This window comes from Halovulum marinum (assembly GCF_009697225.1).
Lineage (GTDB): Bacteria > Pseudomonadota > Alphaproteobacteria > Rhodobacterales > Rhodobacteraceae > Halovulum > Halovulum marinum.
This window is the reverse complement of record NZ_WIND01000022.1, coordinates 1-53,921: the sequence shown is the minus strand read 5'-3', so window position 1 is coordinate 53,921 and position 53,921 is coordinate 1. Positions and strand designations below refer to the sequence as shown.

The 53,921-nt window shown below is 69.6% G+C and carries 59 protein-coding genes and 1 tRNA gene (1 of these 60 running past the window's edge); 43 read left to right on the top strand and 17 right to left on the bottom strand.

What is annotated here, in order from left to right; translation table 11 throughout:
* From rpsQ to GE300_RS18770, 27 genes are all read left to right on the top strand, one after another.
* A protein-coding gene (gene rpsQ / locus GE300_RS18900) for a 30S ribosomal protein S17 (protein WP_154448995.1) crosses the window boundary here: on the top strand, positions 1–181 show its 3' portion. Its footprint begins 50 nt before the window's first position; the window shows 181 of its 231 coding nt (coding positions 51–231); the start codon falls outside the window, past its left edge; the stop codon is at positions 179–181.
* A gap of 80 nt (positions 182–261) precedes the next feature.
* Positions 262–630: a 50S ribosomal protein L14 gene (gene rplN / locus GE300_RS18895; protein ID WP_154448993.1), complete on the top strand. Its 369-nt coding sequence runs from the start codon at positions 262–264 to the stop codon at positions 628–630.
* Complete coding sequence (rplX, locus tag GE300_RS18890) at positions 630–944, top strand: 50S ribosomal protein L24 (RefSeq protein ID WP_154448991.1); 315 nt, start codon at positions 630–632, stop codon at positions 942–944. The genes rplN and rplX overlap by 1 nt, the downstream gene beginning before the upstream one ends.
* Entirely contained in the window at positions 937–1,497 is a 561-nt protein-coding gene (gene rplE, locus GE300_RS18885) for a 50S ribosomal protein L5 (RefSeq protein WP_154448989.1), read from the top strand. The genes rplX and rplE overlap by 8 nt, the downstream gene beginning before the upstream one ends.
* Positions 1,498–1,514: 17 nt before the next feature.
* On the top strand, positions 1,515–1,820 hold the full coding sequence (gene rpsN / locus GE300_RS18880) for a 30S ribosomal protein S14 (protein ID WP_154448987.1): 306 nt from the start codon (positions 1,515–1,517) through the stop codon (positions 1,818–1,820).
* Between the two features lie 12 nt (positions 1,821–1,832).
* Positions 1,833–2,231, top strand: coding sequence for a 30S ribosomal protein S8 (gene rpsH / locus GE300_RS18875; protein ID WP_233417187.1), 399 nt, complete (start codon positions 1,833–1,835; stop codon positions 2,229–2,231).
* 10 nt (positions 2,232–2,241) lie between these two features.
* Positions 2,242–2,775, top strand: a complete 534-nt coding sequence (gene rplF, locus GE300_RS18870) for a 50S ribosomal protein L6 (RefSeq protein ID WP_154448983.1) — start codon at positions 2,242–2,244, stop codon at positions 2,773–2,775.
* A 12-nt stretch (positions 2,776–2,787) separates the two neighbouring features.
* The gene (rplR, locus tag GE300_RS18865) at positions 2,788–3,147 is read left to right on the top strand and encodes a 50S ribosomal protein L18 (protein WP_154448981.1); all 360 of its coding nucleotides are present in this window, start codon (positions 2,788–2,790) and stop codon (positions 3,145–3,147) included.
* A 12-nt stretch (positions 3,148–3,159) separates the two neighbouring features.
* Positions 3,160–3,738: a 30S ribosomal protein S5 gene (rpsE, locus tag GE300_RS18860; RefSeq protein WP_154448979.1), complete on the top strand. Its 579-nt coding sequence runs from the start codon at positions 3,160–3,162 to the stop codon at positions 3,736–3,738.
* 2 nt (positions 3,739–3,740) lie between these two features.
* Positions 3,741–3,926, top strand: a complete 186-nt coding sequence (gene rpmD, locus GE300_RS18855; protein WP_154448977.1) for a 50S ribosomal protein L30 — start codon at positions 3,741–3,743, stop codon at positions 3,924–3,926.
* Positions 3,927–4,037: 111 nt separating this feature from the next.
* The gene (gene rplO / locus GE300_RS18850) at positions 4,038–4,517 is read left to right on the top strand and encodes a 50S ribosomal protein L15 (RefSeq protein ID WP_154448975.1); all 480 of its coding nucleotides are present in this window, start codon (positions 4,038–4,040) and stop codon (positions 4,515–4,517) included.
* Between the two features lie 99 nt (positions 4,518–4,616).
* Positions 4,617–5,966: a preprotein translocase subunit SecY gene (gene secY / locus GE300_RS18845; RefSeq protein WP_154448973.1), complete on the top strand. Its 1,350-nt coding sequence runs from the start codon at positions 4,617–4,619 to the stop codon at positions 5,964–5,966.
* Positions 5,963–6,619 carry an adenylate kinase gene (locus GE300_RS18840; protein WP_154448971.1) on the top strand — a complete coding sequence of 219 codons (657 nt, stop codon included), beginning with the start codon at positions 5,963–5,965 and terminating at the stop codon, positions 6,617–6,619. The genes secY and GE300_RS18840 overlap by 4 nt, the downstream gene beginning before the upstream one ends.
* 192 nt (positions 6,620–6,811) lie before the next feature.
* A complete protein-coding gene (gene rpsM / locus GE300_RS18835; RefSeq protein WP_154448969.1) occupies positions 6,812–7,180 on the top strand; it encodes a 30S ribosomal protein S13 in 369 nt (122 codons plus the stop codon).
* 11 nt (positions 7,181–7,191) lie between these two features.
* A complete protein-coding gene (rpsK, locus tag GE300_RS18830) occupies positions 7,192–7,584 on the top strand; it encodes a 30S ribosomal protein S11 (RefSeq protein ID WP_154448967.1) in 393 nt (130 codons plus the stop codon).
* A gap of 124 nt (positions 7,585–7,708) precedes the next feature.
* Positions 7,709–8,725, top strand: a complete 1,017-nt coding sequence (locus GE300_RS18825) for a DNA-directed RNA polymerase subunit alpha (RefSeq protein WP_154448965.1) — start codon at positions 7,709–7,711, stop codon at positions 8,723–8,725.
* Between the two features lie 123 nt (positions 8,726–8,848).
* Entirely contained in the window at positions 8,849–9,268 is a 420-nt protein-coding gene (rplQ, locus tag GE300_RS18820; RefSeq protein ID WP_154448963.1) for a 50S ribosomal protein L17, read from the top strand.
* A 120-nt stretch (positions 9,269–9,388) separates the two neighbouring features.
* Positions 9,389–10,765, top strand: coding sequence for a trypsin-like peptidase domain-containing protein (locus GE300_RS18815; protein WP_154448961.1), 1,377 nt, complete (start codon positions 9,389–9,391; stop codon positions 10,763–10,765).
* A gap of 38 nt (positions 10,766–10,803) precedes the next feature.
* Positions 10,804–12,126 carry a replication-associated recombination protein A gene (locus tag GE300_RS18810; RefSeq protein WP_154448959.1) on the top strand — a complete coding sequence of 441 codons (1,323 nt, stop codon included), beginning with the start codon at positions 10,804–10,806 and terminating at the stop codon, positions 12,124–12,126.
* Between the two features lie 87 nt (positions 12,127–12,213).
* Positions 12,214–12,582 carry a CrcB family protein gene (locus GE300_RS18805; RefSeq protein WP_154448957.1) on the top strand — a complete coding sequence of 123 codons (369 nt, stop codon included), beginning with the start codon at positions 12,214–12,216 and terminating at the stop codon, positions 12,580–12,582.
* Positions 12,579–13,625, top strand: coding sequence for an RluA family pseudouridine synthase (locus tag GE300_RS18800; protein WP_154448955.1), 1,047 nt, complete (start codon positions 12,579–12,581; stop codon positions 13,623–13,625). The genes GE300_RS18805 and GE300_RS18800 overlap by 4 nt, the downstream gene beginning before the upstream one ends.
* Complete coding sequence (locus GE300_RS18795) at positions 13,622–14,395, top strand: ATP12 family chaperone protein (protein ID WP_154448953.1); 774 nt, start codon at positions 13,622–13,624, stop codon at positions 14,393–14,395. The genes GE300_RS18800 and GE300_RS18795 overlap by 4 nt, the downstream gene beginning before the upstream one ends.
* A gap of 256 nt (positions 14,396–14,651) precedes the next feature.
* Positions 14,652–15,668, top strand: coding sequence for an amino acid ABC transporter substrate-binding protein (locus tag GE300_RS18790; RefSeq protein ID WP_154448951.1), 1,017 nt, complete (start codon positions 14,652–14,654; stop codon positions 15,666–15,668).
* Between the two features lie 137 nt (positions 15,669–15,805).
* Complete coding sequence (locus GE300_RS18785; RefSeq protein WP_154448949.1) at positions 15,806–17,017, top strand: amino acid ABC transporter permease; 1,212 nt, start codon at positions 15,806–15,808, stop codon at positions 17,015–17,017.
* 1 nt (position 17,018) lies between these two features.
* Complete coding sequence (locus GE300_RS18780; protein WP_154448947.1) at positions 17,019–18,341, top strand: amino acid ABC transporter permease; 1,323 nt, start codon at positions 17,019–17,021, stop codon at positions 18,339–18,341.
* Between the two features lie 10 nt (positions 18,342–18,351).
* Positions 18,352–19,143: an amino acid ABC transporter ATP-binding protein gene (locus GE300_RS18775; protein ID WP_407647736.1), complete on the top strand. Its 792-nt coding sequence runs from the start codon at positions 18,352–18,354 to the stop codon at positions 19,141–19,143.
* 237 nt (positions 19,144–19,380) lie between these two features.
* Positions 19,381–20,340: a DUF808 domain-containing protein gene (locus GE300_RS18770; RefSeq protein ID WP_154448945.1), complete on the top strand. Its 960-nt coding sequence runs from the start codon at positions 19,381–19,383 to the stop codon at positions 20,338–20,340.
* A gap of 34 nt (positions 20,341–20,374) precedes the next feature.
* Here GE300_RS18770 and GE300_RS18765 read toward each other — a convergent pair whose 3' ends face one another.
* From GE300_RS18765 to argB, 3 genes are read right to left on the bottom strand one after another with little or no spacing between them, the layout of a single operon-like run.
* Entirely contained in the window at positions 20,375–20,884 is a 510-nt protein-coding gene (locus tag GE300_RS18765) for a SixA phosphatase family protein (protein ID WP_154448943.1), read from the bottom strand.
* On the bottom strand, positions 20,881–21,534 hold the full coding sequence (locus GE300_RS18760; protein ID WP_154448941.1) for a ferredoxin: 654 nt from the start codon (positions 21,532–21,534) through the stop codon (positions 20,881–20,883). The genes GE300_RS18765 and GE300_RS18760 overlap by 4 nt, the downstream gene beginning before the upstream one ends.
* Before the next feature lies 1 nt (position 21,535).
* Positions 21,536–22,423, bottom strand: a complete 888-nt coding sequence (gene argB / locus GE300_RS18755; protein ID WP_233417186.1) for an acetylglutamate kinase — start codon at positions 22,421–22,423, stop codon at positions 21,536–21,538.
* Positions 22,424–22,510: 87 nt separating this feature from the next.
* On the opposite strand from argB, the gene GE300_RS18750 reads away from it, so the two are divergent.
* Complete coding sequence (locus GE300_RS18750; RefSeq protein ID WP_154448939.1) at positions 22,511–23,020, top strand: hypothetical protein; 510 nt, start codon at positions 22,511–22,513, stop codon at positions 23,018–23,020.
* Here the strand turns inward: GE300_RS18750 and yihA are convergent.
* From yihA to rpmH, 8 genes are all read right to left on the bottom strand, one after another.
* Positions 23,004–23,660, bottom strand: coding sequence for a ribosome biogenesis GTP-binding protein YihA/YsxC (yihA, locus tag GE300_RS18745; RefSeq protein ID WP_154448937.1), 657 nt, complete (start codon positions 23,658–23,660; stop codon positions 23,004–23,006). The genes GE300_RS18750 and yihA overlap by 17 nt on opposite strands.
* Entirely contained in the window at positions 23,657–24,298 is a 642-nt protein-coding gene (locus tag GE300_RS18740) for a CatB-related O-acetyltransferase (protein WP_154448935.1), read from the bottom strand. The genes yihA and GE300_RS18740 overlap by 4 nt, the downstream gene beginning before the upstream one ends.
* Positions 24,295–25,032 carry an MOSC domain-containing protein gene (locus GE300_RS18735; protein WP_154448932.1) on the bottom strand — a complete coding sequence of 246 codons (738 nt, stop codon included), beginning with the start codon at positions 25,030–25,032 and terminating at the stop codon, positions 24,295–24,297. Before GE300_RS18735 ends, GE300_RS18740 begins: the two co-directional genes overlap by 4 nt.
* 1 nt (position 25,033) lies before the next feature.
* Positions 25,034–26,860 (bottom strand): membrane protein insertase YidC, encoded by a 1,827-nt coding sequence (gene yidC, locus GE300_RS18730; protein WP_154448930.1) that lies wholly within the window; start codon positions 26,858–26,860, stop codon positions 25,034–25,036.
* 121 nt (positions 26,861–26,981) lie between these two features.
* Positions 26,982–27,824, bottom strand: a complete 843-nt coding sequence (ttcA, locus tag GE300_RS18725) for a tRNA 2-thiocytidine(32) synthetase TtcA (RefSeq protein ID WP_154448928.1) — start codon at positions 27,822–27,824, stop codon at positions 26,982–26,984.
* 193 nt (positions 27,825–28,017) lie between these two features.
* Positions 28,018–28,239 carry a membrane protein insertion efficiency factor YidD gene (yidD, locus tag GE300_RS18720; protein ID WP_154448926.1) on the bottom strand — a complete coding sequence of 74 codons (222 nt, stop codon included), beginning with the start codon at positions 28,237–28,239 and terminating at the stop codon, positions 28,018–28,020.
* Complete coding sequence (rnpA, locus tag GE300_RS18715) at positions 28,236–28,643, bottom strand: ribonuclease P protein component (protein WP_154449021.1); 408 nt, start codon at positions 28,641–28,643, stop codon at positions 28,236–28,238. Before rnpA ends, yidD begins: the two co-directional genes overlap by 4 nt.
* Before the next feature lie 25 nt (positions 28,644–28,668).
* Entirely contained in the window at positions 28,669–28,806 is a 138-nt protein-coding gene (rpmH, locus tag GE300_RS18710; protein WP_154448924.1) for a 50S ribosomal protein L34, read from the bottom strand.
* 272 nt (positions 28,807–29,078) lie between these two features.
* On the opposite strand from rpmH, the gene GE300_RS18705 reads away from it, so the two are divergent.
* From GE300_RS18705 to GE300_RS18685, 5 genes are all read left to right on the top strand, one after another.
* A complete protein-coding gene (locus GE300_RS18705; protein ID WP_154448922.1) occupies positions 29,079–29,819 on the top strand; it encodes a TVP38/TMEM64 family protein in 741 nt (246 codons plus the stop codon).
* A gap of 1 nt (position 29,820) precedes the next feature.
* Positions 29,821–31,266, top strand: a complete 1,446-nt coding sequence (locus tag GE300_RS18700; RefSeq protein WP_154448920.1) for a dihydrolipoyl dehydrogenase family protein — start codon at positions 29,821–29,823, stop codon at positions 31,264–31,266.
* A gap of 58 nt (positions 31,267–31,324) precedes the next feature.
* Positions 31,325–32,734, top strand: a complete 1,410-nt coding sequence (locus GE300_RS18695; RefSeq protein ID WP_154448918.1) for a sensor histidine kinase — start codon at positions 31,325–31,327, stop codon at positions 32,732–32,734.
* Positions 32,735–32,797: 63 nt separating this feature from the next.
* Positions 32,798–32,874, top strand: a tRNA-Arg gene (locus GE300_RS18690).
* 245 nt (positions 32,875–33,119) lie between these two features.
* Positions 33,120–34,328, top strand: coding sequence for a GAF domain-containing sensor histidine kinase (locus tag GE300_RS18685; RefSeq protein WP_233417185.1), 1,209 nt, complete (start codon positions 33,120–33,122; stop codon positions 34,326–34,328).
* Between the two features lie 15 nt (positions 34,329–34,343).
* Here GE300_RS18685 and GE300_RS18680 read toward each other — a convergent pair whose 3' ends face one another.
* Positions 34,344–35,852 (bottom strand): S8 family serine peptidase, encoded by a 1,509-nt coding sequence (locus GE300_RS18680; RefSeq protein WP_233417184.1) that lies wholly within the window; start codon positions 35,850–35,852, stop codon positions 34,344–34,346.
* Positions 35,853–36,033: 181 nt separating this feature from the next.
* Here GE300_RS18680 and GE300_RS18675 point away from each other — a divergent pair, with 181 nt between their 5' ends.
* Together GE300_RS18675 and GE300_RS18670 are read left to right on the top strand one after the other, a co-directional pair.
* A complete protein-coding gene (locus tag GE300_RS18675; RefSeq protein ID WP_154448914.1) occupies positions 36,034–37,806 on the top strand; it encodes an adenylate/guanylate cyclase domain-containing protein in 1,773 nt (590 codons plus the stop codon).
* 19 nt (positions 37,807–37,825) lie between these two features.
* Positions 37,826–38,815, top strand: a complete 990-nt coding sequence (locus GE300_RS18670) for a phosphatase PAP2 family protein (RefSeq protein WP_154448912.1) — start codon at positions 37,826–37,828, stop codon at positions 38,813–38,815.
* A 108-nt stretch (positions 38,816–38,923) separates the two neighbouring features.
* On the opposite strand, the gene GE300_RS18665 is transcribed toward GE300_RS18670, so the two are convergent.
* The 3 genes from GE300_RS18665 to GE300_RS18655 form a co-directional block, all read right to left on the bottom strand.
* On the bottom strand, positions 38,924–39,808 hold the full coding sequence (locus GE300_RS18665) for a dimethyl sulfoxide reductase anchor subunit family protein (protein ID WP_154448910.1): 885 nt from the start codon (positions 39,806–39,808) through the stop codon (positions 38,924–38,926).
* Position 39,809: 1 nt separating this feature from the next.
* Positions 39,810–40,565, bottom strand: coding sequence for a 4Fe-4S dicluster domain-containing protein (locus GE300_RS18660; RefSeq protein WP_154448908.1), 756 nt, complete (start codon positions 40,563–40,565; stop codon positions 39,810–39,812).
* Between the two features lie 88 nt (positions 40,566–40,653).
* Positions 40,654–43,467, bottom strand: a complete 2,814-nt coding sequence (locus GE300_RS18655; RefSeq protein ID WP_154448906.1) for a molybdopterin oxidoreductase family protein — start codon at positions 43,465–43,467, stop codon at positions 40,654–40,656.
* Positions 43,468–43,560: 93 nt separating this feature from the next.
* Here GE300_RS18655 and GE300_RS18650 point away from each other — a divergent pair, with 93 nt between their 5' ends.
* Both GE300_RS18650 and GE300_RS18645 read left to right on the top strand, forming a co-directional pair.
* Positions 43,561–44,262 (top strand): HAD family hydrolase, encoded by a 702-nt coding sequence (locus GE300_RS18650; protein ID WP_154448904.1) that lies wholly within the window; start codon positions 43,561–43,563, stop codon positions 44,260–44,262.
* A gap of 117 nt (positions 44,263–44,379) precedes the next feature.
* Complete coding sequence (locus GE300_RS18645) at positions 44,380–44,850, top strand: nucleoside deaminase (protein ID WP_154448902.1); 471 nt, start codon at positions 44,380–44,382, stop codon at positions 44,848–44,850.
* Positions 44,851–44,907: 57 nt separating this feature from the next.
* Here the strand turns inward: GE300_RS18645 and GE300_RS18640 are convergent, their stop codons facing one another.
* Together GE300_RS18640 and GE300_RS18635 are read right to left on the bottom strand one after the other, a co-directional pair.
* On the bottom strand, positions 44,908–46,176 hold the full coding sequence (locus tag GE300_RS18640; protein ID WP_154448900.1) for a glycerate kinase type-2 family protein: 1,269 nt from the start codon (positions 46,174–46,176) through the stop codon (positions 44,908–44,910).
* On the bottom strand, positions 46,176–47,042 hold the full coding sequence (locus GE300_RS18635) for an SMP-30/gluconolactonase/LRE family protein (protein ID WP_233417183.1): 867 nt from the start codon (positions 47,040–47,042) through the stop codon (positions 46,176–46,178). The genes GE300_RS18640 and GE300_RS18635 overlap by 1 nt, the downstream gene beginning before the upstream one ends.
* A 134-nt stretch (positions 47,043–47,176) precedes the next feature.
* Between GE300_RS18635 and GE300_RS18630 the strand changes: the two genes are divergently transcribed.
* From GE300_RS18630 to GE300_RS18605, 6 genes are read left to right on the top strand one after another with little or no spacing between them, the layout of a single operon-like run.
* Positions 47,177–48,514 carry a glutamine synthetase family protein gene (locus GE300_RS18630; protein ID WP_154448896.1) on the top strand — a complete coding sequence of 446 codons (1,338 nt, stop codon included), beginning with the start codon at positions 47,177–47,179 and terminating at the stop codon, positions 48,512–48,514.
* Positions 48,515–49,807 (top strand): NAD(P)/FAD-dependent oxidoreductase, encoded by a 1,293-nt coding sequence (locus GE300_RS18625; RefSeq protein ID WP_154448894.1) that lies wholly within the window; start codon positions 48,515–48,517, stop codon positions 49,805–49,807.
* 28 nt (positions 49,808–49,835) lie between these two features.
* Positions 49,836–50,921, top strand: a complete 1,086-nt coding sequence (locus GE300_RS18620; protein ID WP_154448892.1) for a polyamine ABC transporter substrate-binding protein — start codon at positions 49,836–49,838, stop codon at positions 50,919–50,921.
* 52 nt (positions 50,922–50,973) lie between these two features.
* Positions 50,974–52,110: an ABC transporter ATP-binding protein gene (locus GE300_RS18615; RefSeq protein ID WP_154448890.1), complete on the top strand. Its 1,137-nt coding sequence runs from the start codon at positions 50,974–50,976 to the stop codon at positions 52,108–52,110.
* Positions 52,107–52,991: an ABC transporter permease subunit gene (locus GE300_RS18610; protein WP_154448888.1), complete on the top strand. Its 885-nt coding sequence runs from the start codon at positions 52,107–52,109 to the stop codon at positions 52,989–52,991. The genes GE300_RS18615 and GE300_RS18610 overlap by 4 nt, the downstream gene beginning before the upstream one ends.
* Complete coding sequence (locus tag GE300_RS18605) at positions 52,988–53,782, top strand: ABC transporter permease subunit (protein ID WP_325063320.1); 795 nt, start codon at positions 52,988–52,990, stop codon at positions 53,780–53,782. Before GE300_RS18610 ends, GE300_RS18605 begins: the two co-directional genes overlap by 4 nt.
* The last annotated feature ends 139 nt before the right edge of the window (positions 53,783–53,921 follow it).

Here is a 53,921-nt window from a genome sequence, read left to right as displayed (position 1 = left end):
GACCGTCACCGTGTCGGTCGAGCGTCGATTCACGCACCCGGTTCTGAAGAAGACGATCCGGAAGTCGAAGAAATACCGCGCCCACGACGAGGCAGACCAGTTCAAGGTCGGCGACGTGGTCCGGATCCGCGAGTGCGCCCCGCACTCGAAGAACAAACGCTGGGAGGTCGTCGCCGAGTAAGGCCACGACAGTCCGGTTAATCGAAACCGTGGGGCAGGGGAACATTTTCCCGTAGGTCTCCACAGGTCGGGAGTAACCCAATGATCCAGATGCAGACCAATCTGGATGTCGCTGACAACTCCGGCGCGCGCCGGGTGCAGTGCATCAAGGTCCTCGGCGGTTCGAAGCGGAAATACGCTTCGGTCGGCGACATCATCGTGGTCTCGGTCAAGGAAGCGATCCCGCGCGGCCGCGTGAAGAAGGGCGACGTGCGCAAGGCCGTCGTCGTGCGCACCGCCAAGGAAGTGCGCCGTGAAGACGGCACCACGATCCGCTTCGACCGCAACGCCGCGGTGATCCTGAACAACGCGGGCGAGCCGGTCGGCACCCGCATCTTCGGCCCGGTCGTCCGCGAGCTGCGCGCGAAGAACTTCATGAAGATCATCTCGCTCGCTCCGGAGGTGCTGTGATGGCCGCGAAACTCCGCAAAGGCGACAAGGTCGTCGTGCTCGCCGGCAAGGACAAGGGCCGCGAGGGCACCATCGTCCGGGTGATGCCCAAGGACGGCAAGGCCGTGGTCGAGGGCGTCAACGTCGCCATCCGCCACCAGAAGCAGTCGCAGGCCGGCCAGGGCGGACGGATCCCGACGCCGATGCCGATCCAGCTGTCGAACCTGGCGCTGGTCGATCCGAAAGACGGCGGCCCGACCCGCGTCGGCTTCCGCATGGAAGGCGACAAGAAGGTCCGCTTTGCCAAGAAATCGGGGGAAGTGATCGATGCTTGACGCCGCAACCTACACGCCGCGCCTGCGCGAGCAGTTCAACACGACGATCAAGGCCGCTCTGAAGGAAGAGTTCGGCTACAAGAACGACATGATGATCCCGCGGCTCGACAAGATCGTGCTGAACATGGGCATCGGCGAGGCCGTCGCGGACTCGAAGAAGATCAAGTCCGCCCATGACGATCTGATGGCGATCGCCGGCCAGAAGCCGGTCATCACCAAGGCCAAGAAGTCGATCGCCGGCTTCAAGGTCCGCGAAGAGATGCCGCTGGGCGTCAAGGTGACCCTGCGCGGCGACCGGATGTACGAATTCCTGGATCGCCTGGTGACCATCGCGATGCCCCGCGTCCGCGACTTCCGCGGCGTGTCCAGCAAGAGCTTCGACGGCCGCGGCAACTACGCGCTGGGCCTGAAAGAGCACATCGTGTTCCCCGAGATCAACTACGATCAGGTCGACGAGGTCTGGGGCATGGACATCGTAATCTGTACGTCCGCGAAGACCGACGCGGAAGCGAAGGCGCTGTTGAAGCAATTCAACATGCCCTTCACGGCCTGAGCGGAGGAGAGAAGTTTATGGCGAAAGTCAGCATGATCGAGCGTCAGAAGAAGCGCGAGAAGCTGGTGGCGAAATACGCCGCCAAGCGCGCGGCGCTCAAGGAAATTGCCCGCAACGACGACCTGCCGATGGAAGAGCGCTTCAAGGCGCGCCTGAAGCTGGCCGAGCTGCCGCGCAACTCCTCGCCCACCCGACTGAACAACCGGTGCCTGGTCTCGGGCCGCCCGCGGGCGTACTACCGGAAGCTCAGGATGAGCCGTATCGCGCTGCGCGATCTGGCGAGCCGGGGGGAAATCCCCGGCATGGTCAAGTCCAGCTGGTAAGGGGGATCAGATATGTCGATGAATGATCCTCTGGGCGATATGCTCACCCGCATCCGCAACGCGCAGATGCGCCACAAGTCCACCGTCCGCACCCCGGCCTCGAAGGTCCGGGCGTGGGTTCTCGACGTGCTGCAGGCCGAAGGCTACATCCGCGGCTACGAGAAGGTCGAGAGCAAGGCCGGCCATCCCGAGCTGGAGATCAGCCTGAAGTACTACGACGGCGAGCCGGTGATCCGCGAGCTGAAGCGCGTGTCCACCCCGGGCCGCCGCGTCTACACCGGCGTCCGGGAGCTGCCGCAGGTCCGTCAGGGCCTGGGCGTGGCCATCGTCTCGACCCCGCGCGGGGTCATGTCCGACGCGCAGGCGCGCGCTACCAACGTTGGTGGCGAAGTGCTCTGCACGGTATTCTGAGGAGGGTTCGATGTCCCGTATCGGCAAGAAGCCCGTTCCCCTGCCCAGCGGCGTCAGCGCGACGGTGTCGGGTCAGTCGGTGGAAGTGAAGGGCCCGAAAGGCGTCCGCAGCTTCACCGCGACCGACGACGTCACCCTGGCGGTCGAGGACAACGCCGTCACCGTCACGCCGCGCGGCTCGTCGAAGCGCGCCCGGCAGCAGTGGGGCATGAGCCGCACCCAGGTCGCGAACTGCGTCCAGGGCGTGACCGACGGCTTCAAGAAGGAGCTGGAGATCACCGGCGTCGGCTACCGCGCCGCGGTCCAGGGCAAGGTCCTGAAGCTGAGCCTCGGCTACAGCCACGACGTCGACTTCGAGATCCCGGAGGACGTGACCATCCAGGCCCCCAAGCCCACGGAAGTGGTGATCGAGGGCATCGACCAGCAGGTCGTCGGACAGGTTGCGGCGAACATTCGTGCCTGGCGCGCGCCCGAGCCCTACAAGGGCAAGGGCATCCGCTACAAGGACGAGTTCATCTTCCGCAAGGAAGGCAAGAAGAAGTAAGGGCGCAAGGCAATGGCAAACAGCAAACGAGATCTGTTCCGCAAGCGCCGCATGCGCGTCCGGAGCAAGCTGCGGAAACTGGCCGATGGCCGTCCGCGGTTGAGCGTTCACCGCTCGTCCAAGAACATCTCGGTCCAGGTGATCGACGACGTCCAGGGCCGGACCCTGGCCGCGGCGTCGACCCTCGAGAAGGATCTGGGCGTCGTGGGCAGGAACAACGTCGAGGCGGCCGCCAAGGTCGGCGCCGCGATCGCGGAGCGTGCGAAGCAGGCGGGGGTCGAGGCGGTGTTCTTCGACCGCGGCGGCTTCCTGTTCCACGGCAAGGTCAAGGCCCTCGCGGATGCTGCCCGCGAAGGCGGACTTAAGTTTTAAGGGAGCGACGAGATGGCAAGAGACGTTAACCGCCGCGACCGTCGCGACCGCGACGAGAACCCCGAGTTCCAGGACCGGCTGGTGGCGATCAACCGGGTGTCGAAAACCGTGAAGGGCGGCAAGCGCTTCGGGTTTGCGGCGCTGGTGGTGGTCGGCGACCAGAAGGGCCGCGTGGGCTTCGGCAAGGGCAAGGCCAAGGAGGTCCCCGAGGCGATCCGCAAGGCGACCGAGGCAGCCAAGCGCGGCATGATCCGCGTGCCGCTGCGCGAGGGTCGCACGCTGCACCACGACATGCAGGGCCGTCACGGCGCCGGCAAGGTGGTGATGCGCTCGGCGCCCGCCGGTACCGGCATCATCGCCGGTGGCCCGATGCGCGCCGTGTTCGAGATGCTGGGCGTTCAGGACGTGGTCGCCAAGTCGACCGGCACCCAGAACCCCTACAACATGATCCGTGCCACGCTGGACGGTCTGAAGCTGGAATCCAGCCCCCGGATGGTCGCGTCGCGTCGCGGCAAGAAGGTGGCCGACATCCTGCCCAAGACCGACGCGGCGCCCGCCGCCGACGCGCCGGCCGAAACCGCGGAGGCCTGAGCATGGCTACCATCGTCGTCAAGCAGGTGGGCTCGCCCATCCGCCGCCCGAAGGTCCAGCGCGAAACGCTGATCGGCCTGGGGCTGAACAAGATGCACAAGACCCGGGAACTGGAAGACACCCCCGCGATCCGCGGCATGGTCGCCAAGATCCCGCACCTGGTGCAGATCGTCGAAGAGAAATCGTAAGGCGGGTTTCCCGCCTGCGCGACAGGAATGGCGGGCGGCAGCGCCCGCCGCATGCCGTGGCCGCGCCCCGATGACGCCGGGGGCGCGCGTCCGGCCCACAGGAGAAGCGTCATGAAACTCAACGAACTTCGCGACAACCCGGGCGCGACGCGGACGAAGAAGCGGGTCGCCCGCGGCCCCGGCTCGGGCAAGGGCAAGACCGCCGGCCGCGGCATCAAGGGGCAGAAGTCCCGGTCCGGCGTGGCGATCAACGCCTACGAGGGCGGCCAGATGCCGCTGTACCAGCGCCTGCCGAAGCGCGGCTTCAACAGGCCGAACGCCAAGCGGTTCGCGGTGATCAACCTGGGCGTGCTGCAGAAGTTCGTCGACGCCGGCAAGATCGAGGCTGGCGCGGCGGTCGACGAGGACGCGCTGGTCGCGAGCGGCCTGGTGCGCCGCAAGCGGGACGGCGTGCGGCTGCTGGCCAAGGGCGAGCTGACCGCCAAGCTGAACCTGACCGTCACCGGCGCGTCGAAGGCGGCCGTCGAGGCGGTCGAAAAGGCCGGCGGTTCGGTCACGGTCCAGGCTCCGGCCGAGGCTGCGGCGGAATAAGAGGTTGTGGGCTTCGCGCCCACAGCTTACATCCATCGAGACAGTTCGCGCCGCTGAACGCCTCCGCGTTCCGCGGCGCAGTTTTGGGAGAGACGCCACATGGCATCAGCCGCGGAGCAGATGGCCGCCAACCTCAACTGGGGCGCGTTCGGCAAGGCCAAGGAACTTCAGCAGCGGATTCTCTTCGCCCTCGGCCTGCTGATCGTCTATCGCGTCGGCACCTTCATCCCGGTGCCCGGCATCGACACCATCGAGCTGAGCCGCTTCTTCGACCAGGCCAGCCAGGGCATCGGCGGCATGCTGAACATGTTCACCGGCGGCGCGATCAGCCGGATGGCGATCTTCGCGCTGGGGATCATGCCCTACATCTCGGCCTCGATCATCGTGCAGCTGATGGCGGCGATGGTCCCGCAGCTGGAGCAGCTGAAGAAAGAGGGCGAGCAGGGCCGCAAGAAGCTGAACCAGTACACCCGCTACGGCACCGTGCTGCTGGCCACGTTCCAGGCCTACGGCATCGCCGTCGGACTCGAGAGCCAGGGCCTTGCGCTGGACCCGGGCTGGTACTTCCGCGCTTCGACCGTGATCACCCTGGTCGGCGGCACCATGTTCCTGCTGTGGCTGGGCGAGCAGATCACCCAGCGCGGCATCGGCAACGGCGTCTCGCTGATCATCTTCGTCGGCATCATCGCCGAGCTTCCCGCCGCGCTGGCGCAGTTCTTCGCCAGCGGCCGCTCGGGGCAGCTGAGCCCGGCGGTGATCGTCGGCGTGCTGGTGATGGCGGTGGGCGTGATCACCTTCATCGTCTTCGTCGAGCGCGCGCTGCGCAAGATCCACATCCAGTACCCGCGCCGCCAGGTCGGGCAGAAGATGTACGGCGGCGAATCCTCGAACCTGCCGATCAAGCTGAACCCGGCCGGCGTGATCCCGATGATCTTCGCCTCGTCGCTGCTGCTGCTGCCGACCACGGTCGCGACCTTCTCGACCCCCGGCACCGGGCCGCTGAGCTACGTCCAGGCCTATCTGGGCCGCGGCCAGCCGCTGTACTACCTGGTGTTCGTCGCGCTGATCGTGTTCTTCGCCTATTTCTACACCGCCAACGTGTCGTTCAAATCCGAGGACGTGGCCGACAACCTGAAAAAGCAGGGCGGTTTCGTTCCCGGCATCCGGCCGGGCCAGCGGACGGTGGACTACCTCGACTATGTCGTCAGCCGCATCCTGGTCGTCGGTTCGGCCTATCTGGCCGCCGTGGCGCTGCTGCCCGAGCTTCTGATCTCGCAGCTGGCCATTCCGTTCTACTTCGGCGGCACCTCGCTGCTGATCGTGGTGTCGGTGACCATGGACACGATCACCCAGGTGCAGAGCCACATGCTCGCGCACCAGTACGAGGGGCTGATCGAGAAGTCGCGGCTGCGGAGCAAGGGACGGAAAAAGACGAAGGCGCGGAAATGAACATCATTCTGCTTGGCCCTCCGGGGGCGGGAAAGGGAACGCAGGCGCACCGGCTGGTCGCGGAACGCGGCATGGTGCAGCTGTCCACCGGCGACATGCTGCGTGCGGCGCGGTCCTCGGGCACCGACCTGGGCAACAGGGTCGCCGAGATCATGGACGGCGGCAGCCTCGTCACCGACGAGGTCGTCGTCGGCCTGATCGAGGAACAGCTGGACCAGGGCGTCGGCGCGAACGGCATCATCTTCGACGGCTTCCCGCGGACGCTGAAGCAGGCCGACGCGCTGGCCGAACTGCTGGCGAAGAAGGACAAGGCGCTGGACGCCGTGGTCGAGATGCAGATCGCCGACGACGAGGAACTGGTCGCCCGCGTCTCCGGCCGGTTCACCTGCGCCAACTGCGGCGAGGTCTACCACGACCAGAGCAAGCGCCCCGCCAGGGACGGCGTGTGCGACAAGTGCGGCGGCACCGAGTTCAAGCGCCGCGCCGACGACAACGCCGAGACGATGCGCACGCGCCTGCTGGCGTACTACAAGGAAACCTCGCCGCTGATCGGCTATTACTATGCCGGCGGCAAGCTGGTCTCGATCGACGGGCTGGGCGACATCGACGAGGTCGCGGCGCGGGTCAAGGGCGCGCTGGACGGCAGGGGCTGACGCCGCTTCCAGCCGGCGCGCGGATCAGGGGTTGACACGGCCCGGTGCATCCATATTTTGCCAGCTTCTCCACCAGAGCGAGTCGCATGACCCTTTCGTGAGAAATCAACGGCCCACCGGCATCCGCGGGTGGGCTGCTGTTGTGAAAAAAGGTTCTGGGGCTACGGAACCGCAACGAGACGGAGAAAGTATTTGGCCCGTATCGCCGGGGTGAACATCCCCACCAACAAGCGGGTGCACGTCGCACTCACCTACATCCACGGCATCGGCGAAAGCGCCGCCCGCAGCATCTGCGACGCCGTGGGCATCGACACCAGCCGCCGTGTCAACGAACTGTCCGACGCCGAGGTGCTGCAGATGCGCGAGCACATCGACCAGAACTACATGGTCGAGGGCGATCTGCGCCGCGAGCGTTCGATGAACATCAAGCGTCTGATGGACCTGGGCTGCTACCGCGGCCTGCGCCACCGTCGCAGCCTGCCGGTGCGGGGTCAGCGGACCCACACCAATGCGCGGACCCGCAAGGGCCCGGCGAAGCCGATCGCCGGCAAGAAGAAATAGGGGGCAGGTCGATGGCACGTGATACCAAGCTGCGCGGCAAGAAGAAGGTCAAGAAGAACATCTCGGCCGGTGTCGCCCACGTTAACGCAAGCTTCAACAACACCAAGATCCTGATCGCCGACGTGCAGGGCAACGCCATCGCGTGGTCGTCCGCCGGCACGATGGGCTTCAAGGGGTCGCGCAAGTCCACCCCCTATGCCGCGCAGATGGCCGCCGAAGACGCCGGCCGCAAGGCACAGGAACATGGCATGCGCACCCTCGAGGTCGAGGTGCAGGGTCCGGGTTCCGGCCGCGAGAGCGCCCTGCGCGCCCTGTCCGCCGTCGGGTTCACCATTACCGCGATCCGGGACGTGACCCCGATCGCCCACAACGGCTGCCGCCCGCCGAAGCGCCGGCGCGTCTGAGCCGTCCTGATACTGGGGGTCAGCGGAGGCATTGCGCCGCCGCTGGCCGTTCCTGTTTGAAAAGACCCTCGAGGGCGACCGCTCACCCGGGATCGGAGCGGACCGCGAGCATGGAGGCCCACGCATGATCCACAAGAACTGGCAAGAACTCATTCGGCCCACGGGGCTGGACATCAGGCCCGGCGCCGACGCGATGCGCCAGGCCACCGCCGTCGCCGAACCGCTTGAGCGGGGCTTCGGCCTGACGCTGGGCAATGCGCTGCGCCGCGTGCTGCTGTCCTCGCTGCAGGGCGCGGCGATCACCAGCGTGCAGATCGACAACGTGCTGCACGAGTTTTCCAGCGTCGACGGCGTCCGCGAGGATGTGACCGATATCGTCCTGAACCTCAAGGGCGTCAGCCTGAAGATGGAGGTCGAGGGGCCGAAGCGCGTCTCGATCAACAAGCAGGGCCCCGGCCTGGTCGTTGCCGGCGACATCGCCGAGACCGCCGGCATCGAGATCCTGAACCGCGACCATGTCATCTGCCACCTGGACGAGGGCGCGAGCCTGTACATGGAGCTGACGGTCGAGCAGGGCAAGGGCTATGTCGCCGCCGACAAGAACCGCCCCGAGGACGCGCCGATCGGCCTGATCTCGGTCGACGCGCTGTTCTCGCCGGTCAAGAAGGTCAGCTACAAGGTCGAGCCGACCCGCGAGGGCCAGGTGCTGGACTACGACAAGCTGACGCTGAACGTCGAGACCGACGGCTCGGTCGGCCCCGAGGACGCGATCGCCTACGCCGCCCGCATCCTGCAGGACCAGCTGGGCGTGTTCGTCAACTTCGACGAGCCCGAGGCCGGCACCCGCCAGGAAGACGACGAGGATCTGGAGTTCAACCCGCTTCTGCTGAAGAAGGTGGACGAGCTGGAACTGTCGGTCCGGTCGGCGAACTGCCTGAAGAACGACAACATCGTCTACATCGGCGACCTGATCCAGAAGACCGAGGCCGAGATGCTGCGCACCCCGAACTTCGGCCGCAAGTCGCTGAACGAGATCAAGGAGGTGCTGACCGGCATGGGCCTGCACCTGGGCATGGACATCGTCGACTGGCCGCCCGAGAACATCGAGGAACTGGCCAAGAAGTTCGAGGACCAGTTCTGATCTGCCGGGGCGGGCCGCCGGTCCGCCCTGACATCGACGGCAATCACCAAGGGCACTCCCGCCCCAAGGAGAGCGGACCCGCACGCAGGGCCGCCGGACAAAGCATAAAGAAGGATCGATCACATGCGTCACGGTAACGGATACCGCAAGCTCAACCGCACCCACGAGCACCGCAAGGCGATGTTCGCGAACATGGCCTCCAGCCTGCTGGTGCACGAGCAGATCAAGACCACCCTGCCCAAGGCGAAAGAGCTCAAGCGCATCGCCGACAAGCTGATCACGCTGGGCAAGCGCGGCGACCTGCACGCCCGCCGGCTGGCCCACAGCCAGCTGAAGCAGGACGAGGCGGTCAAGAAGCTGTTCGACATCCTCGGCCCGCGCTACCAGGAACGTCAGGGCGGTTACGTCCGGGTGCTGAAGGCCGGTTTCCGCTACGGCGACATGGCGCCGATGGCGATCATCGAACTGGTCGACCGCGACCCCGAAGCCAAGGGTGCCGCCGACCGCGCCCGCGTCGCGGCCGAGGAAGCCGCCGCGGAATAGGAATTCCTGCCCCTTCGGGCGATCGGGGCCGCCGCGCGAGATCGCGGCGGCCCTTCGCTTTTTCGGGGTGCGGCGCAGCGGCGACTTGACCGCGTGGCGGACAATGCTCAAATCCCGGCCATGACTGCATCCATATTCCGCCCGCTCGTCCTTGTCCTGACGCTGGTTGCCGGGGCACTGCCCGCGCAGGAGGTGCCGCAAAGCCGCGCCGAGATCGCGCTCAGTTTCTCGCCCGTTGCCAAGCAGGCGATCCCGGCGGTGGTGAACATCTACGCCACCCGCGTCGTGCAGCAGCGGGCCAGCCCGTTTGCCGGCGATCCGTTCTTCGAGCGTTTCTTCCAGCCCCGCGCCGCGCCGCGGCTGCAGAACTCGCTGGGTTCGGGGGTGATCGTCGATCCCTCGGGGATCGTGGTGTCGAACCACCACGTCGTCGGCAGCGCCACCGAGATCCGCGTGGTGCTGTCGGACCGCCGCGAGTACGACGCCGAGGTGCTGCTGTCCGACGAGGCGCGCGACATCGCCGTGCTGAAGGTGGACGCCGACGCGCCGCTGCCGGCGCTGGAGCTGGCCGACAGCGACCGCGCGCAGGTCGGCGATCTGGTGCTGGCGATCGGCAATCCGTTCGGCGTTGGCCAGACGGTGACCGGCGGCATCGTCTCGGGGCTGGCGCGCTCGGCCCGGCCCGGCGACGGCACCGAGGCCTACTTCATCCAGACCGACGCGGCGATCAACCCCGGCAACTCGGGCGGGGCGCTGGTCGACATGGCCGGGCGGCTGCTGGGGCTGAACACCTCGATCCTGACCCGCTCGGGCGGCTCGAACGGCATCGGCTTCGCGATTCCTTCGAACCTGGTGCGCGCCTATGTCGAGCGCGCCGGCGAGGACCCCAGCCCCTGGCCCTGGACCGGCGTGTCCGCCCAGGCGGTGGACGCCGAACTGGCGCAGGCGCTGGGCATGGACCGGCCGCGCGGGGTGCTGCTGTCCGAAGTGCACCCGGCCAGCGCATTAACCGCCGCCGGCCTGGCCCCCGGCGACGTGGTGCTGGACATCGACGGGCTGGCCGTGGCGACCCCGGGAGAGCTGGCGTACCGGATCCGCACCCGGCCGCTGGGCGCCAGCGTGCAGGTCCGGTACCTGCGCGGCGGCAAGGCGCGGACGGCGGCGCTGACCGTGGCCGCGGCCCCCGAAACGCCGCCGCGCGACAGCCTGCGGCTGGGCGGCTCGCGGCACGTTCTGTCGGGGATGATGGTCGAGAATGTGAACCCGGCGGTGATCGCGGAACTGGATCTGCCGCTGAACGCCACCGGGGTGGTGGTGCGCGATCCGGGGCAGGCGGGCCGCCTGCTGGGGCTGCGCGCGGCCGACGTGATCGAGCAGATCAACGGCCGGCGGATCGAGGACACCGAGGATCTGCGCGCCGCCGCGCGGACGGTCGAGCGCGGCATCGACATGCGCCTGACCCGTGATGGCCGCCGCCACGCGATCCGCTTCCGCTGAGGCTTTTTATCCGCGCCGGGGCGGCATAGATTTGCCGCATGGCCGATCTGTTCGACACCCCGGCGCAGTCTGCGCGCCCCGCCACCGCGAAACCCGACGGCCCGCGGCCGCTGGCCGACCGGATGCGCCCGGCGACGATCGACGAGGTGATCGGCCAGGACCATCTGCTGGGAACGGACGGCAGCCTGCGGGCGATGATCGACGCCGGCAGCCTGCCGTCGCTGGTGTTCTGGGGCCCGCCCGGCGTCGGCAAGACCACCATCGCCCGGCTGCTGGCGCAGGCCACCGACCTGGCGTTCGAGCAGATCAGCGCGATCTTCACCGGCGTGCAGGACCTGCGCAAGGTGTTCGAGGCCGCCAAGCTGCGCCACGCCAACGGCCGCGGCACGCTGCTGTTCGTCGACGAGATCCACCGCTTCAACAAGGCGCAGCAGGACGGTTTCCTGCCGCACATGGAGGCCGGGGTGATCGTGCTGGTCGGCGCGACGACCGAGAACCCCTCGTTCGAGCTGAACGCGGCGCTGCTGTCCCGCTCCCAGGTGCTGGTGCTGAACCGGCTGGAACAGAAGCACCTCGAGGCGATGCTGTCGCGCACCGAGGCGCGGCTGGACCGGGCGCTGCCGCTGACCGCCGCGGCGCGCGACCGGCTGGTCGACATGGCTGACGGCGACGGCCGCGCGCTGCTGAACCTGGCCGAGCAGGTGTTCGCCTGGGACGGCGGGCCGTTCGACAACGGGGCGCTGGCGCAGCGGCTAAACCGCGCGGCGCCGAAATACGACAAGTCGGGCGACGCGCACTACAACCTGATCTCGGCGCTGCACAAGTCGATCCGCGGCTCGGACCCGGACGCGGCGCTGTACTGGTTCGCGCGGATGCTGGACGGCGGCGAGGACCCGCGCTACCTGGCGCGGCGGCTGACCCGGATGGCGGTCGAGGACATCGGCCTGGCCGATCCGCAGGCGCAGGCGCACTGCCTGTCGGCCTGGCAGACCTTCGAGCGGCTGGGCAGCCCCGAGGGCGAACTGGCGCTGGCCAATGCCGTCGCCTACCTGGCGCTGGCGCCGAAATCGAACGCCGCCTATGTCGCCTACAAGGCGGCGCGCTCGGCCGCGAAGCAGACCGGATCGCTGATGCCGCCCAAGCACATCCTGAACGCGCCGACCAAGCTGATGAAGGAGCAGGGCTACGGCGCCGAGTACCAGTACGACCACGACGCCGACGCCGCGTTCTCGGGGCAGGACTATTTCCCCGAGGACATGGCGCGGGCGCGGTTCTACGACCCGGTGGACCGGGGATTCGAGCGCGACCTGAAGAAGCGGGTCGAGTATTTCGACCGGCTGCGGGCCGAACGCGGGCGCTGAGACGCCTGCGCAGGTTGACATCGGCCGGTGGCTCCGGGATGTGGGGGCGACGCGGACAGCAGGCGCGGACAGCACCGGATGGCGGACATGCCGAATGTACTACAAGTCGCCCTGGGCGGCGCCCTGGGCGCGGCGCTGCGCTATCTGGTGGTGGTGCAGATGGGCCGCTGGATGGGCCCGGCGTTCCCCTGGGGCACGCTGACCGTCAACGTGGCCGGCTCGTTCGCGATGGGGGTGCTGGCGGCGGCGCTGGGACCGCGCGCCGGGATGACGCCGCTGCTGATGACCGGCGTGCTGGGCGGCTTCACCACCTATTCCGCGTTCTCGCTGGACACGCTGGCACTGGTCGAGCGCGCCGCGCCGCTGCAGGCGCTGGGCTATGTGGCCGCGACCCTGGCCGGCGCGATCGGCGGCTGCGCCGCGGGGCTGGTGCTGGGCCGGGCGGTGTGGCCATGAGCGGCGTGCAGACCCTGACCCTGGATGCCGAGGCCGCGGGCCAGCGGCTGGACCGCTGGCTGCGCCGGCAGTTCCCGCACCTGCCTCAGGGCCGGATCGAGAAGATGTGCCGCAAGGGCGAGATCCGCGTGGACGGCGGCCGGGTCAAGGCCTCGACCCGGCTGGAGGCGGGGCAGTCGCTGCGCCTGCCGCCGCTGCCCGAGGGCCCGCCGCCCGAGGCCGCGCGCGCGCTAAAGCCGGTCAGCGAGGCCGACGCGCGGATGATCCGCGACGCGGTGATCTTCCGCGACGAGCACATCATCGCGCTGAACAAGCCGCCGGGCCTGCCGGTGCAGGGCGGCTCGAACCAGACGCGGCACGTCGATGGGCTGGCCGAGGCGCTGCGCTTCGGCATGGACGACAAGCCGCGGCTGGTGCACCGGCTGGACAAGGACACCTCCGGCGTGCTGCTGCTGGCACGCACCGGGCGCATGGCGGCGGCGCTGACCCGCGCCTTCCAGGCCCGCGACACCCGCAAGATCTATTGGGCCGCCGTCGCCGGCGGGCCGAAGCCGCCGATGGGCACGATCCGCTACGGGCTGGTGAAGGCGCCGGGCCACGGCCCGCACGGCGCCGGCGAGAAGATGATCTGCGTGCACCCGAACCGGATCGACGACACGCCCGGCGCGAAACGGGCGACGACCGACTACCTGGTGATCTCGGCCGCCGCGCGCCGCTGCGCCTGGGTGGCGCTGGCGCCGATCACCGGGCGCACCCACCAGCTGCGCGCACACATGGCCGAGATCGGCCACCCGATCGTCGGAGACGGCAAGTACGGCACCAACGCGCAGGAGAACCTGGGCGACGGCTGGGGGGCGCAGCTTGGCGGCGACATCAGCCGCAAGATGCACCTGCACGCCCGGCACCTGCGCCTGACCCATCCGGTGACCGGCGGCCGGCTGTCGCTGACCGCGCCGCTGCCGCCGCACATGGAAAGGACCTGGGACACCTTCGGCTGGGATGTCGCGGAGGTGCCCGACGATCCGTTCGAGGAGCTGGAATGACGCCGCCGCACAAACGCCGGTTCTGGAACACCGTCGCCGTGCGCGCGGCCGCACCGGGGTTCGAGGTGACGCTGGACCAGCGCCCGCTGCGCACCCCGGCGAAGGCCGCGCTGGTGCTGCCCTGCCGCCCGCTGGCCGAGGCGGTCGCGCAGGAATGGGACGCCCAGGGCGCCGAGATCCGGCCGCAGGACATGCCGCTGACCCGCGCCGCCAACGCCGCGATCGACAAGGTCTCGGTCAACCGGGCCGCCGTCGCCGAAATGCTTTCTGCCTATGGCGCCACCGACCTGCTGTGCTACCGCGCCGAGGCCCCCGAGGGGCTGGTCGAGCGCCAGATCGCCGCCTGGGATCCCTGGCTGAACTGGGCCGAGGCCGAGATGTCCGCGCCGCTGCTGCGCATCGCCGGGGTGATGCACGCGCCGCAGCCCGAACCCAGCCTGCGCCGGCTGGCGGATGCCGTGGCCGGGCACGACGCGTTCGAGATGACCGCGCTGCACGACCTGGTGACGCTCACCGGCTCGCTGGTGCTGGGGCTTGCGGTCAGCCGCGGCGCGCTGAGCGCGGACGCGGCCTGGACCGCCAGCCGGGTCGACGAGACCTGGCAGGAGGAACTCTGGGGCCGCGACGCCGAGGCCCATGCGCTGGCCGAGGAGCGCCGCGGCGCGGTGCTGGTGGCGGGACAGCTGCTTTCGCTGCTGCGCGGAACCGAAATGCTTGGCGCCGCCGGGGCCGGCAGCGGCGCGGGCGGCGGGTCGGGCTGCGGGTCTTGACGTTGCGGCAGCTTCCGCGCCGGCGGGCGCGAGTCCGAAACGGTGCCGGCGGATGATGCTGAATTCGTTGATGATTCGCGAATAAGGGCATTGAGTGGATGAATTATTTGCCGATAATCCGGGGTTGACGTTTGCCGCCAGACTTACATGCTGTGTCCGCTGGTCCGATACCGGACCCGAAACCATAAAACGCGGCGTCACCCCTCAGACGCCCAGGGCTCGAAGACATGAGCCGGATCATCAGGAAGAGGTAACCATGATAAAATCAGTCTTTCTCGGTACGTTCGCGGCTGCAGGCCTGGCAGCGGGCGTCGCCGGGGCAGCAACGCTGGACGACGTGAAGGCGAACGATGTCCTAAAGTGCGGCATCTCGACCGGCCTGGCCGGCTTCTCGGCGCCCGATGCGAACGGTGTCTGGCAGGGCTTCGACGTCGCGGTGTGCCGCGCTGTCGCCGCTGCCGTGCTGGGCGATTCGAACAAGATCGAGTTCGTTCCGCTGACCACCCAGACCCGCTTCACCGCGCTGGGGTCGGGCGAGATCGACCTGCTGTCGCGCAACACGACCTGGACCTTCACCCGCGACGTCGACCTGAAGCAGACCTTCGTCGGCGTGAACTACTACGACGGCCAGGGCTTCATGATCCGAAAGGACATGGGTGTCGGCTCGGCGACCGAACTGGACGGCGCCACCGTGTGTATCCAGACCGGCACCACGACCGAGCTGAACCTGTCGGACTACTTCCGCGTCAACAACATGGATTACGACCCGGTCCCGATCGAGACCAACAACGAGGCGATCCAGCAGTACCAGGCCGGCGCGTGTGACGTGTACACCACCGACGCCTCGGGGCTGGCGGCGACCCGCGCCACCTTCGAGGACGCCGAGGCGCACATGATCCTGCCCGAGATCATCTCGAAAGAGCCGCTGGGCCCGGTCGTGCGCCACGGCGACGACCAGTGGGCGGACATCGTCCGCTGGACGCTGAACGCGCTGATCGCGGCGGAAGAGTACGGCGTCACCTCGGCCAACCTGGAAAAGATGGCCGAAGGCACCGACAACCCCGAGATCAACCGCCTGCTGGGCAACGAGGGCAACCTGGGCGAGATGCTTGGCCTCGACGCCGAGTTCGCGCGGCGCGCCATCGCCGTCGCCGGCAACTACGGCGAGATCTTCGCCTCGAACATCGGCGAGGGCACGCCGATCGGTCTGGCGCGCGGCCTGAACGCGCAGTGGACCCAGGGCGGCCTGATGTACTCGCCGCCGTTCCGCTGACATGAACCGATCGGGGGCGCCGCAGGAATGCGGCGCCCCTGGTGTATCATGCGCCGCGATCACGCCGAGGCAGGGCCGGATGAACCGGGCCGCCGGAATCGGGGCGCGACCGGCCAACAGGGAAAGTAGGTGTGCTCATGTCCACCGTGGTCGACGATGGGCGGCAGTCGTTTCGTCCAAGCATGCTGCTGTACGACACCCGCTACAGGTCGCTGACGATCCAGGTCGTCGCGGCCATTCTCATTGCACTGGGGATGTCGTGGCTGCTCTGGAACGTGGTCCAGAACCTTGCGGCGCAGGGCAAGGATTTCAGTTTCGGGTTCCTCGGGCAGCGGGCCGGCTATGACATCAACCAGCAGCTGATCGACTACAATTCCAATTCCAGCCATGCCCGCGCGGCGCTGGTCGGCATCCTGAACACGCTGCTGGTCGCGTTCCTGGGCTGTGTGCTGGCGACCATCCTGGGCGTGATCGCCGGGGTGCTGCGGCTGTCCAACAACTGGCTGGTCGCGCGGATGATGACGGTCTACGTCGAGGGCTTCCGCAACGTGCCGCTGCTGCTGTGGATCATCGCGATCTTCGCGCTGATGGCCGAGGGCATGCCGCAGCCGCGCGACTTCCGCGAGGGCGGCGACGCGTCGATGGTCCTGGACAGCGTCGCGATCACCAACCGGGGCATCTATCTGCCGATGCCGGTCTGGGGTCCGGGCTCCGGGGTGCTGCTGGCGGTGTTCGCGGCCTCGCTCGCCGCGATCTGGGCGTTCCGCCGCTATGCCCACAAGCGGCAGGAAGCGACGGGCGAGATCCTGCCGGTGCTCGGCGTCTCGCTGGCGCTGTTCTTCCTGCCGGCGATCGTCTTCTACTTCATCCTCGGCGGCCCGGTCAGCCTGAGCTACCCCGAGCTGAAGGGCTTCAACTTCGGCGGCGGGCTGCACCTGCGCAACTCGCTGATCGCGCTGTGGCTGGCGCTGTCGCTCTATACCGGCGCGTTCATCGCCGAGATCGTGCGCGGCGGCATCCTGGCGATCTCGAAGGGCCAGTCCGAGGCGGCGTTCGCGCTGGGCCTGCGGCCGCGCCGGACGATGAGCCTGGTGGTCCTGCCGCAGGCGCTGCGGGTGATCATCCCGCCGCTGATCTCGCAGTATCTGAACCTGACCAAGAACTCCTCGCTGGCGATCGCCGTGGGCTATATGGACGCGCGCGCGACGCTGGGCGGCATCACCATCAACCAGACCGGCCGCGAGCTGGAGGGGATGTTCCTGCTGGGCCTGTTCTACCTGGTGCTGAGCCTGCTGATATCGGGCGTGATGAACATCTACAACGCCTCGATCAAGCTGAAGGAGCGGTGAGATGAGCGACACGCACGCACATACCGTCGCCTATGTCCGCGACACGATGCTGCCGCCCGAGGTCCCGCCGGCGGCGGAGCGGGGCGTGATCAGGTGGATGCGCGCGAACCTGTTCTCGAGCTGGTTCAACGTGCTCCTGACCATCCTCGGCCTGGCGGTCCTGTGGAGCCTGCTGGCCGGCATCCTGCCGTGGTTCTGGAACTCGGTCTGGGTCGCGGACTCGCTGTCCGAGTGCCGCGAGATCCGCGACGCGCTGCACGGCACCGGCGAGGAAGTGTCCTCGGCCTGCATGGCGGTGATCACCGAGCGCTGGAACCAGCTGCTGTTCGGCTTCTACCCGCAGGACCTGTACTGGCGCCCGGTCGCGGCGCTGATCGTGTTCCTGGCGGCGCTGGGGCCGGTGCTGTTCGCCTCGGTGCCGCGCCGGCTGGTCTGGTTCACGGCCGCGGCGCCGTTCCTGATGTACTGGCTGCTGTGGGGCGGCTCGATCGGCGGGCCGCTGGCGGTGGCGCTGGGCTTCGCCGCCGCATGGGGCGCGTTCGTGCTGGGCAGCCGGTTCTCGGGCGCGCTGGCCGCCACGATCGGCGCGATCGTGGTGCCGCTGCTGTACTGGCTGCTGCTGACCGGGCCGGTCGCAGGGCTGATCGGGGCGGTGATCCCGATCGAGCTTCAGTTCGTGCCGTCGAAGGATTTCGGCGGCTTCATGCTGTCGTTCATCATCGGCGTCGCCGGCATCATCCTGTCGTTGCCGCTGGGCATCCTGCTGGCGCTGGGGCGGCAGTCGAACCTGTTCATCATCAACAAGTGCTCGATCGCCTTCATCGAGGTGTTCCGCGGCGTGCCGCTGATCGTCTGGCTGCTGACCGCCTCGCTGCTGCTGAACTACTTCCTGCCGCCGGGCTCGAACTTCGACCTGATGCTGCGGGTGATCATCCTGGTGACGCTGTTCGCCGCCGCCTATCTGGCCGAGGTCGTCCGCGGCGGTCTGGCGGCGCTGCCGCGCGGCCAGTACGAGGCGGCGGACGCGCTGGGGCTGGACTACTGGAAGGCGCAGCGGCTGATCATCATGCCGCAGGCGCTGAAGATCTCGATCCCGGGCATCGTCAACACGTTCATCGGGCTGTTCAAGGACACCACGCTGGTGGTGTTCATCGGCCTGCTGGACCCGATCGGCATGTCGAACGCGATCCGCGCCGACACCTCGTGGCAGGGCATCAACTGGGAGCTTTTCGTCTTCATCGGACTGCTGTTCTTCATCTGCTGCTTCAGCATGTCCCGCTATTCGCAACATCTGGAGCGCAGGCTCCGCACGGATCACAGTTAAGGAGGGACCCATGGCTGACACGGCGATGGAGACCGGCACCGGCGCCGCGGCGATGAAGGTGTCCGACGAGGTGGCGATCCAGATCACCGACATGAACAAGTGGTACGGGGATTTCCACGTGCTGCGCGACATCAACCTGACCGTCTACCAGGGCGAGCGGATCGTGATCTGCGGTCCGTCGGGGTCGGGCAAGTCGACGCTGATCCGCTGCATCAACCGGCTGGAGGAACACCAGAAGGGGCAGATCGTCGTCGACGGCATCGAGCTGTCGAACGATCTGAAGAACATCGACAAGATCCGGTCCGAGGTCGGGATGGTGTTCCAGCACTTCAACCTGTTCCCGCACCTGACGATCCTGGAGAACTGCACGCTGGCGCCGATCTGGGTGCGCAAGACGCCCAGGAAGGAGGCCGAGGAGCGGGCCATGCACTTCCTGACCAAGGTCAAGATCCCCGAGCAGGCCGACAAGTACCCCGGCCAGCTGTCGGGCGGGCAGCAGCAGCGCGTGGCGATCGCCCGCAGCCTGTGCATGATGCCGCGGATCATGCTGTTCGACGAGCCGACGTCGGCCCTCGATCCGGAGATGATCAAGGAGGTGCTCGACACCATGATCGAACTGGCCGAGGAGGGCATGACCATGCTGGTGGTGACCCACGAGATGGGCTTCGCGCAGGCGGTGGCGAACCGGGTGATCTTCATGGACCAGGGCCAGATCGTCGAGCAGAACGAGCCGCGCGAGTTCTTCAACAACCCGCAGAGCGACCGGACCAAGCTGTTCCTGAGCCAGATCCTGGGGCACTGACCGGCGCCGGGCGGGCACCGTGAAAAGCGGGGATTTCACCGTGAAAACCCCCTCAAGTGCTTCATTTGAACGCGGAACCGTTCATGAAAACTTCGTGAACGCCCGAAAACGGCCCCCGCGGGGGCCGCTTTTCATCTTCGGCCTGCCGGGTGACAGGGGAAAGCTTCGCCCTAGGTGAACAGCCGGCCGATGCGGCGGGTCAGATGCGGCGGGACAGACGCGGGGACTGCGGGAAAGATGAGTGGACTTCTGGCGCTGCTGGACGATGTCGCGGCCATTGCCAAGGTGGCGGCGGCCTCGGTCGACGACGTGATCACGCACGCCTCGAAGGCCGGGGCCAAGGCGGCGGGGGCGGTGATCGACGACGCCGCGGTGACGCCGAAGTACGTGCACGGCTTCTCGGCCGAGCGCGAGTTGCCGATCGTCTGGCGTATCGCCCGCGGCTCGCTGTTCAACAAGCTGGTGATCCTGCTGCCCGCGGCGCTGCTGCTGTCGGCGTTCGCGCCCTGGGCGATCCCGCCGCTGCTGATGCTGGGCGGCGCCTATCTGTGCTTCGAGGGCGCCGAGAAGGTCTGGCAAGTCGTCAACCCCGCCGACCACCGGGAAAAGGACCTGTTCAAGGAAAAGCTGTCGGACGCGCACCTCGAGGAGAAGAAGGTCAAGGGCGCGATCAAGACCGATTTCATCCTGTCGGCCGAGATCATGACCATCGCCCTGTCGGCGCTGCCCGAGCTGGGTTTCTGGATGGAGCTTGCGGCGCTGGCGGTGATCGCCGTGGGCATCACCGCGATGGTCTACGGCAGCGTCGCGCTGATCGTGAAGGCCGACGATTTCGGCCTGTTCCTGGCGCGCGCCGGGCGGCTGTCGGTGACGCGCAGGACCGGCGAGCTGATCGTGCGCGGCATGCCGGCGTTCATGAAGCTGCTGATGACGGTCGGCACCGCGGCGATGCTGTGGGTCGGCGGCTCGATCATCGTGCACGGGCTGACGCAGATGGGCTGGGCCGGGCCCGAGCACTGGATCGAGGGCGTCGCGACGTCGATCGGGCAGGGCGCGGGCGAGTGGGCCGGCGCGGTGGAATGGACGGTGACGGCGGTGCTGGACGGCATCCTCGGGCTGGCGCTGGGCGCGGTGATCCTGGCGGTGATGACCAAGATCGTCGCCCCGTTCACGCGGAAGTCCGAATCCGGCGCCTGACCGGCGGGCGCGGCGCGCGCCGGCCCGGTGCCGGTCATTCGGCCCCGGCGGCGACCCCCAGGCCCCTGGGCGTGGCGTAGTCCACCAGCCTCCCCGGTGTCGCGGCGACGGATTTCCAGTCGGCGATGTCGAACTCGATCACCGCGCAGGTGCCCGGCTTCCATTTCGCCAGCTCGCGGGGCACCGTTTCCTCGCGCAGCAGATAGGTTGCCAGGCTTTCGATCGAGGGGTTGTGGCCGATCACCAGCAGCACGTTCGCCTCCTGCCGGGAGATGGTGCCCAGCACCTGCCCCGAAGCGGCGTCGTACAGCTCCTTGGCCAGCCGCAGCGGGCAGTCGTCCTCCAGCCCCAGCGCCTCCCAGGTCTCGCGGGTGCGGGCCGCGTTCGAGACCAGCGCCTTCTGCGGCAGGTGGCCGTTCTCGCGCAGCCACGCGCCGACCGCGCGGGCGGCCTCGGCCCCGCGATCGCTGAGCGGTCGGTCGAAATCACCGACGCCCTCGGGCCGCGAGGCCTTGGCGTGGCGCATCAGAATCAGGGTCTTCATGAACGGCTCCGGGTAAAGGCGCTCATATGAAAGGCCGATTGCCCTTCGGGGCGCAACCCCCGGCCGACCGGGCAGGCGCGGCGCACGCGGCAGCCGAGGCGGCAGTCGGCGCCGCGCCTTGAGGCCAGGTGCGCGCGGCAGGCGGGCACGTCGTAGCCCGCCGGGGTCAGCGCCGCGGGCGGGCAGGCGGTGCGGCAGGGCTGGTCCGCGCAGCGCGCGCAGGGCCGCGCCGAAACCGCCGGATCGTCGATCGCGACCGGCAGGGCGAGGGCGCCGCGGAACGACACCGTCAGCCCCTGGGTGTCGTGCACCAGCAGCGTCACCGGCGAGGCGAAGATCCGGCCGGTGCGCAGCGCCCAGGCGATGAACGGGTGCCAGGGCGGGCCGCCGAACGGGAACAGCGCGGTGCCGTCCAGCCCGGCCGCCACCGCGGTCAGCACCCGCGCCGACCAGCGGTCGAGCGGGTCCGGCCTGCCGTCGGAATATTCCGGCGCGGCGCGGAACACCGGCCACATCGCGCCGCCGTCGGGGCCGACCAGCGCCAGCGCGGCGCAGCCCTCGGGCAGGCCGTCGCCCGGTTCGGGGGCGAAGCTTCCCAGCACGCACAGGCCGTGCGGGGCGAGGCGCGCGTCGAGCCGGGCGGTGCGCATCTCAGGGCCGGGGCTGCGCCCGGATCAGCGTGCCGGCGCCGTGTTCGGTAAACAGCTCCAGCAGCACCGCGTGCGGCGCGCGGCCGTCGACGATCACCACCGCGCGCACGCCGCCGTCGATCGCGTCGAGCGCGGTCTGCGTCTTCGGGATCATGCCGCCGGCGATCACCCCGTCCTCGGTCAGCTGGCGCACCTGCTGCGAGGTCAGGTTGGTGATCACGTCGCCGTCGCCGTCCTTGACCCCGGCGACGTCGGTCAGCAGCAGCAGCCGGTCGGCCTTCATCGCCGCGGCGATCGCCCCGGCGGCGTTGTCGCCGTTGATGTTGAAGGTCTCGCCGTTCCTGCCCGCGCCCAGCGGTGCCACCACCGGGATGAAGGCGCTGTCGAGGAAGGTCCGCAGCACCGCCGGGTTGACCTGCGTCGGCTCGCCCACGAAGCCCAGGTCCTCGCCCCTGGGGCCGCTGGCCCTGTCGCAGACGATCAGGTTGGCGTCCTTGCCGCTGAGGCCGACCGCGCGGCCGCCCTGGGCGTTGATCGCCTGCACGATGCGCTTGTTGACGGTGCCCGAGAGGACCATCTCGACCACCTCGACGGTGGCGGCGTCGGTGACGCGCTTGCCGCCGACGAAGCTGGAGGTCACGCCCAGCCGGTCGAGCATCTGGTTGATCATCGGCCCGCCGCCGTGCACCAGCACCGGGTGTACGTTGCACTGTTTCATCAGCACGATGTCGCGGGCGAAGCGGGTCATCGCCTCGTCGTCGCCCATCGCGTGGCCGCCCATCTTGATGACCACGGTCGCCCCGTCATAGCGCTGCAGGTAGGGGAGCGCTTCACTGAGCGTGCGGGCGGTGGCGATCCAGTCGCGGTGCATGGCCTGTGACTTCTCCATTCCAAGGGCTCCCCGGGGCGTGCAAATGCGGCCTGCATAGGTAATATCGGCAAAACGATCCAGCCGAAACAGAAGAGGGCCGCCGCCATGCGCACCGCGCTCGTGCTGTCGCTGCTCGCCGCGGGCTGCGCCGCCGCGCCCGCCGATCCGGCGGCGCGCGCCGGGACGTGCCGGGCGCTGTTCCAGGTCTACGACCGCGAGGTGGCGCGGCAGCCGCCGGCGATGCTGGAGCTGGACGAGACGCTGCTGTTCGGTCGCCGCGCGCCGGATCCGGCCGGGTTGCGGCAGTACCGCTGCGTGCGCTTCGAGAGCGACCTGGCCGCCGGCGCCGACCTGTCGGCGCACCGTGCGCCGCCGCCGGGGCAGGGCGCGGCGCGCTATGTGCACCTGGCGACGATGGCCGCGGACGGCGCCGCCGCGCGGCTGGCCGGGCGGGTCGCGGCGCTGGGCTACCGGGTCGAGACGCGGGGCGCGCCGGGGCTGGGGCGGCGGGTGTTCGTCGGGCCGCTGCGCACGCCGGCCGAGGTCGGCGCGGCGCTGCGGCTGGCGGCGGCGCTGGGGCTGGACGACGCCTATCCGCTCAGTCGGATACCATAGCGGCGATGGTGGCGCGCAGGGTGTCGAGCCCGGCGCCGGTCTCGGACGATGTCAGGATCAGCTCGGGGTAGGCGGCGGCGTATTTCGCCAGCTTGCGGCGGGTGGCGGCGAGCGCCGCCTCCAGGTCCGCCGGCTTCGGCTTGTCGGTCTTGGTCAGCACCACCTGGAACGGCACCGCGGCGGTGCCGAGCAGGGCCATGATCTCTTCGTCGACGTCCTTGATGCCGTGGCGGCCGTCGATCAGCAGGAACGCGCGGCGCAGGTTGGCGCGGCCGGCGAGGTACTGCTTCAGCAGTGCCTGCCACTTCGCCACCACCGCCACCGGCGCCTTGGCGAAGCCGTAACCCGGAAGATCGACCAGGTAGATCGGATCGAGGGTGAAATAGTTGATCTCCTGCGTGCGGCCCGGCGTGTTCGAGGCGCGGGCCAGCGCCTTGCGCCCGGTCAGCGCGTTGATCAGCGTCGACTTGCCGACGTTGGAGCGGCCGGCGAAGCAGATCTCCAGCCGATCGCCCGGCGGCAGCCCGTCCATCGCCACCACGCCCTTGAGGAACTCGGCGCGCTGCGCGAACAGCAGCCGGCCGGCGTCGGCCGCCTCGGGCTCGGGCGGCTCGGCGACGGGGAAGGTCGGGGCGGTCATCGGGCGGCCTCCAGCGCGGCGAGGTCGGCGCCGCGGATGGCGTCGAGGTTGCGGGTGATCCGGTCGGCGGGCCAGTCCCACCAGGCCAATTCGAGCAGCCGGGCGACGGTGGCGGCGTCGAACCGGCGGCGCACCTCGCGCGCCGGGTTGCCGGCGACGACGGCATAGGGCGCGACATCCCCGGCCACGACGCTGCGCGCGGCGACGATCGCCCCGGCGCCGATGCTCACGCCGGGCATCAGCACCGCCTGGTGGCCGATCCAGACGTCGGCGCCGATCACCGTGTCGCCCTTGTTGCCGGAGGCCCAGGAGGCCGGATCGAAGCCCCGTTCCCAGCCGCCGCCGAAGATGTTGAACGGGTAGGTCGAGAACCCGTCCATCGCGTGCGTGCCGCCGTTCATGAAGATCTGCACGCCGGTGGCGATGGCGCAGAACGGGCCGATCACCAGCTTGTCGCCGACGAAGTCGAAATGGTGCAGCACGTTGCGCTCGAAGAACTTTTCCGGCTCGTGCGGGTCGTCGTAATAGCTGTAGGCGCCGACCTCGACGTTGGCCCGGCCTTCGGCCAGCGGCCGCAGGTAGGTCACCCGCGGGTAGCCCTGCATCGGGTGCAGCGTGTCGGGCGAGGGGCCGTTCATGAAAGGTTGACCTCGTCGCCGCGGGCGATGACGCCGCCCCGGGTGACGACGGCATAGACGCCGAAATCCGCGTGGTCCCAGCCGCCGCGCAAGGTGCCCAGGACATCGGTGTCGCGCGCGCCGGTTTCGGGATCGACGTGGGTGGCCAGGCAGCGGGTGATGCGCTCGCGCACTTCCAGTTCGGCCTCGCCGATGCGCAGGGTGCGGCCGATCCAGTCGAACTCGGCCCAGGGCGCGGCCCCGTCCAGCAGCAGGTTGCCGCGGAACCGGCGCGGGTTCAGGGGCTTGCCGGCGCGGCCCGACAGCGCCGCCAGGCTGGCGCTGTTGAGAACCGAAATCGACGGGTACGGGCTGTCGGTCATGCCGACCCCGGCGCGCACGATGTGCGACGGCGCGGCGCGCGCGGCGTCGGTCAGCGGCCGCACCCAGTCGACCAGCGCGTCCGAGTCGGTGTCGGGATCGACGGTGATCTGCGGACGGTCCGGATGGGTCAGGGTGATGCGGCCCGTGTCCTCGTCGGTGCGGGCGGTGATCGCCATCAGCCGGGGCGACTTCGTGACCCGGATGAAGTTGGCGCACGGCACCCAGCCCCCGGTCAGCTTCGCCGCCTCGTGGGCGAGGGCCCAGACCCGGTCCCAGGGCAGCGTCGCGCCCGGGCTCAGCCGGGCGCGTTCGACGGATTCCACGCCCAGCGACTTGATCGGATGACGATCGATCCGCGCCAGGCGGGGCATGTCAGTCGGCTTCCTTCTTGCGCCTGAACGACGAGACGATGTTGCCGAACACGTTCGGCTTCACCCCCTGGCTGCGCATGATGATGTACTGCTGGCTGAAGGTGATGATGTTGTTCGCCGTCCAGTACAGCACCAGGCCGCTGGCGAAGGTGCCGAGCATGAACATGAAGATCCACGGCATCCACGCGAAGATCATCGCCTGCGTCTTGTCGGTCGGCGCCGGGTTCAGCTTCTGCTGCATCCACATGGTGATGCCCATCAGGATCGGCAGAACCCCGATCGAGAAGATGAAGAAGATGCTTTCCGGCCCCGGCGGGGTGAACGGCAGCAGGCCGAACAGGTTCAGCACCGAGCTGGGATCGGGCGCGCTGAGATCCCTGATCCAGCCGAAGAACGGCGCGTGGCGCAGATCGATGGTCACGAAGATCACCTTGTAGAGCGAGAAGAAGATCGGGATCTGCAGCAGGATCGGCAGGCAGCCCGAGGCCGGGTTGACCTTTTCCTTCTTGTACAGCGCCATCATCTCCTGCTGGAGCTTCATGCGGTCGTCGCCGGCGTGTTCCTTGATCTTCTCCATCTCGGGCTGAAGCTTCTTCATCTTCGACATCGAGACGTAGGACTTGTAGGCCAGCGGGAACAGCAGCGCCTTGATGACCAGCGTCAGGCCGATGATCGCCAGCCCCATGTTGCCGATCAGCAGGTTCAGCCAGTGCAGCGCGCGGAAGATCGGCTTGGTCAGGAAGGCGAACCAGCCCCAGTCGATCGAGTCGACGAACTGCTGGACGCCGAGCGTGTTCTGGTAGCCCGAGATCGCCTCCCACTGCTTCGCGCCGGCGAAGAAGTAGCTGGTCTTCTCGGCCGTGGCGCCGGGGGCGACGGCCTGCACCGGCAGGCGGATGTCGGTCTGGTAGACGTCGGCGCCGGTGACGTGCTTGGCGACCGCGGTGAACGCCTGGCCGGGTTCGGGGATCAGCGTGGTCATCCAGTAGTGGTCGGTGAAGCCGATCCAGCCGTTTTCCTGCGCCTGCACCACGTTCGCGGTGCCGCCCTCGGCGGGCACCGGATCGTAGCCGGTCATCGCGTCGTAGCTATCCTCGGTCAGCTTGCCGTCGGCGGACTGGATCAGCCCCTCGTGCAGCACGAAGAAGCCGACCTGGTCCGGCTCGCCCTCGCGGGCGATGATGCCGTAGGGGTAGAGCCGCGCCTCGGCGTCGGTGCTGTTCTCGACGCTCTGGGTGATGGTGAACAGGTAGTCGTCGTCGACCGCGACGGTCTTGCGGAACACCAGGCCCTGGCCGTTGTCCCAGACCAGGGTCACCGGGCTGTCCTCGGTCAGCACCGCTTCGTCGGGGTTCTCGGCCTCGACGCGCCATTCGGTCGCCGGGCCGGGCAGCTGGTCGGGCGAAAGCCCGCCGGCGCCGCCCCAGCCGTGGAAGGCGTAGTAGGCGTTCGGCGTGCCCGCCGGCGACAGCAGGGTGACGATCGGCGAGCCGGGGTCGACCGCCACCCGGTAGTCGTTCAGCGACAGATCGTCGATCCGCCCGCCGGTCAGCGAGATCGAGCCGGACAGGCTGGGCGTGTCGATCCGCACCCGCGCGGCCTGCGCGATGGCGTCGGCGCGGTCCTGATCGGGCGTCCGGGCGACCGGGGCGGTGGCGGTGGTGCCGTCGGTGCCGGCCACCGGCGGCGCGACCGCGCCCTCGACCACCTCCTGGTCGGGGACCGTGGTTTCCAGGCGCTCCTCCGGCGGAAACAGGAGGAACCAGACGAGGATCACCAGAAAGCTCAGCGCCGTCGCCAGGATCAGGTTCTTGTTCTGGTCGTCCATCAAGGGCTCCGCAGCGGTAATTCGGGTTGCGTGCGTTCAACAGGCCCGGGGGCCAAAGGTCAAGGCCCGCCGGCGCGGATCGCGGGGCGACGGATCGACGCCGGGCAGGACGCTGCGCCGGCTAGTCCTTGTCCTGCGGCGCCGGCCGCGTCAAGCCCGCGAAGTCGAACCAGCGCGGGTCCATCAGGTGGCTGGGGTTGGCGTTGGTCAGCGCGCGGAAGATCTTCTGCCGCCGGCCGGGGGCGCGGCGTTCCCATTCGTCGAGCATCGCCTTGATCTGCTTGCGCTGCAGCCCGTCCTGGCTGCCGCACAGATCGCAGGGGATGATCGGGTAGGCCATGGCGCGGGCGAAACGCTCGCAATCCTGCTCGGCGACATGGGCGAGCGGGCGCAGCACGAAAAGATCGCCCTCGTCGTTGACCAGCTTCGGCGGCATCGTCGCCAGCTTGCCGCCGTGGAACAGGTTCATGAAGAAGGTTTCCAGGATGTCGTCCCGGTGATGGCCCAGCACCACCGCCGAGCAGCCCTCCTCGCGCGCGACGCGGTAGAGGTGGCCGCGGCGCAGGCGCGAGCACAGCGCGCAGAAGGTGCGGCCCTCGGGGATCTTGTCGACGACCACGGAATAGGTGTCGCGGTACTCGATCCGGTGCGGCACGCCGCGGTCCTGCAGGAACTGCGGCAGCACCGTCGCCGGAAACCCCGGCTGGCCCTGGTCGAGGTTGCAGGCGAGGATGTCCACCGGCAGCAGGCCGCGCCACTGCAACTCGTGCAGCACCGCCAGCAGGGTGTAGCTGTCCTTGCCGCCCGACAGGCACACCAGCCAGCGGGCGCCGGGCTCGACCATGCCGTAGCCCTCGATCGCCTCGCGGGTGTGGCGCACGATCCGCTTCCGCAGCTTGCGGAACTCGGTCGTCGCGGGCGCGCCGCGGAACAGGGGGTGGATGTCGTCGCCGTCGTCGAGCATGGCGGCGTGGTAGCGGGCGGCGCGCCTCCGGGCAAGGGGCTTGCGCGCGGTCGCGCGGCAATCGGCGCGCGACGACGTCGGGGCCGGTCGCCGGCCGGGTGATCGACAGGTGCAGCCCGCCGGAGGCCGGCGGGGCTGCGGCACCGGTATCGGCGATCGTCGGTCAGGTAGCCGCCGGCGCCGCGATCGCGGCTCAGCGCGGCACGTCGTCGACGCCCGAGCCGCCCCAGGGATGGCAGCGCGCCAGCCGGCGCAGCGTCAGCCAGCCGCCGCGCAGCGCGCCGTGCCGCTGCAGCGCCTCGAGCGCGTAGGCCGAGCAGGTGGGCTGGAACCGGCAGCTGCGCCCGACCCAGGGGCTGCCGATCAGCCGGTAGGCGCGCACCGGCAGCGCCAGCACCGCCGCCGCCCAGGTCATTGCGGCGGCTCCGCCCGGCGCGGCGCGTGCAGCCGTTCCAGCGCCGATTCGAGCTCGCGCGCCATGCGGGCGAACTCGCGGCCGGCGGTGGCGTCGCGGCGGCCGATCAGCACATAGTCCCAGCCCGGCCGGCCGTGCGCCGGCAGCACCAGCCGCGCCAGCGCGCGCAGCCGCCGCTTGGCGCGGTTGCGGGCCACGGCGTTGCCCACCTTTCTGGAACAGGTAAACCCCACGCGGACCGCATCGGGTCCGGGCGGGGACGGGTCCGGCCCGCGGTGGCGGGCCTGCAGGATGAAGCCGGGGGTCGCCTGCCGCAGGCCGCGCGCGGCGGCCAGGAAATCGGCGCGGCGGCGCAGCGTCGCGGGGGTGCGGTCGCTGTCCGGCGATGTCGCGAGGCCGGGCATCACGCCAGGCCGGATCCGGTCCGGATCAGGCCGACAGCCGGCTGCGGCCCTGCGCCCGGCGCCGGTTCAGGATCTTGCGGCCGTTCTTGGTCGCCATCCGGGCACGGAAGCCGTGGCGGCGCTTGCGCACCAGGTTCGAGGGCTGGAAGGTCCGTTTCGTCATCGTCTTCTCCTGTCGGGGCGCGCGGGCGGTCCCGCCCCCGGTCGAAATTCGAGACCGGCGTTGTAGGAGCATGCGCCCGCGCTGTCAATGCGGCGGCGACGGTAACATTGCGGGCCGGATGTTCACGGCGGCGTCAGACCGGGCCGCGATTCCGGCATCCGGGCTGAAACATCGCACACCGCGCATCAAGGCGGCGTGAGGGGGCCTGTCGCCGCCGCCGATTCTGCCCCATCACCAGTATATTCCGCCGTTCGCAACAGCAAAGAGCCCGAATGACCCAAAGCGACTCAGGCCGTCCGGCCCGCGCCCGGTTCTCGCCCGGGCGCATGATCCCCCTGGCCGTGATCCTGCTCGCGGCGGCGATCGGCGTCGCCAACCGCGACGCGTTCAGCTTCCAGACCCTGGCCGAGAACCGCGAGCGGCTGCTGGCGTGGCGCGACAGCTCGTACCTGCTGGCGGCGGGCGGCTATGTGCTGGCCTATGTGCTGGTGGTGGCGCTGTCGCTGCCCGGCGCGCTGATGATGACGCTGACCGGCGGCTTCCTGTTCGGGCTGGTCGCCGGATCGGTGCTGACGGTCAGCGCGGCGACGCTGGGCGCGGTGGCGATCTTCCTCGCCGCGCGCGCCGGGCTGGGCGAGGCGCTGCAGGCGCGGATGGACGCCTCGCACGGGATGATGACGCGGATCTGCGAGGGGCTGCGCGAGAACGAGATCAGCTATCTGTTCCTGATGCGGCTGGTGCCGGCGATCCCGTTCTTCGTCGCCAACCTGGCGCCGGCGCTGCTGGGCGCGCGGCTGCGGAACTATGTGCTGACCACGTTCTTCGGCATCATCCCCGGCACCGTGGTCTACACCTGGGTCGGCGCCGGGCTGGGCGAGGTGTTCGCCCGCGGCGAGACGCCGGACCTGGGCATCCTGTTCGAATTCCAGATCCTGGGGCCGATCCTGGCCCTGTGCGTGCTGTCGGCGCTGCCGATCGCGCGCAAGTGGTTTCGCAAGACCGGGGAAGAGTGACATGGCGAGGGACGGGGCGAGGGACGGGCATCTGGGCGAGCATATCGAGACCGACCTGCTGGTGATCGGCGCCGGCTCGGGCGGGCTGTCGGCGGCGGCCGGCGCGGCGCAGCTGGGCGTCGGCGTCGTGCTGCTGGAGGCCGGCCGGATGGGCGGCGACTGCCTGAACTTCGGCTGCGTGCCGTCGAAGGCGCTGATCGCGGCGGCCAGGCACGCCCACGCGATGCGCACCGGCGCACCGTTCGGCGTCGCCCCGGCCGAGCCGCGGATCGACTATGCCGCGGCGATGGAACATGTGCGCCGCACCATCGCCGGCATCGCCCCGCACGACAGCCAGGAGCGGTTCGAGGGGCTGGGCGTGCGGGTGATCCGCGAGCACGGCCGCTTCATCGCCCACGACACCGTCGATGCCGGCCCGTTCCGCATCACCGCGCGGCGGATCGTCGTCGCCACCGGCTCGGCGCCGCTGGTGCCGCCGATCCCGGGGCTGCGCGACGTGCCCTACCTGACCAACGAGAGCCTGTTCGATCTGCGCGAGCGCCCCGAGCACCTGATCGTCATCGGCGGCGGCCCGGTCGGCCTGGAGATGGCGCAGGCGCATGTGCGGCTGGGCGCGAGGGTCACCGTGCTGGAGGGAGTCGAGGCGCTGGGCCAGGACGACCCCGAACTGGCGGCGGTCGTGCTGGAGCGGGTCCGCGCCGAGGGCGTCGAGATCGTCGAGGGCGCGATGGCCGAGCGCGTCACCGGCGGCGCCGGGGCGCTGAGCGTGCACACCCGGGACGGCAGGCGCCACGACGGCAGCCACCTGCTGCTGGCGGTGGGCCGGGCGCCGAACCTGGCCGACATGGGGCTGGAGACCGCCGGCGTGGCGTTCGACCGCACCGGGATCGAGGTGAACGCCGGGCTGCGCAGCACCAACCGCCGGGTCTATGCCATCGGCGACGCGGCGCAGGGGCTGAACTTCACCCATGTCGCCAGCTATCATGCCGGGGTGGTGGTGCGCCGGGCGCTGTTCGGGCTGCCGGCGCGGGCCACCAACCGGCACATCCCCTGGGCGACCTACACCGACCCCGAGCTGGCGCAGGTCGGCCTGACCGAGCGCGCCGCGCGGGTGCGCCACGGCGACCGGCTGGAGGTGGTGCGCGCCCGTTTCGCCGACAACGACCGCGCCCGCACCGAGGCCGAGACCGACGGGCTGATCAAGGTCATGGTGGTGCGCGGCCGCCCGGTCGGCGCCTCGATCGTCGGCCCGCAGGCGGGCGAGTTGATCCAGCTGTGGGCGCTGGCGATCGCCAGCCGGCTGAAGATGAGCGCGATCGCCGGCATGGTCGCGCCCTACCCGACGCTGGGCGAGATCAGCAAGCGGGCGGCGGGGGAGTACTTCTCGCCCCGGCTGTTCGAGAACGACGCGATCCGGCGCTATGTGCGCTTCGTCCAGCGGTTGTGATGGACTTGTAACCGCGCATCTGGCGAAATACCTGCCTTGGAAACGGAAGAAGCAGGGCATGATCCGACTCATCAATACCCTTTCAGGGCGGGTCCTGACGCTGACGGTCATCTTCCTGATGCTGGCCGAGGTGCTGATCTTCGTGCCGTCGGTCGCCCGGTTCCGCGTCGAATACCTGCAGGAGCGACTGGAGCTGAGCCAGCTTGCCTCGCTGTCGCTGCTGGCGACGCCGAACGAGATGGTGTCGATGGATCTGGAGCGCGAGCTGCTGGAGAACGCCGAGGTGCTGAACGTCGTGCTGCGCCGCGACGAGATGCGCGAGCTGATCCTGTCCGGCGACATGCCGGCGCCGGTGGCGCAGACCTACGATCTGCGCGACCCGGCCGCTCCGGTGCTGATCCGCGATGCGTTGCTGACGATGATGGGCGACGGCAACCGGATCATCCGCGTCATCGGCATGCCGGTGAAGGGCGGCGGCATGGAGATCGAGGTCACCCTGCACGAGGAGCCGCTGCGCACGGCGATGCTGCAGTACGGGCTGAACATCCTGTGGCTGTCGCTGGTGATCTCGGCGATCACCGCGACGCTGCTGTTCCTGGCGGTGCGCCGGTTCATCGTGAAGCCGATGAAACGGGTGGTGCGCAGCATGGTGCTGTACGCCGAGGACCCCGAAGACAGCCACCGCATCATCCGTCCGACCTCGCGCGTGCGCGAGCTGATGGCCGCCGAGGTGGCGCTGTCCGACCTGCAGACCCAGCTGACCAGGTCGCTGCGCCAGAAGGAGCGGCTGGCGGCGCTGGGCGGCGCGGTCAGCCGCATCAGCCACGACCTGCGCAACATGCTGACCACCGCGCAGCTGCTGGCCGACCGGTTCGAGACCAGCGCCGATCCGACGGTGAAGCGCAGCGCGCCGAAGCTGATCGGCTCGCTCGACCGGGCGATCGGGCTGTGCGAGCGCACCCTGACCTTCGGCAAGGCCGAGGAGCCGGCGCCGCAGCTGCAGATGCACGCGCTGCGGCAGATCGTCGAGGAGGTGCTGGAGGGCGACCGCGTGCAGACCGGCGCCGATGCCGGCGAGGTCGAGCTGATCTGCGACGTGCCCGGCCACATGCGCGTCGAGGCCGACGCCGAGCAGTTCTTCCGGGTGCTGGCCAACCTGGTCTCGAACGCCCGGCAGGCGATCGTCGGCACCGGCAAGCCGGGGCGGATCCGGGTGTCGGCGACCGAGACCGACCGCGGCCTCGAGATCGTCGTCGAGGACACCGGCCCGGGCCTGCCCGCGCGCGCGCAGGAGAACCTGTTCCAGCCGTTCAAGGGCAGCGCCCGCCGCGGCGGCACCGGGCTGGGGCTGGCGATCGCGGCCGAGCTGGTGCGCGGCCACGGCGGTGCGCTGGAACTGCGCAGCACCTCGGCCCAGGGCACGGTGTTCTGCATCCGGCTGCCGCGCCCGCTGGCGAAAGCGGGCTGAGCGGAAAATTCTCGGCCCGAGGGGTTGCAAACCCCGGCGGCGCGGCGTAAATCCCCGCTCCACGGACCGATAGCTCAGTTGGATAGAGTACTTGACTACGAATCAAGGGGTCGGGGGTTCGAATCCTCCTCGGTCCGCCACTACCCGGAAATTCCCCTTGATGTTCGAAGCCTGAGCTTCCGAGTTGGCAGAAATACCCGCAACGGTGCGGGGTTTCCGCTTCGTTCGCGCCTGCTGCAAACGGCGCTGCCAAAATTCGCGATTCTGCCGAAAGACACGGCGATACCGGAAATTCCGCCGTCCGCGCCTTGTATTGTACAAGCGAAGCCGCATTTGTTGGGCGCACGAAGCGGGGGGCTGACGATGCCGTGCCAAGGCGATCTTCTTGACTGAGCGCGGATCTGCGGAATTCTCCCGCACGGATATCGGCTATCGCAGGGATGTCGAGCGCGTCCAGGCCATCGCGCAGGTGCCGCTGATCCTGGACCTGTGCAGCCGCGCCACCGGCATGGGCTTCACCGCCATCGCGCGGGTGACGGAGGACCGCTGGATCACCTGCTCGTCGAAGGACGATCTGGGCTTCGGGCTGGGGCCGGGCGACGAGCTGAAGGTCGAGACCACGATCTGCAACGAGATCCGCGCGAGCAGCGAGATGGTCGTCATCGACGACGTCCGGCGCAGCGGGATCTACTGCAACCACCCCACGCCGGCCATGTACGGTTTTCGCAGCTACATCTCGCTGCCGATCCGGCTGCCCGACGGCACCTTCTTCGGCACGCTGTGCGCGATCGACCCCGAGCCGCGCGAATTGTCGACGCCGCAGATCACCGGGTTGTTCCGGATCTGCGCCGACCTGATCGGCAGCAGCATCGACACGGCGATGCGGCTGGACCGGACCGAGGCGGATCTGGGCAGCGAACGCGGCATCGCGAAACTGCGCGAGGAGTTCATCGCCGTTGTCGGGCACGACCTGCGCAACCCGATCGCGGCGCTGGCGTCGGGGCTGAACATCCTCGCGCGGCGGCGCAGGAACGATCCGGAGCCGATGCTGCACGAGCTGCAGGTGGTGGTGCACCGGATGTCGGCGCTGGTCGAGAACTTGGTGGATTTCGCGACCGGACAGCTCGGCGGCGAGATCAGCGTCGACACCGGCCAGGCGGTGGATCTGCGCGCGCTGGTCGAGGACGCGGTCGCCGAGGTCGCGCTGGCGACCGGGCGCAGCATCGAGGTCGGTCTGGACCTGCCGGAGCGCGTTCCGGGCGACCGCACCAAGCTGGGCCAAATGCTGTCGAACCTGCTGGTGAACGCGGCGACGCACGGCGATGCCGAAAGGCCGATCGTGGTCAAGGGCGTCACCGAGCCCGATGTCGTCCGCATCGACGTGATCAACGGCGGGCCGACGATCCCGGCAGCGATGCTGGACGGGATCTTCGACCCCTATGTGCGCGGCGCCAGCGTGGCGGCCGGGGGGCTGGGGCTGGGACTGCACATCGCCGCGCAGATCGCGCGGGCGCACGGCGGGCGGATCGCGGTAAGGTCCGAGAACGACGAGACCAGCTTCTCGGTCCGGCTGCCGCACCGCGCCGACGGCTAGGCCGGCGCGCGCGGCTCAGGCGACGCTGGCGCTGGCGCTGGCGGTCGGCACGCGCAGGATGCCCATGCCGGTGCGGTTGTTCCAGCCGGTGCCGTCCGGGCGCACGGCGGCGGCCTTCAGCGCGTCGAACAGCTGCTGCGGGGTGCTGGTCCGGTCGGTGGTCCGCAGCGCGGCCAGCACGCCGGCGGCGACGCCGCAGGCGGCCGAGGTGCCGCTGGACACCGTCGCCGGGTCGGCGTCCTCGGAAAACCAGGCCGGGGCGCACAGGTCGGGCTTGTTGCTGCCCGGCCGGCCGTACTTCAGCGCCTCGGGGCCGTCGCCCTGGGACGATGCGCCGACCCAGTCGCCGGTGGTGGTGCAGGCGCCCACGGTCAGCACGTTGCTGAGCGCGTTCGAGCCGCGGATCGAGCGTTCCGGGCCGCGGTCGTAGATCCCCGAGAACTGCGCCGGTTCGAACTCGCCGAAATTGCCCGCCGCGAACACGATGTCGAAGAAGTTCCCCAGCACCTGGGTGAGGATGTTCAGCGGGTGCTCGTCGCCGTTGGAATAGTGCTTGGCCGGCGGCACCGGCGTATCCCATTCCTCGATCGTGTCGGCCACCGACCAGGCGTTGACCAGGATCCACGGCTGGTTCCGCCACGGACCGGTCAGCCGCGCCTTCAGGATGCCGATGTACAGCTCCTGCACGTCGTAGGTGAATGCGTCGATGTCGCTGACCCGGTGCGGCAGCACCGGCGCGTCGAAGATCCGCGCCCGCGGCGCGATGCGCAGGATGTTACGGGCGATCATGTTGGCGTGCCAGCCCGGCGCGGGATGGAACGGATCGACGAACCGGCCGGGCAGCGGCCGGCGCGGGTCGCGGTCGATGAAGCCGCCGCCGTAGTCCACCCCCGGCAGGATCGAGCGCAGGTAGTCCAGGTTGAAGCCCTCGTCGACGATGACGACGTTCACGTCGTGGCCGTCGCGGTCGGGCGGCGCGTCGAACGGCGGCCAGATCGCCCAGTCGGCGCCGATCAGCCGCATCGCCTGCGCCGCGGTGCCCAGCCCGGGGGCGCCGTTCTTGCCGACCGTCCAGTTCTGCTCGGCGCGGATGTAGGCCACCGGCGAGATCTGCTGGTCGACCCCGACCGAGGCCTTCTCGTCCTCGGTCAGATCGTCGTAGCCGACGTGCACGGGCAGCTGTTCGTAGCCCGGGTCCGGGGCCGGGGTGCCATAGCCCGCGGCCTGCTTGGCGGTGCCGCCGGCGCGCGGATCGTCCGGGCCGATCACCTCGGTCATCAGGCAGGACTTGGCGAGCAGCCGGCCGCGCACCGCCTCGGCGTCGCCGTCTGCCGGCAGATGCCCCCAGCTGGCGGCGTAGGCGGCGATCTCGTCCATGGTTTCGGTATCGCAATGCGGCGCGGTCACGGCGATGCCGCGGCAGAAGTCGGTCGACTCTTCCGGAGCGGCCGATCTGAGCAGATCGAAGTATTTGTCGAGTTCCGCGTCTTCCCGGATCCGCTTCCGCAGTACTGCGCGTGCCATGACCATCTGCGTCCCCACTCGAAGTTCGGTCCGAAGCTAACCCTTGGGCAGTGTGGCGCGGTGTGCCTAAAACCACAACGTTAACATTATCTGCCTTGAAAGCATTTCTGCTGACATATGCGCGCGGGCTGCTTATGGTATACGCCTCGGTCACTGGGGAACCCGAGGGGAATTGGGGACGATGGACGTCGCGATCGCGAGCCATAACGCGCGTCAGCTTCTTTGCGTCGTTTTCGCGGATGTCGCGGGATACTCCGCGCTGACCTCGCGCGACGAGACCGGAACCCACAACCTGCTGCGGCGCTTCATCGACGATGTCGTCGAGCCCGAGACTGCGCGCTTCGGCGGCGGCATCGTCCGCACCCTGGGCGACGGCATCCTGCTGTCCTTCCTCAGCGCCTCGGCGGCGGTGGAATGGAGCCTGAGCGTGCAGCGCCGGGTGGTCGAGGGCCGGACCGGCAAGACCGCGCGCTTTCCGGGGCTGTCGATCCGCGTCGCGGTGCACATCTGCGAGGTGATCCGCGACGGCGACGACATCTACGGCGACGGCGTCAACATCACCAAGCGGCTGCAGGAAAGCATCGCCCCCGACGGGATCATCATCTCGGAGGACCTGTACCACGCCACCCGCAAGTCGCTGAAGCTGGAGGTCCGCAACCTGGGCTTCCTGACGCTGAAGAACATCGGCGATCCGATCCGCGCCTACGAGGTGCTGCGCCCGGACAGCGACGGCGAGGGCGGGCTGAAGCGCACCCAGCAGGAGCTGCCGTCGATCGCGGTGCTGCCGATGCAGAACCTGGGCGTGGACGAGGAGTTCAAGTATTTCGCCGACGGCGTGGTCGAGGACATCATCGTCTCGCTGTCGTCGCTGAAGGAGCTGCTGGTGATCTCGCGCGCCTCGACGCTGGCGTTCGGGCCCGGCACCACCGACCCGCGCGAGGTCGGCCGCATCCTGGACGTGCGCTATGCGCTGATGGGCACGCTGCGGCGGTCGGCGACCAAGATCAGGCTGTCGGTGTCGCTGGCCGACACCTCGACCGGCGAGGTCATATTCTCGGACCGCAGTGAGTTTAACCACAGCGACCTTTTCGAAACGCAGGACAGGATCGTCGAGCACATCGTATCCCTCATCGCCCCGAACGTACGGGCGTCCGAGAGAGTAAAGGCTTTGAGGAAACCTCCTGACAACTTCACGGCATATGACCTGACGTTGAAGGCGCTTCACATGATGACCGACCTGTCGAAGGACAGCTACGACGAAGCGTTCAGGTACCTGAAGGCCGCGATGGAGCTGGACCCGGAGTTCGCCATGCCGGTCGCCTATGCCGCGCGCTGGCACTGCGTCTACATCGGCCAGGGCTGGGACGACGTGCGCGAGCGCTATGTCTCGGCCGCGCGCGAGTACGCCTCGCGGGCGGTGAACCTGGACCGGCAGAACGCGCTGGCGCTGGCCGCGTGCGGGCACGTCAAGTCGTACCTGGAGCGGGATTACGACACCGCGCTGATCTTCCTGGACCGCGCCCGCGAGATGGGGCCCAGCCAGTCGGTCGCCTGGATCCTGTCCAGCGGCACACTGTGCTACGTCGGCCGCGCCCGCGAGGCGGTCGAGCACGCCATGCACGGGCTGCGGCTGTCGCCGAACGATCCGGACGCGTTCCAGTACTACGACTTCATCTGCCTGGCGCATTACCTGAGCCGCGATTTCGACAACGCGATCAAGTGGGGCGAGCGTTCGTTCGCCGAGAAGTCGGACTACACCTCGAACTGGCGCCAGATGGCGCTGAGCAACGCCGCCGCCGGCCGGATCGAGCGCGCGCGCTTCTTCGGCAAGAAGATGATCGAGCGGCAGCCGGACTTCACGATCGACGGGTATCTGCGCGACTACTGCCCGTTCCGCGAAACCGCCGACCGCGAGATGGTTGCCGACCATCTGAAGCTCGCCGGTCTTAACTAGTCGGCTCGAGGGGAAGACGATGGCCATCACCAAGTCCAACGCCAGCAATGCGTCGAATGCCAGCAACGCCAGCAATGCCAGCAACGCCAGCAATGCCAGCAACGCGAACGGCATCGGTACCGGCAGCCGGTTCCTGGGGATGTCGCCCTACACCGAGCCGGCGAACCCGGGCGAGTCGGTCGAGAACTGGTACTGGCATGCCAACCAGTGGCCCGAGGCGAACCCGGTGGCCTACACCGGTCCCGGCCTCAACGAAGGGCCGGTGCGGATCCAGAACATCTACGGACGCACCGACGGGCCGGCGTTCTCGGCCCGCTACTGGTCGCCGCTGAACTACGCGCTGTCCTGGCTGGGCGAGTTCGCGCAGGCATTCCCGAACTGGGGCCAGGACTATCGCCCGGCCTGGGCGCAGGCCGGCGGCTGGGTACTGGGCCCCGAGGTCGAGAACGAGCTGACCGAGCTGACGCTGCTGACCGAGTACCGCGCCGGCATGATGGGCGAGGGCATCGCCCAGATCGACAATATCGAGGACGATTTCCGCGGCATCCTGACCTACAGCCGGCTGACGCACCCGAACACCTCGAAGCTGGTCGGGCTGGCGCTGGAATGCTCGACCATGGCGGTGATGCATTTCAAGCGGACCTACGCGCGGCCGCGGCCCAGCCAGATGTCGCCGATGATCATGCCGCCGATCGACCCGCCCGAGCACGCCAGCTTTCCCAGCGGCCACGCCACCCAGGCGCAGGCGGTGTCGATGGTGCTGCGGCAGCTGATGCCGAACCTGACCGCCAGTCATTTCGGCGCCTCGCCGACCGCGCCGCGCCCGGCGCTGGTGCGCGATCCGCTGCAGGACATGGCCGACCGCATCGGCCGCAACCGCGAGGTCATGGGCCTGCACTATCGCTCCGACTCCGTCGCCGGCCAGGCGCTGGGCTCGGACGTGGCGGACACGCTGAACACCATGGCGTCGCTGGACGACCTGCGCGCCGCCGCCGCCGGCGAATGGTGACGCCGCCGCCCGGCCCTTGAGGCTTGCCGGGCTGCCGGCGGACGGCCTGCCTGGCGCCCGGGCGGACCGGGCGGACCGGGCGGCGCTGTGGGCGGCGGCCTGACGCGCTCAGGCGCGGGCGCGGGCGCCGTAGTAGAGGCCGACGACATGCTCGGCCTGGGCGTAGAACAGCCAGCGCGCGACCACGGTTCCGGCGACATGGGACAGCACCAGCACGCCGCCCAGCAGGTGGTGCGGCTCGGTCAGCAGGGCGATGGCGGCGGGCAGCGCCACGGCCAGCGCGAAGGCGATCAGCCGCAGCTTGGCGGCATGCTTGCGGCCGACGCGGAACACCATTTCATCCAGCAGGTAGTTGCGCCCGGTGTGCGGCGATTCCAGCAGCCGCACCCGGCCCAGGTGGCCGAGGCCGGTCGCGGTTTCCGCGGTGGTGCCCGATGCCGCCAGCGCGCCATCGCCCAGGTGCCAGCCGGCAAGCTGCGCCGCGCCCAGCGCCAGCAGCAGCCAGCCGCCGACGGTGACCTGCCCGGCCAGCAGCGCGCCGCCGGCCAGCGCGTAGAGCACGAACAGCAGCGGCGTCAGCGGGCTGTGCCAGCGCGGGATCGCCCGCAGCTGGGCGTAGATCATGCCGGTGGCCACCACCGTGGCCACCGCCAGCAGCGCGGCGAGCCAGCCCAGAAGCGCGACCTGGGTTCCGGCCAGCACGATGAGCGCGGCATGGAGCCCGAACACCGCCATCGTCGCCATCGCCAGCACCCCCTCGCGGCTGAGCCACGAGCTGCGCCATTGCGACAGCGCCTTCCACGCCCGCTCCGGGTGGCCGAGGTGCCACAGCGAGGCGACCAGCCCGGCGCCGGCCAGCGCCAGCGCCAGCGCGGCGAACACCGCCATCACCCAGCCGCCCTTGGCCGGCGGGTCGATGCCGAGGAACGCCATCAGCCCGAAGCCGAGGCCGGACAGCGTGGTGAACACGATCAGCGAGGGCGCGGGGTGCATCTCAGATCCGGTCCAGCGCGCGGTCGAGCCAGCCGAGAAAGCCGCCGGCGCCCTCGGTGCCCTCCGCCAGCAGCGGGCCCAGAACGTCCGGCCCGTCCGACGTGTCGGTCTTCGGCCGCGGCGGCAGGTACTTGTTGACGGGTTTGGTGCCCTGTTCCGGCATCAGGTCGAAGCCGCCGCGCGCCTCGACCAGCTTGAACACGCTGCTGTCCGGGTCGGACAGGTCGCCGAAATGCCGCGCCCCCGCCGGACAGGTGCGCACGCAGGACGGGATCCGGTCCACCTCGGGGATGTTCTCGTTGTAGATCCGGTCGACGCAGAGCGTGCACTTCTTCATCACCTTCTCGGCGCCGTCCATCTCGCGCGCGCCGTAGGGGCAGGCCCAGGCGCACAGGCCGCAGCCGATGCAGTCGCTTTCGTTGACCAGCACGATGCCGTCGTCCTGGCGCTTGTAGCTGGCGCCGGTGGGGCAGACGGTGACGCAGGGCGCGTCCTCGCAGTGCAGGCAGGACTTGGGAAAGTGTACGACCTGCGCCGGCTTGCCGGGCTGCGCCGTCTCGAAGGTGTGGATCCGGTTCAGGAACGTGCCCAGCGGCTCGGCGCCGTAGGGGTCGAGATCGGCGAGCGGGGCGCCGTAGTTCGAGGTGTTCCATTCCTTGCACGAGATCACGCAGGCATGGCAGCCGACACAGGTGTCGAGGTCGATCACCAGGCCGAGGCTCTTGTCGGTGGCGGTGCGGTCGGGCAGCGATGTCATGGACGGGCCTCGGTCACGGCGGGTCGGTCGAAGGCGACGGTTTCGGTGGCGGGCGGGCGCGTGCCGCAGCCAGTGCGCGGGCCGCGCCTCATGCCCGGCCCTTGCCGAAGGTCAGCACCGCCGGGCCGGTGCCCACGGGCGAGACCTGCGCCGGGATCTCGGGCTGGCTGGCGGCCTGCGCCGGGGCCTTCTCGATCCGCACGCGCAGGTCGTACCACGCCGCCTGGCCGGTCACCGGGTCCGAGTTCGACCAGCGCAGACCGTCGCCCTTCGGCGGCAGCAACTCGTGGATCAGGTGGTTGAGCAGGAAGCCCCTGGTCGCCTCGGGGGCGTCCTCGTCCAGCGCCCAGGCGCCGCGGCGCTTGCCGATCGCGTTCCAGGTCCAGACGGTGTTCGGGTTCAGCGCCTCCATCAGCGCGACCGGGATGGTGATCGACCCGTGCACCGAGGTCAGCGTGGCCCAGTCGCCGTCGGCGAAGCCGTGCGCCTCCCAGGTGTCGCGCGGGACATAGAGCGGGTTCACGCCGTGGATCTGCCGCAGCCAGGCGTTCTGCGAGCCCCAGCTGTGGTACATCGCCGCCGGGCGCTGGGTGATCGCGTGCAGCGGGAAGTCGCCGGTGTCGATCCGGGTGTCCTCGAACGGCGGATCCCAGCGCGGCAGCGGGTCCATTGCCGTCTTCAGCCGCTCGCGCAGGTGTTCGGGCGGCTGCCGCTCGCCGTGGCCCTCGGCGGCGCGCTGGAACTTGCGCAGCGGTTCCGAGTAAAGCTGGAACAGGTAGGGCGCGGGCAGATCGTCGGTGTAGAAGCCCATCTTCACCGCCCAGTCCTGGTAGGCGGCGTTGGTCGGCTTGTAGAACTGCGCTTCCTCGGGGATGTGCTGCAGCCAGAAGCCGCCGTTGCGCTTGTAGGCCTCGATCTGGTCGGGGTTGGGCGCGCCGCGCCCGGCTTCGGTGCCGTCGCCGCGGAACCCCGCCAGCGGGCCGATGCCGGGGCGGCGCTGGTGGTTGACGATGTAGTCGGCATAGTCCTTGTAGACCGCATTGCCGCCGGCATCGACCATGCCGGGCAGGCCGAGGCGCAGGCCCAGCTGGATCAGCGCGGTCTGGAAGCCGCGCACGCCCTCGTGGCCGGGACGCTCGGGTTCGACCACCGGCCAGCGGATCGCGTCGGCGGCGGCGTCGGGCTCGCAGATCGGCCGGTCGAGCAGGCTGATGCAGTCGTGCCGCTCCAGATAGGTGGTGTCGGGCAGGACCAGGTCGGCATAGGCGACCATTTCCGAGGAATAGGCGTCCGAGTAGATGATCTTCGGGATCCGGTAGCCGCCGCTGTCGTCGGTGTCGGTCAGCATCTTCATGACCGCGCCGGTGTTCATCGTCGAGTTCCAGGCCATGTTGGCCATGTACATGAACAGCACGTCGATCGGGTACGGATCGCCCGCGTGCGCGTTCGAGATCACCATGTGCATCATGCCGTGGGCGGACATCGGCGCCTCCCAGGTGAAGGCCTTGTCGATGCGCTTGGGGCTGCCGTCGTCGTTCAGCAGCAGATCCTCGGGGCCGCGCGGATAGCCCAGGTGCGGGCCGTCCAGCGGCTTGCCCGGCGTGACCTTGGCGTGCGGGCGCGGATGGGCCGAGACCGGCTTGGGGTAGGGCGGCTTGAAGCGGAAACCGCCGGGCACCTCGACCGAGCCGAGCAGCAGTTGCAGCAGGTGCAGCGCGCGGGCGGTCTGGAAGCCGTTGGAATGGGCCGAGATCCCGCGCATGGCGTGGAAGCTGACCGGGCGGCCGGTCATCGTCTGGTGCCGCTGGCCGCGGAAGTCGGTCCAGGGCCGGTCGATGGTGATCTGCCTGTCGAACGCGGCGTGGGCCAGTTCCGCCGCGATCCGCCTGATCGTGGCGGCGGGCACGCCGCAGCGATCGGCCACCGCCTCGGCGGCGTGGGCCGGGTCGAGGTAGCGCTCGGCCAGGTGCTGGAACACCGGCGTCAGTCCGTCGAAACTGCCGTGCAGGGCGGGCTTCAGGTCCGGCGCGTCGAACGGCATCGCCCTGTTGGTGGCGCGGTCCCAGACCAGTTCCTTGCCGTCCGCGTTGCGGGCGAACAGCCCGTCCGCGTCCAGCAACACCGGCGCGTTGGTGGTCCGGCACAGATAATCGAGGTCGATCTTGCCGGCCTTCAGCAGCTCGTGCACCAGCGCCAGCACGAACAGCCCGTCGGTGCCCGGCGTGATCGCCACCCATTCGTCGGCGATGGCGTTGTAGCCGGTGCGCACCGGGTTTACGGCGATCACCTTGGCGCCGCGCGCCTTCAGCCGGCCGAGGCCCATCTTGATCGGGTTGCTGTCGTGGTCCTCGGCGACGCCGAAGATCATGAACAGCTCGGTCCGCTCCCAGTCCGGCGCGCCGAATTCCCAGAACGCGCCGCCCAGCGTGTAGATCCCGGCGGCGGCCATGTTGACCGAGCAGAAGCCGCCGTGCGCGGCGTAGTTCGGGGTGCCGAACTGCTGCGCCCACCAGCCGGTGAAGCTTTGCGACTGGTCGCGGCCGGTGAAGAACGCCAGCCGCTCCGGCGCGCTTTCGCGCACCGGGGCCAGCCATTCCGCGGCCAGGTCCAGCGCCTCGTCCCAGGAGATTTCCTCGAACTCGCCCGAGCCGCGCGGCCCGACCCGCTTCAGCGGCGCGCGCAGCCGGGCCGGCGACTTGTGCTGCATGATCCCGGCCGAGCCCTTGGCGCACAGCACGCCGCGGTTCACCGGGTGGTCGCGGTTGCCCTCGATATACGACACCTCGCCGTCGCGCAGGTGCACGTCGATGCCGCAGCGGCAGGCGCACATGTAGCAGGTCGTGCGCGCGATCCGGTCGGCGACGGGCGGGGACAGGTCCAGCTCGGGTCTTGTATCAGACATGTGTGCCAAGCCATTGCACAGGCCGCCGGTCGGCGCAATCGCCGAGGTCGCGGGCCTCTCGACAGCGCTCGCGGGCTGTGCTTGGTGCGGGGCATGAGGATCACCACCATCGGCTTCGACGCGGACGACACGCTGTGGCAGAACGAGCAGTTCTTCCGCATCACCCAGGACCGGTTCCAGGCGCTGCTGGCCGATCACGCCGACCCGGCGCACCTGGCCGAGCGGCTGCTGGCGGCCGAGCGGCGCAACCTGGCGCACTACGGCTTCGGGGTGAAGGGCTTCACCCTGTCGATGCTGGAGACGGCGATCGAGATCACCGAGCGGCGGGTGCCGGCGTCGATCCTGGCCGAGATCCTCGAGGCCGGGCGCGAACTGCACGCGCACCCGATCGAGATGCTGCCGGACGCCGCCGATGTCGTCGCGCGCATGGCCGAGAGCCACCGCATCGTGCTGATCACCAAGGGCGACCTGTTCGACCAGGAGCGCAAGCTGGCGCAATCCGGGCTGGGCGCGCGCTTTGCCGGGATCGAGATCGTCAGCGACAAGCGCGCGGACATTTATACCCGCATCTTCGCCGCCTATGGCGATGGCGCGCGGCGGGCGATGATGGTGGGCAACTCGCTGAAGTCGGACGTGATCCCGGCGATCGAGGCCGGGGCCTGGGGCGTGCACGTGCCCCATGACCTGACCTGGGTCATCGAGCATGCCGAGCCGCCCACCGGCGCGCCCCGCTTCCGCGAACTGTCCCGGCTGGGGGATCTGCCCGACTTGGTCGGGCAGATCGAGAGCGACTGACGCCTCGGAGAACTCGCAGGCGGAACGATCTCGGCACCACAGGATTTCAGATCTGGTGTATGATCCAATGGTGCCCCAGGCGGGCGTGGTCGCGCTGGCATCTCAATGGAGGCTGTCATGAAGAGCGATGCCGAATACCTGCGTCTTGCAATTGAATTTGCCCGTGAGAGCCGCGAGAGCGGTAATCACCCTTTCGGAGCGCTTCTTGTCGGACCGGAGGGCGATGTGTTGCTCTCGTCAGGCAATACATACGCCCGGGATCGGGGCGTCGGTCATGCCGAATCGAACGTGGCCCGCGCAGTCGCGAAGAAATTCGACCCGGAGTTTCTGCAGCAGTGCATGCTGGTGACCTCGGTCGAACCTTGCTGCATGTGCGCCGGGGCTGCGTACTGGGCCGGGATCGGGACGGTTGTGTTCGGGCTGAGCGAGAGCCGGCTCGGTGAGTTGACCGGCGACAACCCGAAGAACCTGACCCTCGACATCAGCTGCCGCGACATATTCGCCGTAGGACGTCGGGATGTCGAGGTCCGCGGCCCGTTCCCTGAACTCGAAGAAGAGATCGTGAAAGCCCACGAGGGCTTCTGGTAGCGTCGCCATATCATTTGCGACTGCCACCACCGGGCGGATCAGACCTGACAAGCCTTGCTAGCCGGGCAGAACGAGGATCGCGCGGAAGTCGTTGACGTTGGTCAGCGTCGGGCCGGTGATCACCTGGTCGCCCAGCGCCCTGAAGTAGCCGTGGCCGTCGAACCGGCGCAGCGCGGTTTCCAGCGCCTCCCTGCCGCTGCGCGCCACGGTGTCGGGGGTGACGATCGCGCCCGCGACCTCGGCCAGCCCGTCGACGCCGTCGGTGTCGCCGGCCAGCGCCCATATCCCCGGCGCGCCGTCCAGCCGCTGCGCCAGCCCCATCAGGAAGTCGACGTTGCGCCCGCCGTCGCCCAGGTCGCGGCCGTCGCGGGGCAGCGTCACCGTGGTCTCGCCGCCCGAGATCAGCACCAGCGGCGCGTCCCCCGGCGTCATCGCCTTCTGCCGCTGCAGCGCCAGCTCGGCGAAGGCGGCGCCCAGCTCGCGCGCCTCGCCCTCCAGCGCGTCGCCCTGGATCTCGGCGCGCAGGCCGGATCTGCGCGCCACCGCGGCCGCCGCCTCGAGCGAGGCGAGCGGGGCGGCGATCAGGTGCGCCTCGGCCCGGGCCAGCCGCGGATCGCCCGGCTTGACGCTTTCGTTGGCGGCATCGTCCAGCGCCGCCAGCATGTGCGGCGGCAGGTCCAGCGCGTGGCGCGCGACCAGCGCGCGGGCGTCGGCCAGCGTGGTCGGATCGCCCACCGTCGGGCCCGAGGCGATGTTCAGCAGATCGTCCCCCGGCACGTCGGAAATCGCCAGGGCGATCAACCGCGCCGGGTGCGCCGCCGCCGCCAGCCGCCCGCCGGCGGTCTGCGACAGGTGCCGGCGGATGCAGTTCATCGCGTCGATCCCCGCGCCCGAGGCCAGCAGCGCCTTGTTCAGCGTCACCGCGTCGTCCAGGTCCATGCCCTCGGCCATCAGCGTCAGCAGCGCCGAGCCGCCACCCGAGATCAGCGCCAGCACCACGTCGTCCTCGCCAAGCCCGTGCAGCAGGTCCAGCATCCGCCGCGCGCCCTCGGCCCCGGCGGCGTCGGGCACCGGGTGCGCGGCCTCGACGATCTCGACGTGCCTGCAGGGCACGGCGTGGTCGTAGCGGGTGACGACGAGCCCCGTCATCGGGCCGTCGTAGCGCGCCTCGACCGCCGCGGCCATCGCCGCGGAGGCCTTGCCGGCGCCGACCACGACCAGCCTGCCGGGCACCCGGTCGGGCACGAAGGGCGGCACGATCCGCTTCGGCAGGGCGGCGTCGACGGCGGCGGCGAACAGCGCGCGCAGCAGCGTGTTCTCGTCCATCACAGCATCACCCTCGGTTCGGGAATGCCGCGCTGGCCGATCTCGGCCAGGAACACCGAGCCTGCCAGCGGCTGCTTGTCCAGCTCGGACGGCTGCAGCCCCTGGCGCGCGGTGGTCACATAGAGCCGCCCGTCCGGGGTCAGCGCCGGGCAGGTGACGTTCGACACCGGCAGTTCGATCCGCTCGCGGGCGATGCCGTCGGGGCTGATCCGCTGCACGCGCCAGCCGCCCCAGACCGCCAGCCACATCGAGCCGGTCTCGTCGATCACCGCGCCGTCGGGGCTGTCCTCGCCCTGCATCACGTGGAACTCGGCCGGCGCGCCGACCGGCCAGCCGTCGGCGTCCAGCCGCCAGCGCCAGATCGTCTTCAGCCGGGTGTCGGCGAAATATGCCTCGCGGCCGTCGGGGGCGAAGCAGATCGCGTTGGGGATCGTCACGCCCTTGCGCAGCGCGCGCAGCTCGCCCCGGTGCCAGCGGTAGATCGCGCCGGCCCCGGCCTCGGCGTTGCGGCCCATGGTGCCGATCCAGAACCCGCCCTGCGGGTCGGCGCGGCCGTCGTTCGAGCGGGTGATCGGGTTGTCGGCCTCGAGCGGGCACAGGCTTTCGGCGATGCCGGCGGCGGGGTCGAAATGCATCAGGTCGGTCTCGGTCGCGACCAGCAGCCCGCCCTTCGCGGTGCGCGCGGCGGCCGAGGCCATGCGCTCGCCGTCCCAGTGCTCGGTCACGCTGCCGCCCTCGGACAGGCAGTAGAGACGCGGGCCGCCGACGCCGTGCCCGGTGATGTCGAAGAACCAGAGCCGGTCCTCGTCCCACAGCGGGCCTTCGCCCAGTGCACAGGTCAATTCCTTGAAGAGGCTGGCTTGCATGCCGCGCTGTTCCCCGGTCGTTTCGGTCTGGCGCGACACTGGCCCGAAACCGGGGCGCAGTGCAATCCGCTTGCCGTGCGCGGGCATCGCAATTCCGCTTGTGCGGCGCAAACTTGCTGCTAGCGTCCGAAACGATGACCGACCCCTGGACCCTGAACCTGAACGAGTGGATCGCCGCCCGCCCCGAACTGGCGAGCCTGCAGGTCGTGCTGTGCGACATCAACGGCTGCTTCCGCGGCAAGCGCATCCCGGTGGCCGACGCCGGCAAGGCCGGGCGCGGGCAGATGCGGATGCCGCTGACCGTCGCCGCGCTGGACATCTGGGGCCGCGACGTCGAGGGCAGCCCGTTCCTGATGGCCGGCGACAGCGACGGGCTGTGCCGCCCCACCGGCCGGATGCCGCTGATGGTGGACTGGCTGGCGCACCCGGCGGCGCTGCTGCCGCTGTGGTCGTTCACCGACACCGGCGAGCCGAACCCGCTGGACGTGCGCCACGCGCTGGCCGCCGTGGCCGCGCGGGCGGAGCGGATGGGCCTGCGCGCCGTGGTCGGCACCGAGGTCGAGTTCCATTTCGTTGATCCCGAGGAGGCCCGGCCGGCGCCCCCCGCCTCGCCCGGGACCGGGCGCCGGGTGATGGCCGAGGGGATCAACGCGATCGCCGACATCGACAATTTCGAGCAGGTGCTGGAGGACATCTTCCGCGCCGCCGAGGCCGCCGGGATCAGCCTGGCCTCGGCCATCGCCGAGGCCAGCCCGGGACAGTTCGAGATCGCGCTGAACCATCACGACGACGTGCTGGCCGCCGCCGACGACGCGGCGCTGCTGAAGCACCTGATCCGCGGCACCGCGCGCAAGCACGGGCTGGCGGCGACGTTCATGGCCAAGCCCTATCCCGAGGCGTCGGGCAACGGCTTTCACGTGCACATCAGCCTGGTGGACGAGGCCGGGCGCAACGTGTTCGACGACGGCACCGACCAGGGCAGCGCGCTGCTGCGCCACGCCGTCGCCGGCTGCCTGGACGCGATGGCGCCGATGCTGCTGGTGTTCGCGCCGCACCTGAACTCCTATCGCCGGATCACCCCCGAGGCGCACGCGCCGTGCCGGGCGGAATGGGACTACGAGAACCGGTTCGTGTCGCTGCGCGTGCCCGGCGGGCCGGGCGTGGCGCGGCGCATCGAGCACCGGCTGGCCGGCGCCGACGCCAACCCCTACCTGGTGATCGCGGCGATCCTGGCCGCGGCGCTGGACGGCATCGAGCGCAAGCTGGAGCCGCCGGCCCCCGGCAGCGACGGGCCGTCGCTTGAGACCAGCTGGGCCGAGGCGATTGCCGCCTTCCGCGAGTCGGACGTGCCGGCGCGGGCCTTCCCGCAGCCGCTGGTCGACATCTTCGCCGACTGCAAGGCGCAGGAGCTGGCCCGGTTCCGGGCGCAGATGACCCGGCTGGAGATCGACAGCTATCTCGAGGTCGTCTGAATGAGCTTTCCGGCCGACGGCGCCTATCCCGCCTCCTATTACGCCGCGACCGCCACGCCTGCGCCCGAGCGTCCCCGGCTCGAGGGCGAGGCCGAGGCCGATGTCTGCGTCGTCGGCGCCGGCTACACCGGACTGTCCTGCGCGCTGGAGCTGGCCGAGCGCGGCCACAAGGTCACCCTGGTCGAGGCGGCGCGGGTCGGCTGGGGCGCCTCGGGGCGCAACGGCGGGCAGATGGTGAACGGGATCAACGCGCCGCTCGACAGGATCGGGCGGCTCTACGGGCCGCGGGTGCAGGCCTTCGTCGGCGGGCTGGTGACCGAGGGCGGGCAGATCATCCGCGAGCGCGTCGCGCGCTACGGCATCGCCTGCGACCTGAAGCCTGGCAACCTGTTCGCCGCCTGCACCGACCGGCAGATGCGCGCGCTTGAGGACAAGCGGCACCTGTGGTCCAAGTACGGCATGGACGACCACGAGCTGCTGGACCGCGAGGCGATCCGCGCCCATGTCGGCACCGACGCCTATGTCGGCGGCATGATCGACCGGTCGGGCGGCCATCTGCACCCGCTGAACCTGGCGCTGGGCGAGGCGGCGGCGATCGAGCGTCTGGGCGGCGTGATCCACGAGCGCAGCCCGGTGCGCGCGGTGGACACCGCCGCCGCGCGGCCGGTGGTGACGACCGATCACGGCCGGATCACCGCGCGCACGCTCGTGCTGTGCGGCAACGCCTACCTGGGCCGCACGGTGCCGGCGCTGGCGACGCGGGTGCTGGCGGCCTCGACCCAGATCGTCGCGACCGAGCCGCTGGGCGCGCGGGCGAAGCAGATCCTGCCCACCGACCTGTGCGTCGAGGACCTGCGCTACATCCTGGACTATTTCCGGCTGGCGGCCGACGGCGCGCTGCTGTTCGGCGGCGGCACGGTCTACGGCGGCTCTACCCCCCGCGACATCGAGCGCAAGCTGCGGCCGAACCTGGAAAAGGTCTTTCCGCAGCTGAAGGGCGTGCGGCTGACCCATGCCTGGTCGGGCAACTTCGCGCTGACCTTCAGCCGGGTGCCGCAGCTCGGGCGGCTGGGCCCGGCCAGCTATTTCGCGCACGGCTATTCGGGCCACGGCGTCACCGGCAGCCACCTGTTCGGCCGCATCCTGGCCGAGGCGATCACCGGCGATCTGTCGCGTTTCGACACCTTCGCGAACCTGCCGTGGAGCCCGTTTCCGGGCGGGCAGGCGCTTCGAGTTCCCTATTCGGTCGCGGGCAGCTGGTGGTACGGCCTGCGCGACCGGCTGGGGATATGACCGCAACAGGGAGAACGGGAGACCGCCCATGAAGATGCGCATCGCGCTGACCTTGTCCACCCTACTGGCCGCCGGCCCGCTGGCCGCGCAGGAGGTGCTGAACGTCTACAACTGGTCGGACTACATCGCCGAGGACACGATCGAGAAGTTCGAGGCCGAGACCGGCATCCAGGTGAACTACGACGTCTACGATTCGAACGAGGTGCTCGAGGCCAAGATGCTGGCCGGCAACTCGGGCTATGACGTGGTGGTGCCGACCTCGGACTTCCTGCAGCGGCAGATCGCGGCCGGCGCCTACCAGCCGCTGGACAAGTCGAAGCTGCCGAACCTGGAGAACATGGACCCGCAGTTGATGGAGCGCGCCGCCGCCTACGATGCCGGCAACGAGCACGCGGTGATCTACATGTGGGGCACCACCGGCATCGGCTACAACGCCGGCATGGTCGAGGAGCGGCTGGGCGCCGACGCGCCGACCGACAGCTGGGCGCTGGTGTTCGACCCCGAGGTGGCCGCCAGGCTGTCCGACTGCGGCATCACCGTCCTGAACGCGCCGACCGAGGTGATCCCGGCGGCGATGGCCTATGCCGGGCTGGACCCGACGTCGACCGACCCGGCCGACCTGGAAAAGGGCGCCGAGGTGGTCGAGGGCGTGCGCGAGTACATCCGCTATTTCCACTCGTCGCAGTACATCACCGACCTGGCGAACGGCGACGTCTGCGTCTCGGTCGGCTGGTCCGGCGACGTGTTCCAGGCCCAGGCCCGCGCCGTCGAGGCCGAGAACGGCGTCGACATCGCCTACACCATCCCGTCCGAGGGCGCGCTGGTCTGGTTCGACATGATGGCGATCCCGGTGGACGCGCCGAACCCCGACGCGGCGCACAGGTTCATCAACTTCGTGATGGACCCGCAGATCACCGCCGACATCACCAACTACGTCTGGTATGCGAACGCCAACGCCGCGTCGATGGAGCTGGTCGACGAGGAGATCACCTCGGACCCCGGCATCTTCCCGACCGCCGAGGTGCGCGAGAAGCTGTGGACGGCGCCGGTCTACGACTCGCGCACCGACCGCGTGGTCACCCGGCTGTGGACCCGCGTCGCCACCGGGCAGTGATCCCCTTGCGGCCGGTCCGCGGACCGGCCGCGCCCCAAGGATGCCGAAGGCCATGACCCAGATCCTTCCGAACAACACCGCCGGCGAACGCAAGCCCTGGCGCGGCGCCAGCGAGGCGCCGTTCGTGCGCATTCGCGATCTCTCGAAGCGGTTCGCCGAGATACCGGCGGTGGACGATGTCTCGCTCGACATCTGGAAGGGCGAGATCTTCTGCCTGCTGGGCGGCTCGGGCTGCGGCAAGTCCACGCTGCTGCGGATGCTGGCGGGGTTCGAGGCGCCGACCTCGGGCCGGATCGAGATCGACGGCCAGGACCTGTCGAACGTGCCCCCCGAGGTGCGGCCGACGAACATGATGTTCCAGTCCTATGCGCTGTTCCCGCACATGACCGTCGAGGCCAACGTCGCCTACGGCCTGCGCCGCGAGGGCATGCGCCGGGCCGAGGCGATGGACCGCACCGCCGACATGCTGCGCCTGGTGCAGCTGTCCGGGCTGGAGAAGCGCCGGCCGCACCAGCTGTCGGGCGGCCAGCGCCAGCGGGTGGCGCTGGCCCGCTCGCTGGTCAAGCGGCCGAAGCTGCTGCTGCTGGACGAGCCGCTGGGCGCGCTCGACCGCAAGCTGCGCGAGGAGACCCAGTTCGAGCTGATGAACATCCAGGACCGGATGGGCATCACCTTCATCGTCGTGACCCACGACCAGGAAGAGGCGATGACGCTGGCGACGCGGATCGGGGTGATGGACGCCGGCCGGATCCGACAGATCGACGAGCCGCGGGTGGTCTACGAGCGCCCGGCGAACCGCTTCGTCGCCGATTTCATCGGCACGGTGAACATCTTCGAGGGCACCGTCGACGCCGCCGCGCCGGACGCGATGCGGGTGCGCACCCCGGAGGGGCCGGTACTGGTCCGCCCGCTCAAGGGGCTGCGCCACAACCAGTCCGTCGCCGTCGCCGTGCGCCCCGAGAAGATGAGCCTGACCCGCGAGCCGACCGGCGCCGACAACCAGCTGCAGGCGACGGTGGTCGACTATGCCTACATGGGCGACGTGACGATCTACAAGCTGGCCCTGCCGGGCGGGCGGACGCTGAAGGTGAGCAAGGCCAACCACGGGCTGGAGGCGCGGCCGATCAGCTGGGACGAGCCGGTGCACGTCGGCTTCTCGACCGCCGCCGGCGTGGTGCTGACCGCATGAGCCACGTCGCCGGCAGCCCGCGCATGAGCTGGCGCCGCTGGCTGGTGGTGGCGATCCCGATGCTGTGGCTGGGGGTGTTCTTCCTGCTGCCGTTCATCGAGGTGGCGCGGATCTCGCTGGCGGATCCGGCGCTGGCGCGGCCGCCCTACACCGCGATCTGGGCGGACGGGCGCTTCACCGGCGATCTGGAGAACTTCCTGTTCCTGCTGTCGGACAGCCTTTACGTCAACGCCTATCTCAGCTCGATCCGCTTCGCCTTCGTCTCGACGGTGCTGGCGCTGCTGATCGGCTATCCCATGGCCTACGCCATCGCCCGGGCGCGCGAGCCGTGGCGCACGGTGCTGCTGTTCCTGGTGATCCTGCCGTTCTGGACCTCGTTCCTGCTGCGGGTCTATGCGCTTGTGGGGCTGATGAATCCGACCGGGCCGATCAACCAGCTGCTGCTGTGGCTGGGGCTGATCGGCGAGCCGCTGGTGATGCGGCAGACCGATTTCGCGGTCTACGTCGGCATCGTCTACACCTATCTGCCGTTCATGATCCTGCCGCTCTACGCGGTGCTGTCGAAGCTTGACGACGCGCTGCTGGAGGCCTCGGCCGACCTGGGCGCGCATCCGGCGGTTACCTTCCTGACGGTGACGCTGCCGCTGTCGCTGCCCGGCGTCGTCGCCGGCGCGATGCTGGTGTTCATCCCCTCGATCGGCGAGTTCGTGATCCCGGCGCTGCTGGGCGGCCCGGACACGCTGATGATCGGCCAGGTGCTGTGGAACGAGTTCTTCTCGGCCCGCGACTGGACGGTGGCGAGCGCGGTGGCGGTGGCGATGCTGCTGCTGATCGTGCTGCCGATCCTGTGGCTGCAGAAGATGATGGAGCCGGCCCGGTGAAGCGCACCCCCTGGTTCCTGTGGCTGAGCGCCGGCGCCGGCTTCGTGTTCCTGTGGGTGCCGATCGTCAGCCTGGTGGTCTACAGCTTCAACGCCTCGAAGCTGGTGACGGTCTGGGCCGGGTTCTCGACCCGCTGGTATGGCGAGTTGCTGCGCGACCAGCAGGTCATCGACGCGGTCTGGGTCAGCCTGCGGGTGGCGCTGGCCAGCGCCAGCCTGGCGGTGGCGCTGGGCACGCTGGCGGCGCTGGTGCTGGTGCGCTTCGGCCGGTTCTGGGGCAAGCCGATCCTGCGCGGCATGGCCGCGGCGCCGCTGGTGATGCCCGAGGTGCTGCTGGGGCTGTCGCTGCTGCTGCTGTTCGTGACCATGGAGCGGGTGGTGGGCTGGCCGCAGGGCCGCGGCATCGTCACCATCGTGATCGCGCACACCACGTTCTGCCTGGCCTATGTCGCGGTGGTGGTGCAGTCGCGGCTGGCCGACATGGACGACAGCCTGGAGGAGGCCGCGCGCGATCTGGGCGCGGGGCCGGTGCGGGTGTTCTTCGACGTCACCCTGCCGCTGATCGCCCCGGCGCTGATCGCCGGCTGGCTGCTGGCCTTCACCCTGTCGCTGGACGATCTGGTGGTGGCGAGCTTCGCCACCGGCCCGGGCGCCTCGACGCTGCCGATCGTGATCTTCTCGAAGGTGCGGCTGGGGGTAAGCCCGGACATCAACGCGCTGGCGACGATCATCCTGGTGGTGGTGGCGCTGGGCGTGGCGCTGGCCGGGCTGGCGATGCGCCGGCGCAACTGACGGCGCCGGGCGGGGGTGGCGCCCACCCGCCCGCCCCGCCACCCCCGCCCGGCGCCTGCGGCCGGCGCGGCGCGAGACTGGAAGGAGAACGACGATGAGCGAACGGGGCGACCAGGCCTTCCGCAAGACCGACCCCCGC

Coding starts and splice junctions, on each gene's coding strand:
- rplN (WP_154448993.1), top strand. CDS start 262: ATGATCCAGATGCAGACCAATCTGGATGTCGCTGACAACTCCGGCGCG.
- rplX (WP_154448991.1), top strand. CDS start 630: ATGGCCGCGAAACTCCGCAAAGGCGACAAGGTCGTCGTGCTCGCCGGC.
- rplE (WP_154448989.1), top strand. CDS start 937: ATGCTTGACGCCGCAACCTACACGCCGCGCCTGCGCGAGCAGTTCAAC.
- rpsN (WP_154448987.1), top strand. CDS start 1,515: ATGGCGAAAGTCAGCATGATCGAGCGTCAGAAGAAGCGCGAGAAGCTG.
- rpsH (WP_233417187.1), top strand. CDS start 1,833: ATGTCGATGAATGATCCTCTGGGCGATATGCTCACCCGCATCCGCAAC.
- rplF (WP_154448983.1), top strand. CDS start 2,242: ATGTCCCGTATCGGCAAGAAGCCCGTTCCCCTGCCCAGCGGCGTCAGC.
- rplR (WP_154448981.1), top strand. CDS start 2,788: ATGGCAAACAGCAAACGAGATCTGTTCCGCAAGCGCCGCATGCGCGTC.
- rpsE (WP_154448979.1), top strand. CDS start 3,160: ATGGCAAGAGACGTTAACCGCCGCGACCGTCGCGACCGCGACGAGAAC.
- rpmD (WP_154448977.1), top strand. CDS start 3,741: ATGGCTACCATCGTCGTCAAGCAGGTGGGCTCGCCCATCCGCCGCCCG.
- rplO (WP_154448975.1), top strand. CDS start 4,038: ATGAAACTCAACGAACTTCGCGACAACCCGGGCGCGACGCGGACGAAG.
- secY (WP_154448973.1), top strand. CDS start 4,617: ATGGCATCAGCCGCGGAGCAGATGGCCGCCAACCTCAACTGGGGCGCG.
- GE300_RS18840 (WP_154448971.1), top strand. CDS start 5,963: ATGAACATCATTCTGCTTGGCCCTCCGGGGGCGGGAAAGGGAACGCAG.
- rpsK (WP_154448967.1), top strand. CDS start 7,192: ATGGCACGTGATACCAAGCTGCGCGGCAAGAAGAAGGTCAAGAAGAAC.
- GE300_RS18825 (WP_154448965.1), top strand. CDS start 7,709: ATGATCCACAAGAACTGGCAAGAACTCATTCGGCCCACGGGGCTGGAC.
- rplQ (WP_154448963.1), top strand. CDS start 8,849: ATGCGTCACGGTAACGGATACCGCAAGCTCAACCGCACCCACGAGCAC.
- GE300_RS18815 (WP_154448961.1), top strand. CDS start 9,389: ATGACTGCATCCATATTCCGCCCGCTCGTCCTTGTCCTGACGCTGGTT.
- GE300_RS18810 (WP_154448959.1), top strand. CDS start 10,804: ATGGCCGATCTGTTCGACACCCCGGCGCAGTCTGCGCGCCCCGCCACC.
- GE300_RS18805 (WP_154448957.1), top strand. CDS start 12,214: ATGCCGAATGTACTACAAGTCGCCCTGGGCGGCGCCCTGGGCGCGGCG.
- GE300_RS18800 (WP_154448955.1), top strand. CDS start 12,579: ATGAGCGGCGTGCAGACCCTGACCCTGGATGCCGAGGCCGCGGGCCAG.
- GE300_RS18795 (WP_154448953.1), top strand. CDS start 13,622: ATGACGCCGCCGCACAAACGCCGGTTCTGGAACACCGTCGCCGTGCGC.
- GE300_RS18790 (WP_154448951.1), top strand. CDS start 14,652: ATGATAAAATCAGTCTTTCTCGGTACGTTCGCGGCTGCAGGCCTGGCA.
- GE300_RS18785 (WP_154448949.1), top strand. CDS start 15,806: ATGTCCACCGTGGTCGACGATGGGCGGCAGTCGTTTCGTCCAAGCATG.
- GE300_RS18780 (WP_154448947.1), top strand. CDS start 17,019: ATGAGCGACACGCACGCACATACCGTCGCCTATGTCCGCGACACGATG.
- GE300_RS18775 (WP_407647736.1), top strand. CDS start 18,352: ATGGCTGACACGGCGATGGAGACCGGCACCGGCGCCGCGGCGATGAAG.
- GE300_RS18770 (WP_154448945.1), top strand. CDS start 19,381: ATGAGTGGACTTCTGGCGCTGCTGGACGATGTCGCGGCCATTGCCAAG.
- GE300_RS18765 (WP_154448943.1), bottom strand. CDS start 20,884: ATGAAGACCCTGATTCTGATGCGCCACGCCAAGGCCTCGCGGCCCGAG.
- GE300_RS18760 (WP_154448941.1), bottom strand. CDS start 21,534: ATGCGCACCGCCCGGCTCGACGCGCGCCTCGCCCCGCACGGCCTGTGC.
- argB (WP_233417186.1), bottom strand. CDS start 22,423: ATGGAGAAGTCACAGGCCATGCACCGCGACTGGATCGCCACCGCCCGC.
- GE300_RS18750 (WP_154448939.1), top strand. CDS start 22,511: ATGCGCACCGCGCTCGTGCTGTCGCTGCTCGCCGCGGGCTGCGCCGCC.
- yihA (WP_154448937.1), bottom strand. CDS start 23,660: ATGACCGCCCCGACCTTCCCCGTCGCCGAGCCGCCCGAGCCCGAGGCG.
- GE300_RS18740 (WP_154448935.1), bottom strand. CDS start 24,298: ATGAACGGCCCCTCGCCCGACACGCTGCACCCGATGCAGGGCTACCCG.
- GE300_RS18735 (WP_154448932.1), bottom strand. CDS start 25,032: ATGCCCCGCCTGGCGCGGATCGATCGTCATCCGATCAAGTCGCTGGGC.
- yidC (WP_154448930.1), bottom strand. CDS start 26,860: ATGGACGACCAGAACAAGAACCTGATCCTGGCGACGGCGCTGAGCTTT.
- ttcA (WP_154448928.1), bottom strand. CDS start 27,824: ATGCTCGACGACGGCGACGACATCCACCCCCTGTTCCGCGGCGCGCCC.
- yidD (WP_154448926.1), bottom strand. CDS start 28,239: ATGACCTGGGCGGCGGCGGTGCTGGCGCTGCCGGTGCGCGCCTACCGG.
- rnpA (WP_154449021.1), bottom strand. CDS start 28,643: ATGCCCGGCCTCGCGACATCGCCGGACAGCGACCGCACCCCCGCGACG.
- rpmH (WP_154448924.1), bottom strand. CDS start 28,806: ATGACGAAACGGACCTTCCAGCCCTCGAACCTGGTGCGCAAGCGCCGC.
- GE300_RS18705 (WP_154448922.1), top strand. CDS start 29,079: ATGACCCAAAGCGACTCAGGCCGTCCGGCCCGCGCCCGGTTCTCGCCC.
- GE300_RS18700 (WP_154448920.1), top strand. CDS start 29,821: ATGGCGAGGGACGGGGCGAGGGACGGGCATCTGGGCGAGCATATCGAG.
- GE300_RS18695 (WP_154448918.1), top strand. CDS start 31,325: ATGATCCGACTCATCAATACCCTTTCAGGGCGGGTCCTGACGCTGACG.
- GE300_RS18680 (WP_233417184.1), bottom strand. CDS start 35,852: ATGGCACGCGCAGTACTGCGGAAGCGGATCCGGGAAGACGCGGAACTC.
- GE300_RS18675 (WP_154448914.1), top strand. CDS start 36,034: ATGGACGTCGCGATCGCGAGCCATAACGCGCGTCAGCTTCTTTGCGTC.
- GE300_RS18670 (WP_154448912.1), top strand. CDS start 37,826: ATGGCCATCACCAAGTCCAACGCCAGCAATGCGTCGAATGCCAGCAAC.
- GE300_RS18665 (WP_154448910.1), bottom strand. CDS start 39,808: ATGCACCCCGCGCCCTCGCTGATCGTGTTCACCACGCTGTCCGGCCTC.
- GE300_RS18660 (WP_154448908.1), bottom strand. CDS start 40,565: ATGACATCGCTGCCCGACCGCACCGCCACCGACAAGAGCCTCGGCCTG.
- GE300_RS18655 (WP_154448906.1), bottom strand. CDS start 43,467: ATGTCTGATACAAGACCCGAGCTGGACCTGTCCCCGCCCGTCGCCGAC.
- GE300_RS18650 (WP_154448904.1), top strand. CDS start 43,561: ATGAGGATCACCACCATCGGCTTCGACGCGGACGACACGCTGTGGCAG.
- GE300_RS18645 (WP_154448902.1), top strand. CDS start 44,380: ATGAAGAGCGATGCCGAATACCTGCGTCTTGCAATTGAATTTGCCCGT.
- GE300_RS18640 (WP_154448900.1), bottom strand. CDS start 46,176: ATGGACGAGAACACGCTGCTGCGCGCGCTGTTCGCCGCCGCCGTCGAC.
- GE300_RS18635 (WP_233417183.1), bottom strand. CDS start 47,042: ATGCAAGCCAGCCTCTTCAAGGAATTGACCTGTGCACTGGGCGAAGGC.
- GE300_RS18630 (WP_154448896.1), top strand. CDS start 47,177: ATGACCGACCCCTGGACCCTGAACCTGAACGAGTGGATCGCCGCCCGC.
- GE300_RS18625 (WP_154448894.1), top strand. CDS start 48,515: ATGAGCTTTCCGGCCGACGGCGCCTATCCCGCCTCCTATTACGCCGCG.
- GE300_RS18620 (WP_154448892.1), top strand. CDS start 49,836: ATGAAGATGCGCATCGCGCTGACCTTGTCCACCCTACTGGCCGCCGGC.
- GE300_RS18615 (WP_154448890.1), top strand. CDS start 50,974: ATGACCCAGATCCTTCCGAACAACACCGCCGGCGAACGCAAGCCCTGG.
- GE300_RS18610 (WP_154448888.1), top strand. CDS start 52,107: ATGAGCCACGTCGCCGGCAGCCCGCGCATGAGCTGGCGCCGCTGGCTG.